This window comes from Azospirillum brasilense, from assembly GCF_008365405.1.
In the GTDB taxonomy this organism is placed as follows: domain Bacteria; phylum Pseudomonadota; class Alphaproteobacteria; order Azospirillales; family Azospirillaceae; genus Azospirillum; species Azospirillum brasilense_D.
In genome coordinates, this window is record NZ_QOKV01000016.1 from 1 (window position 1) to 55,937 (window position 55,937).

A 55,937-nucleotide genomic window follows, 5' to 3' on the forward strand; every position below is an offset into this window, starting at 1 on the left:
TCGCCGGCTTCGATCGTGCCGCCCAGCGTCACCTGGGTGACCTGCGCGGTGCCCGTCTTGGCCGCCGTCGTCGTGTTGGCGGCCATGGTCTGGCTGTTGTCGAAGTAGGTGATCGTGCGCGACTCGTCGCCGTCCGTGATGATGAACGACCGCTCGCGGCCCGACGCGCCGCGGACTTCGATCTGCACGTCGGAGAAGCTGCCGAGCGTGCTCGCCATCGTGCCGGACAGCTTCAGGCCGACCAAGCCGTGGGCCATTTCGGCGCTGTTGATCTCGCCGGCCGCGCCCTCGATGGAGCCGTCGCCCTTGATGCGCACCGTGTAGGTGTCGGCCGACACCACGTTGGTGATACGGGCGTTCTCGATGCCCTGGATGGTGTTGACGGCGCGGCGCGACTCGCTGGTGGAGTCCATGCGCAGGCCGTTGCCGGCCAGCAGGTTCTTGCCGGCATAGCCGCTGTCGCCGGCCAGCTTGTCGATCTGCTCCTTCAGCGCGTTGAACTGCGAGGCGAGCGTCTTGCGGGTGGCGACCGCGCCGGCGTCGGAGCCCAGAGCGGAGTAGGCGGCGGTGGTCAGGCCGCGCGCCTGCTCGATCATGCTTTCGATCGCGGTCACGCCCTTGTCGGCGGCCTTGATGGTGCTGATCGACTGACCCATGGCGTCCTTCAACGACGACAGGTCACCGGCGCGCTGGGTCAGGCTCTTCGCTGCGAAGAACGAAGTCGGGCCGTCGAGCGCCGAGTTGATCTTGTTGCCGGTCGAGAGGATGTTCTGCTTGACACCGATCTTGTCGTTCACGCTCTGCAGTTGCAGCAGATTCGTGCGCATTGACGCGGTGAGAGTGACGTCGTTGATGGCCATGGTTCCAAGTCTCCTTCTGAGGCTCGCCCCGCGGCTGGTGCTTGAAACCGAAGCGAGGCAACGTGCATTTGCGCGGTCCTCCCCTATCAAGACCCGTGCCAGTTTGCGCGTGTTCTAATAAGATATTGATATCAAACAAAATAAATGACGCTTGCGCGATGAGTCGCCGACAACCGCCGGGCTGGTCCTTCCCACGGTGGCGGAAAGTTTTGCCGGGCAGAAAGGGTGTTGCGCTCCGGACTCCGGGACAAAACTTCCCAGTTGGGGCGCGGTTGGAGCGAGTGCGTGCGGTGCCGGTAAGCTCTTGGTGACGGCGGAGGAGGGAGCTATCGTCGGGGTCTCGCACCCATCGGGGCGCCACCCATCGGAGCGTACTCGGCGCCCGCAACGAAGACGGAGGGATGAAGCATGGCCGGACGCATCGAGGCGCGGCTGAAGGAGTTGGGGATCGAGCTGCCGCAGGCGGCGGCCCCGGTGGCGGCCTATGTGCCCTACACCCAGTCGGGCAACACGCTCTACGTGTCGGGGCAGGTCACCGTGTGGAACGGCGAGCGCCGCTTCGTCGGCAAGCTGGGCCAGGACTTCACGGTGGAGCAGGGCCAGCAGGCGGCGCGGCTGTGCGCCCTGAACATCATCGCCCAGGCGAAGGCGGCCTGCGGCGGCGATCTCGACCGGGTGGCGCGCGTGCTGCGGCTGGGCGGCTTCGTCAACGGCACGCCGGATTTCCACGACCAGCCGCTGGTCATCAACGGCGCGTCGGAGCTGATGATGCAGGTGTTCGGCGACGCCGGGAAGCACGCCCGCGCCGCGGTCGGCGCCCCGTCGCTGCCCGGCAACGTGGCGGTCGAGGTGGACGCCATCCTCGAACTGGCCTGATCCGGGCTCCGGATCGGGGGGAGGGGGCGGGCCTCTTGCCGCGGCGCGGCAAAGCGCCCACCTCCCTCGGCGTACCCGCGAAGGAGAGAGCATGCCCGACGGCAAGGACAGCGGCCCCACCCCCGGCGCCGACCCCGCGGCCGGGGGGACGATCACCGTCAAGGTCCTGACCGGCATTGGTCTGGCCGATCCCCAGGAATGGGACGCCTGCGCCGGGCCGGACAACCCGTTTCTCAGCCACGCCTTCCTGCTGGCGCTGGAGGAATCGGGATCGACCGTCGGCCGTACCGGATGGCAGCCCAGTCACCTCGTCGCCCTCGACGGGGCGGGGCGGATCATCGGCGCGGTGCCGCTCTATCTGAAGAACCATTCCTACGGCGAGTATGTCTTCGACCACGCCTGGGCGCACGCCTATGAGCGGGCGGGCGGGCAGTATTATCCGAAGCTGCAATGCGCCGTGCCCTTCACCCCGGTGCCGGGGCCGCGCCTGCTCGTCCGGCCCGGCGCCTCGACCCAGGGGATGGACGCGGTCGCCGGCGCCCTGATCCAGGGGATGGAGGAGGTGGCGCGGCGCTACGGCGTTTCCTCCGTCCACGTCACCTTTCCGGAGGAGGGCGACTGGCGCCGCCTCGGCGAGGCCGGCTGGCTGCTCCGCGAAGGCGTGCAGTATCATTGGGAAAACCGTGGCTACACCAGCTTCGACGACTTCCTGGGCACCTTGAACAGCCGCAAGCGCAAGGCCATCCGCAAGGAACGGCGCGAGGTGGCGGAAAGCAGCGTCCGCCTGCACAGCCTAACCGGCGCCGACCTGAAGCCGGAGCATTGGGACGCCTTCCACCGTTTCTATCTGGAGACCGCCGACCGGAAATGGGGTGGCGGCTATCTGAACCGCGCCTTCTTCCGGTTGCTGGGCGAAACCATGGCCGACCGGGTCATGCTGGTGATGTGCGAGGACGGCGGGGAATGGGTGGCCGGCGCGCTGAACCTGATCGGCGGCGACGCCCTCTATGGCCGCAACTGGGGCTCCGACGGCAGCTACCGCTTCCTGCATTTCGAGGCGTGCTATTACCGTGCGCTGGACTTCGCCATTGAGCGCGGCCTCGGCCGGGTCGAGGCGGGCGCCCAGGGGGAGCACAAGATCCAGCGCGGCTATCTGCCGGTGCCGACCTACAGCGCCCACTGGGTGGCCGACCCCGGCTTCCGCCGCGCCATCGCCGACTACCTGCGCCGCGAGCGGCCCGGCGTGGCGGCGGAGCGCGAGGCGCTGATGGAACTGTCGCCCTACCGCCAAGACGATCGACCAAGACGATCGATAGGACCCGATCAGTAAGGAACGCGGTCGGGACGGGCGGCCCAGTCGTCGAAGACGGCGCGCGCCTCGTCGGCCAGAAGGCGCTGCATGGGAATCGCCCGCTGCTCCAGCGGCAGGGCGATCTCGGTGTAGAGGAAGGCGTCGTCGAAGCCGATGGCCGCCGCGTCGTCGCGCGCGTTGGCGTAGACGATGCGCTCGATCCGCGCCCAGTAGATCGCCGACAGGCACATCGGGCAGGGCTCGCAGCTCGTGTAGACGGTCGCCCCGGCGAGGCTGAAGCTGCCGAGGTCGCGGCAGGCGTTGCGGATCGCGACGACCTCGGCGTGCGCCGTCGGGTCGTTTGTGGAGGTCACGCAGTTCCACCCCTCGCCGATGATCCGGCCGTCCCGCGCGATGACCGCGCCGAAGGGGCCGCCGGCGTTGCCCTGCATGTGGGTGCGGCTGAGCGCGATGGCGCGGCGCAGGCATTCCGTGTCGAAGCTCGTCATGCTTTCCCTTTCCCAAACCCTAACCGCGTTGCCGTTCAATCGTTTAGTGACTGCTTTACAGCCCGGGCCCGGCATGCGTCCGGGACATTGCAGGGGCGGCGGACAATTGGGGATTTCCCCTTTACTGCCCCTGCGCAAGGCGTAGTGTGGGCGCGAACAGCCGACCGACGGACCCGCCCGATGACCGATCGCACCATGGAATTCCTGAAGCAGGTGCGGGACCATCTATTCTATCTCAAACTGAAGCCGGGCGGTGTGCGCCTTCAGGCGAAGGGCGTCGATCTGTCGAGGCTCCGGCTGAAGGGCTTCAACCTGCAAACGGCCATCCTCACCCAGGGCAATTTCTCCGATGCCCAGCTCGAGGAGGTCAGCTTCGCCATGTCGGACCTGTTCGGGGCGAATTTCAGCCGGGCGAAGCTGGTGGGCTCCTCCTTCGCGCGGGCGGACCTGCGCGGGATGAACTTCCTGAAGGCCGACCTGACCCGCACCGACTTCGAAGGGGCCGATCTGCGCCCCGGCCAGATCATGGTCCACCGCGCCGGGCGCGAGGACGAGGAGGAGCGGCGGCCCGCCAACCTGACGGACGCGCGGATGGACGGTGTCAACTTCAAGGGCGCCGACCTCAGCCATGCCGAACTGGCCAACGCCTCGACGGCCGGCGGCGACTTCAGCAACGCCAACCTGTTCGCCGCCAATCTGGCCGGGGCCGACCTGACCGAGGCGAACTTCAGCGGGGCCAAGATGAAGCGCGCCGTGCTGAACGGCGCCAATCTGACCCGCGCCATCCTGCGCAACGCCGACCTGCGCGAGGCGACCCTGCGGAATGTCGACCTGACCGTGGCGGACACGCAAGGCGCCAACCTGAGCGGCGCCGTCTATATGAGGAACGCCGACGCTCTGCCGACGCCGGTGCGCGGCGTGCTGGACGCCCACATTCTGTGGATCAACAGCGGCGGCGGGGCGGGGCTGCGGGCCGACTTCACCGGGATGGACCTGCGCGGGCTGGACCTCACCGCCTGCGACCTGTCGGGCGGGGTGTTCCGCGACGCCAACCTGGACGAGGCCCGGCTGTCCAACGCCTCGCTCTCGCTGGCCGATTTCGGTGGGGCCAGCCTGCGCCGGACGCGGCTGGACCAGGCGGTGCTGACCGGGGCGAACCTGAGCGGAGCCGATCTGACCGGGGCGGACCTTCATGGTGCCGATCTCGGCATGGTGGACCTGCGCAACCCGGACGGCACCCCGACCGGGCGGAGCTGGCCGGCCAACCTGACGAACGCCACGCTGGCCGCCGCCGACCTGCGCGGCGCGCGGCTGACCGGGGCGAAGCTGGCCGGCGCCAGCTTCGAGATGGCCAACCTCGCCTCCGCTGATCTGCGCGGCTGCGACGACGCGGCGGCGAACCTGTCGAAGGCCAGCCTGATGGGCGCCCGCCGCGGCCCGCTGGACGCGCGGCCGCCGCGCGACGGCGGCGGGCCCCTCATTGCCCTATAGGCCTCACGTCCAGGTGGCGAGCACCGCGGCCGCTGTGGACTCGCGCAAGGGAGCCCGCTCGGGCGGAGTCCCGCCATCGACGCGCAGGCCCATCAGGGTCTCCACCAGCGGCTCCGGTCCCGACGTGACGCGGATCTGGCCGCGGGCGGCGATGTGCGGGTGGTCCGGCATTTCCGCCAGCGTCGGCAGCGCCTCGAAGCAGCAGTCCACCGGATCGAGCAGCGCCTTCCAGTCGGCGAGGCTGCGGCTGGCGAACAGGGCGCCCACCTCCTCAATCAGGGCGGTCTGGGGCAGCGGGTCGGCTTCTTGCCGGACAATCCAGTCGGGGCGTCCCACCGCTTCGCAGAAGCCTTGCCAGAACTTGGCCTCCAGCGCCGACAGGGTGGCGAAGCGGCCATCGGCGGTGCGGTAGATGCGGTAGCAGGCGGCCCCGCCCGACAGCAGCGCCTCGCCGCGGGCCGGGACCTCGCCGCGGGCGTCGGCGGTCAGGTTGACGCCCTGCCAGCCCAGCACCGTCTCCATGATCGACAGGTCGAGGAAGCAGCCCTCGCCGCTGCGCTGGCGCCCGAACAGGGCGGCGACCACGGCCAGCGCCGCCTGCTGCGCCGAGGCGAAGTCGGCGACCGGCGGGTGGCTGATCGAGGGACGGTCCGGTGTGCCCGACGAGTCCAGCCCGCCGCCGACCGCCATGTAGTTCAGGTCGTGGCCGGCCCGCCGGGCGTAGGGGCCGCTGCTGCCCCAGCCGGACAGGCTGGCGTGGACCAGCCGCGGGTTCAGCGCGCGCAGCCGGGCGTGGCCCACCCCCAGCTTGTCCAGCACGCCGGGGCGATAGCTTTCCACCAGGGCGTCGGCCCCGGCGATCAGCCTCTCGAAGGCGCCGCGGTCGCCCTCGTCCTTCAGGTTCAGGCGGATGACGGTCTTGCCGGCGTTGAGCAGCTTGTAGGCGGCGGTCGTGCCGTCTGCGTCGGTGGGGCCCATCTTGCGCAGCGGATCGCCGCTTGGGGCCTCCACCTTCACCACCTCGGCACCGAGGTCGGCGAGCATCTGGGCGGCGTAGGGACCCGGCAGATACTGGCCGAGATCAATGACGCGCAGTCCGCTCAGGAAGGGCAGGGGCATGGTGCGTTTCCTCCGTCTTCATTCTGTGGGCGCCGCCGCTGAGGAGTGTCCGTGATGCGGCGTCGGGAATGCAACCGTCCGCCCTTCACATTCGTGCCGTCTCCGCCGTCCGTATCAGACCAACGGCGAGGAGGACAACATGTCCACGGGCAAGGCTCCCAAGTACAAGGTCTACAAGGATCACCGCAACGAATGGCGCTGGACCTTCCACGCCGCCAACGGAGAAGCCATCGCCGTCAGCAGCGAGGGCTACACGGCCGAGCGCGACTGCCTGCACGGCATCGCCCTGATGAAGAGTTCCAACGACGCGGTCGTCCTGGTCGAAGAATAAGCGCCGGACAAAAAGAAAGGGGGCCTTGCGGCCCCCTTTTCGCGTTCCGTGCGACGCGGCGTCATTCCGCCAGTTCGTGCACGACCTCGTCCTCGTCCTCGTCGCCGGAGCGCCGCTTGCGCGACCCCTCGGTGTAGTCGAAGGCGGGCTTGTCGTCCTTCACCGTGACCTTGACCAGACCGCCCTTGGCGAGCTTGCCGAACAGCAGCTCTTCCGCCAGCGGCTTCTTCAGGTGCTCCTGGATCACGCGGCCCAGCGGACGCGCGCCGTAGAGCGGGTCGTAGCCCTTCTTGCCCAGCCACTCGCGGGCCTGATCATCCAGCTCGATCGTGACGCCGCGGTCTTCGAGCTGCGCTTCCATCTGCATGATGAACTTGTCCACCACGCGGTTGATGACCTCCTGGGTCAGCGGCGCGAAGGGGATGATCGCATCCAGACGGTTGCGGAACTCCGGCGTGAACAGCTTCTCCACCGCTTCCATGTCCTCGCCGACCCGACGCTCGCGCTCGAAGCCGATAGCCGGCTTGGCCATGTCCGCGGCACCCGCGTTGGAGGTCATGATGAGGATGACGTTGCGGAAGTCCACCGTCTTGCCGTTGTGGTCGGTCAGCTTGCCATGATCCATGATCTGCAACAGGATGTTGAACAGATCCGGATGCGCCTTCTCGATCTCGTCGAGCAGCAGCACGCAATGCGGATGCTGGTCGATGGCGTCGGTCAGCAGGCCGCCCTGGTCGAACCCGACATAGCCCGGAGGGGCGCCGATCAGGCGGGAGACGGTGTGCCGCTCCATGTACTCCGACATGTCGAAGCGGGTCAGCTCGATGCCCAGCGTGAGGGAGAGCTGGCGGGCCACCTCGGTCTTGCCGACGCCGGTCGGGCCGGTGAACAGGTAGTTGCCGATCGGCTTCTCCGGTTCGCGCAGGCCGGCGCGGGCCAGCTTGATGGCGGAGACCAGCGCGTCGATGGCCTTGTTCTGGCCGAAGACCATGGTCTTCAGGTCGCGCTCCAGGTTGAGGAGCGTTTCCTTGTCGTCGCGGCTGACCGACTTCGGCGGGATGCGGGCGATCTTGGCGACCACCGCCTCCACGTCCTTGACGGAGATCTTCTTCTTCCGCTTGTTCTCCGGCAGCAGCATCTGCGCGGCCCCGACCTCGTCGATGATGTCGATGGCCTTGTCGGGCAGCTTGCGGTCGCCGATGTACTTCGCGGACAGCTCCACCGCCGAACGGATCGCGTCGTTGGTGTAGCTCACCCGGTGATGCTTTTCGTAGTAGGTCTTGATCCCCTGGAGGATCTTGATCGCATCCTCGACCGTCGGCTCGTTGACGTCGATCTTCTGGAAGCGCCGGACGAGCGCCCGGTCCTTCTCGAAATAGTTCCGGTATTCCTTGTAGGTCGTCGAACCGATGCAACGCAGCGAGCCGGAGGCGAGGGCCGGCTTCAGCAGGTTCGAGGCGTCCATCGCACCGCCCGAGGTCGCACCGGCGCCGATGACCGTGTGGATCTCGTCGATGAAGAGGACGGCACCTTCCGTGGCCTCCAGTTCGGAGACGACGGCCTTGAGGCGCTCTTCGAAGTCGCCGCGGTACCGCGTACCGGCGAGCAGGGAGCCCATGTCGAGCGCGAAGATGGTGGCGCCCTTCAGCACCTCCGGAACCTCGCCATGGACGATGCGGCGGGCCAGCCCCTCGGCGATGGCGGTCTTGCCGACACCGGGGTCACCGACATACAGCGGGTTGTTCTTCGACCGCCGGCACAGGATCTGGATGGTCCGTTCGACCTCCTGCTCCCGTCCGATCAGCGGATCGATCTTCCCGCTGGCCGCCTTCTTGTTCAGGTTGACGCAATAAGCCTCTAGGGCTTCGCTGCCTTTCTTCACGACCTTCTCCGCCGCCGCGTCCTCGTCGGCTCCGGTAACGCGCTTCGCTTCCGAGCGGCCCGGGGCCTTCGCGATTCCGTGAGAGATGTAGTTCACCGCGTCGAAACGGGTCATCTCCTGCTCCTGCAGGAAATAGACCGCGTGGCTTTCGCGTTCAGAGAACAGGGCGACGAGCACATTTGCTCCCGTCACCTCTTCACGCCCCGACGACTGGACGTGGATGGCCGCGCGTTGCAGCACCCGTTGGAAGCCAGCCGTCGGCTTGGCATCATCGGGCCTGTTCGTGATCAGGTTCGCAAGCTCGTTGTCGAGGTAATCCGAGAGTTCGGCGCGCAGGCGGTCCAGATCGACCCCACAAGCGCGCAAGACGGCCATTGCATCGGCATCCTCGGTCAATGCGAGCAGCAAGTGTTCGAGCGTCGCGTATTCGTGCCTGCGCTCGTTCGCATGGGCCAGGGCTCGGTGCAGCGTCTGTTCCAAGTTACGCGACAGCATCTGTGGCCTTAATCCTTTTCTAGCGTACATTGCAGCGGGTGCTGGTTCTGGCGCGCAAAGTCCATCACCTGCGTGACTTTCGTCTCCGCCACTTCGTAGGTGAACACACCGCACAAGCCCACGCCCCGCCGGTGCACATGCAGCATGATCCGTGTCGCCTCCTCGCGCGACTTGGCAAAGAAGCGCTCCAAGACATGAACGACGAATTCCATAGGTGTGTAGTCGTCGTTCAACATCAAGACCTTATACATCGAGGGCTTTTTAGTCTTAGGCTTGGTTTTGATGACCACGCCCGTAGTGGTGCCCTCGTCGCCGTGTTTGTCGTTTTCGGCCATGGTCTCAACAGGTCAGCATCGCGATGTACGTCGCATGAATGATATGAGAACTCCGGGCGCGGTGGGAAGGGGCCGTTTTCGGTGAGTCCCCATTTGGGAGAGGCCCATTCGGAACGAAACCTGCCCGGCTACCCCGGAATTGGTGGAAAACATCCGTTTTGCGGCAGAACTGCCACGTCGGCGTGCCAAAAATAGCACGGCCGGCGCCCGGTGCCGGCATCCTGTAGATGCCCATCGCCCGAAAACAAACAAGCCCGGCGGTTTGCACCGCCGGGCTTTCCCGGAACTTCACAATGCCGTGAGGCGGTAGGATCTAAAGCGGTACCGCCTTGCGCCGTCCACGCCCCCGGACGGTTGCGTCCCGGGGGCGATGGAGGTGGGAGCCGCCCCAGCCTCGCGGCCGGGTCTGTGGAGTTGCTGGCTCCGGGTCATTTTGTCTCAGGCTGACGTCTGGGGCCGGCCTGGATCAGGCGGCCTTCGCGGCGACCGGCTTGGACACCGGCTTGGACAGCGTCTCGACCGTGACCTGGAGGCGGTCGTTGATCGGAGCGAAGGCGTCCTTGGCGGTCTTCAGCGACAGTTCCTGCAGCTTGGCGCTCTCCTTGACGAAGGTCTCGAAGCTCGCCTTGGCGAAGCTGCTCTGCAGTTCGACCAGCTCCTGGATGGTCTTGACGGCCAGCAGGGCCTTGCCGGTGGCGGCGCTCTTCTCCAGCGAGGACTGGGTGAAGGAGGCGACCTGCTTGCCGGCTTCCTCGGCGCCCTTGGCGACGATGGTGCCCGACTTCACAACGGCGTCGACGTTGCCCTTGGTCAGGGCGGTCAGCTCGTCGAAGCCCTTCAGGATCTGCGCCGAGGCCTTCTCGAACTGCTCCTGCTGGGACTTGACCAGGCCGTCCACGTTCAGCTTGGCGGCGGACACGGCGTCTTCGAAGGTCTTGGTGGCGGCGGCGAACTTGTCGGTCATGGAACGGCTCCTCGAATTTCATCGGGTTGACCCGCGCCGGACCCACCGATTGGCGACCGCGCGGATGATCCGACCAACGACCCCGTGGCTTCGGGCGTCGGGTCGATGCTGCAATGCAGCATGGCTAAACTTAGTGCAGGGGAAGGCGCCTGTCAACGGGATTTTGTGCGGTGCACAAAAACTTTGGCGCGTCCCGGCCGCCCCCATCACGCGCGAAACCCGGCCGTTGGGGAACGGCCGGGTTTCGTGGATTCAGCGTGCCGCCGCGTCAGGCGGCGATCGGCTTGGACAGGGTGCTGACGGTGACCGACACGCGGTCCTTCAGCGGGGTCAGGGCCGCCGTGGCGACGCGGGTGCCGATGCCCTGGAGGCGAGAGGATTCCGCGACGAAGGCGTCGAAGCTGGCCTTCACATACTCGCTCTGGAGATCGACGACCTCCTTCAGCGACTTGGCGGTCAGCAGCGCCTTGCCGGTGGTGACCGACTTGTCGAAGGAGGCCTGGGCGTAGGCCGACACCTCGCGGGTGAACTCCTCGGCGCCCTGGGTGGCGATGCTGCCGCTCTGGATCAGCGCTTCCACGTTGGCCTTGTTGAGGGCCTGAAGCTCGGCGGAGATCTTCAGGAGCTGGGCGGACAGCTTCTCGACCTGCTCCTTGGTGACGGAGGCGGTCTGCTCGAACGTCTTCGCGGCCTGCTCCTGGCCGGCCTTGACGAAGCCCTCGACCTGCTCCTTGGCCTGGGCGGCGGCGCTCTCGAACGCCTGGGTGGGGGCGGGGGCCGGCTTGGCCTTCGTCACGGTCGTCATGCCTTCGTTCCTTCCTTCGTCGAAGCCCGGCGCGCATCAACCCGGACCGGCGGACCGTCCGCCTGCGGGGCGCAGACCGGCTGCGTTGGGGAAGCCCGGACGGGTCCGGGCCCAAAATTGCTGCAGTGCAGCAATGGCTAAACTATGGGCAGTCGTCCGTGGAGTCAACAAAAAATCTTGTGCGCCGCACAATATATCAGTTGAGCCTGTCCCCTTTGCTTGGCGGTACGGCGTAAGCCCCACCGCTCCGCCAAAGGGGAAAACCGATCCACTTCGGTTCGACTGGGCGGAGCCTTTACGAAAGCTTTACCGCCGATCGTGCCCAATCCTACCCTGCCCGCCGAAGGGACGCGCTTCGGCCAAAGGTCAGACCAACCGCGGCGGAACGTCGCAGCTTTCAGTTCGGGAACGTTCTTTCATGACCTATTGCCTCGGCATCAAGACCCGCGACGGCCTGATCGGCCTGTCGGACGGGCGCATCACCAGCGGCTCGCAGCTGTCGTCCGCGCGCAAGGTGACCATGGTGGGCAGCGGCGGCGACCGCTTCTTCATCCTGAATTCCGGCCTGCGCAGTGTGCGCGACAAGACGCTGGCCTACCTGCGCCGCGACATGTCCCGGCGCCGCGGCGAGACCTACCCGACCATGCTGGACGCGCTGTCGGCCTTCACGGCCTGCCTGCGCCAGGTGGCAACGGAGGACAAGGAGTCGCTGGAGGCGTCCAAGCTGGCCTTCAACCTGCACGCCATCGTCGGCGGCCAGCTCGCCGAAGACCGCGAGCCGTACATGTTCCTGGTCTATCCGGAGGGCAACTGGATCGAGGTGGACGAGCGCACGCCCTACCTGTCGATCGGCGCCACCGCCTACGGCAAGCCGATCCTCGACCGCGCGCTGTCCTACAACACGGACATGCAGACGGCGCTGAAGATCGCCTACCTGTCCTTCGACAGCACGCGCTTCTCGTCGAACGACGTCGGCTTTCCCATCGACATGGTGACCTTCAACGCCGAGGAGCGGCTGTGGCGCCAGTCGAACTTCGACTACGACGACCTGGTCGAGCAGCGCCTGTGGTGGAACCGGAACATCACCGAGCTGGCCCGCCGCATGCCGGACGGTCCGTGGGTGGACACGCTGCTGTCCGCGGGCGCGCGGGCGGATGTCGCTGAAGAGGAAGTGGTCTGAACCTTTGCCCCCACCCGAACCCTCCCCCGCACTCGCAGGGGAGGGGACTGATCTCCCTCTCCCGCCCAGCGGGGGAGGGCCGGGGAGGGGGCAATGTCAGCCCCGCCCGCTACTTCCCGGCGAACAGCCAGGAACCGAAGGGCGCAGTGGGCCCGACCAGCCCGTCGCGGCCCACCTGGACCTCGAAGACCACGCCGGCGCTGTCCACCTGTCCGCCGGTCGGCAGGGTGCGCGGCGCGTCCTGCGGGCGCGGCAGGGCAGGGTAAGGCACGCCGGTTCCCTGGTCTCCGCCGTCAAGCTCCTTCAGCGGCCCGTCGAAACGGATGTCGGAGAAGCGGTCGGAAGGGTAGGGGTAGGCGTTGAAGAACCAGCTTCCCCGCCGGCAGCCGTTGATCAGCCAGTAGACGCCGTTGGACGGCAGGCGGACCCCGCTCGGCGCCGGTTCGAAGGCACCGCTCTCGTAGAGGCGCAGGACGAACAGGGCGAACTGGCGCGGCGACAGTTGGGCCTTGGCGACCGGGCCGCGGGCGACCGCCGCCGGGTCGTCCAGGTCGATGCGGGCGAGGTCCGTGGCCTCCAGCACGCGCGCCTCGACCATCGCGCCGCCGGTGCTGCGGTCGCCGACGATGTCGTAGGTCCGCACGTGCTTCTGATAGTCGGCGTTGAAGACCAGCCGGTAGCGGTCGGTTTCCCCCTTGGTGCAGGCGGCACGCAGATCGTCGCCGTTGAGGTAGCTGACCCAGGTGAGCTTGCGCGCCACCGGATTGTCGGTCGGCCCGACCGAGGCGCAACCGGCGAGGAGGCCCGCCACGGCCAGTCCCGCCGCCAGCCCCGCCGCCCGCGCCATCCGTCCTCTTCGTCCATCCCGGACGGCAGCGCGCGAAATCGTCGGGCGTCGCTTGGGCGGGCGTGTCATGAGGTGCCTCGCGTCCGGTATGGATGGGGTGGGATGGTCCTGCCCTTCCGGGAAGATGGATCGACGGTCGCGCTCCTTCAACGCGGTTCGCCCCGGACGGGTCCCCGCCTTATCCAATTTCGTCACAGCGGCGCCGAAGAAATCGAGGCGATAAATTAACGAATTGTCGCTAGACACTGATTTCCATGGAATTTACCATTGCGCCAAACAGCAAGTATTAGCCTTTGGCGGGGGCATCATGAACGTAACGGGCCAGACCGTTCGAAGCCTGCTTTTCGCGTTCGCTTGGGGCGGGCGCGAAACGGAGGGGGAACAGGCCAAAGAACGTTTGGCGAATGGACGTTCGACTCTGGGAAGTGCCTTCGGCATTACCCCTTTCGTTCGAGGGCTGTGCGGCGCCTTGGCGGTTTTGGCGGTGACGGTGCTGGCGCCGTTGCCGGCGCTGGCCGCGAAGTACGCGGCGATCGTCGTCGACGCGCGCACGGGTGAGGTTCTGCACGAGGAGAACGCCGACACCCTCACCTATCCGGCGTCGCTGACCAAGATGATGACGCTCTACCTGACCTTCGACGCGCTGGATTCCGGGCGGCTGCGGCTGGACCAGGCGCTGCCGGTGTCGGCCTGGGCGGAGGCGCAGTCGCCGACCAAGCTCGGGCTGCGCGCCGGCAAGACGCTGCGGGTGGAGCAGGCGATCCTCGGGCTGGTCACCAAGTCGGCCAACGACGCCTCGGTCGTGCTGGCGGAGGCGCTGGGCGGCAGCGAGGCGAAATTCGCCGAGATGATGACCCGCAAGGCCCGCGAGCTGGGGATGCGCAACACGGTGTTCCGCAATTCCAACGGCTTGCCGAACATGGAGCAGCTGACCACGGCGCGCGACTTCTCCATCCTGTCGCGGGCGATGCTGTCCGACCACTCCCGCTACTACCCCTATTTCAGCCGCCGCGCCTTCGTCTATGGCGGGCGCAGCCTGAACAACCACAACCGGTTGATGTCGCGTTACGAGGGCATGGACGGCATCAAGACCGGCTACACGGTGGCCAGCGGCTTCAACCTTGCGGCGTCGGCGGTGCGCGACGGGCGGCGTCTGGTCGCCGTGGTGCTGGGCGGCAAGTCCGCGGCCTCGCGCGACGCCCGTATGGAAGCGATCCTGGACCGGGCGTTCGACAAGCCGAGTCGCGGTTCGGAGGCGCCGGTCGTTGCCCGCGCCGGGGACGAGGACACGCCGCGCGCCACCGCCAAGGGCAGGCCGCCGGCCCGGCCGGAGACCATCGCGCAGCTCGCCTCCACCGTTTCCACCCCCGCCGCGGTCCGCCCACCGGCCCGCGCCCGTGACGAGGACGCCGATTCGCCGAAGGCGGACGGGTCGAAATGGGGTGTGCAGGTCGGCGCCTTCTCCACGCGGGAGGCCAGCAAGCGGGCGCTGACCCAGGCGACCAAGCAGGCGCCCTTCCTGCTGCGCGCCGCCAAGCCGGCGGTGACCCCGGTGAAGTCAAACGGCTCCACCGTCTACCGCGCCCGCATGGTCGGGCTGGACGAGGGGACCGCCCGCAAGGTCTGCTCGGAACTGACCCGCAGCGGCCACCGCTGCGTCCCGGTGTCGCTGAACGAGAAGCTGTAGGCCGGCTTCTTCCCGCGGGCACTTTTTCCGCCATATGAAAAAGGCGCAGCCGCGGGGCTGCGCCTTTTTTCATGTCCGCGGAGCGGGGGCGGTCAGGCGCCCGGCTCGTTGGCGTTCGGGAAGAACAGCGAGTTGCCGTTGATCTTGTAATCCGCGATGGCCTGCTGGCCTTCGGCGGAGACCAGCCAGCTCACGAAGGCCTGCCCGTCGGCGGCTTTGACGTGGCTGAACTTGGCCGGGTTCACCAGCATGACGCCATACTGGTTGAACAGGCGCTTGTCACCCTCCACCAGGATGTCGAGATCGCCGCGGTTCTTGAAGCTGAGCCAGGTGGCGCGGTCGGTCATGGCGTAGCCGTTCACCGCGGCTGCGGTGTTCAGCGTGGCGCCCATGCCCTGGCCGATGGCGCGGTACCAGCCGTCACCCGCCGTGGGGTCGACGCCGGCGGTCTTCCACAGCGCCTGCTCCGACTTGTGGGTGCCGCTGTCGTCGCCGCGCGACACGAAGGGGGCCTTGGCGGCGGCGATGCTCTTCAGCGCGGCGGAGACATCCTTGCTGCCGCCGACCTTGGCCGGATCGGCCTTCGGCCCGACGATCACGAAGTCGTTGTACATGACCGGCTTGCGCTCGATGCTGAAGCCCTCGGCGACGAACTTGTCCTCCGACGGCTTGTGATGGACGAACAGCACGTCGGCGTCGCCGCGCTTGGCGATGTCGATGGCCTGGCCGGTGCCCTTGGCGACCACGCGAACCTCGATCCCGGTCTTCTCGGTGAATTTCGGCAGGATCGACTTGAACAGGCCCGAATCCTCGGTCGAGGTCGTGGAGGCCACGGTGATGAAGCGGTCGGCGGCGGTGGACGGCTGAACGGAGCCGAGCAGCAGAGCCGCCGCGGCGGCGCATCCCAGCACGAAAGAACGGCGCAGCATCGGACTATCCCTCTCCAGGTTCTCGCCCGCCTTGGTTGCGGGCTCTGGCGGCGACTATGGGAAAGTTCGAATGGCTTTGCAAATTTTCCAGAATCGCGGAGGCGGTGGTGGTTCAGGCCCGCCGCGTCTCCCGCACCATGGCGGCGGCGAGGTTCACCGACAGCGACAGGGTCATCAGGATGACGCCGAGGCCGAGCGCCAACGGCAGGTCGCCCTTGCTGGTCTCCAGCGCGATCGAGGTGGTCATGACGCGGGTCACCTGGTCGATGTTGCCGCCGACGATCATCACCGCCCCAACCTCCGCCGAGGCCCGCCCGAAGCCGGCCAGCACGATGGTCAGCAGGCTCCAGCGCGCCTCCGACAGCAGGGTGAACAGGGTGGTGACCGGCCCCGTCCCCATCACCCGCAGCAGGTCGCCATACTCCATCAGCAGATCCTCGACGATCTGGCGGGTCAGGGCGGCGACGATGGGGACGATCAGCACGGTCTGAGCCACGATCATCGCGGTCGGGGTGAACAGCAGCCCCAGCACCCCCAGCGGGCCGGAGCGCGACAGGATCAGGTAGACGATCAGCCCCACCACCACCGGCGGCAGGCCCATTGCGGTGTTCAGGAACAGGGTCACCGCGCGCCGTCCCGGAAAGCGGAAGGCGGCCACGGCGGCGCCCAGCGGCAGGCCGATCAGGGCCGACAGCAGGACGGCGGTCAGGCTGACGCGCAGCGACAGGCCGACGATCCCCACCAGACCGGGGTCGAGGTCGGCGATCAGATGGAAGGCGGTGACGAAGGCCAGACCGAACTCATGCATAGGGGTACTCGTGCATACCAAGCGCTCGCGCGTCAAATCGGGGCCGCATCGCTTCCGTCTTGCGGGAGCCGATCATCCGCCGCTTGCCCCGGCGCGCAATCTTCCCCACTCTTCCGGTCATGGACCTCTCGGAATTCACCATAAGGCCGGACCCGGCGAATCCCAAGCTGACGGAGCGCGTTTCCGGGCTGGATCAGGACGGGCGCCCGGTGGAGGCGTCGGTCACCGTGGAACGGCCGCTGACGCTGTACCTGAACGGGCAGGAGATCGTCACCATGATGACGATCGCCGACTACCCCGATTATCTGGCGGTGGGCTACCTGCTCAACCAGAACATGCTGAAGCGCGACGACCGGATCACCGGCATCGACTACGACGAGGAGATCGACACCGTCGTCGTCCGCACCGAGCGCGCCACGAATTACGAGCAGAAGCTCAAGAAGAAGACGCTGACCTCCGGTTGCGCCCAGGGCACTGCCTTCGGCGACGTGATGGAGACCTTCGAGTCGGTGAAGCTGAACCCCGACGCGCGGCTGAAGACCTCCTGGATCTACGCCCTGTCGAAGAAGATCAACCTGACCCCCAGCCTGTATCTGGAGGCCGGGGCCATTCACGGCTGCGTGCTCTGCCAGGACGACCGCCCGCTCGTCTATATGGAGGACGTCGGGCGGCACAACGCGGTGGACAAGGTGGCCGGCTACATGCACCTGCACGGCGTGCCGGCGCACGACAAGATCTTTTACACGACCGGGCGCCTGACCTCCGAGATGGTCATCAAGACGGTGCAGATGGGCATCCCGATCCTGATCTCCCGCTCCGGCTTCACCGCCTGGGGGGTGGAGTTGGGGCGGCAGGCCAACCTGACCATGGTCGGGCGGGCCAAGGGCAAGCGCTTCCTCGCCTTGGCCGGCACCGACCGGCTGGACTTCGACGCCGACCCGGCGTCGGTCGGCGACGAGGGCGGGCGTCACCAGCGCAAGGGGAGCCGCGATGAAGAGTGAGGGCATTGCCGGCGTGCTGCTGGCCGGCGGCCTGTCGCGGCGCATGGGCGGCGGCGACAAGAGCCTGCGCACGCTGGGCGGGCGCAGCATCCTGGAGCGCATCGTCGCCGCGGTGCGCCCGCAGGTCGGGCCGCTGGTGCTGAACGCCAACGGCGACCCGGCGCGCTTCGCCGCCTTCGGCCTGCCAGTGGCGGCGGACGTGGTGGAGGGCTTCGCCGGGCCGCTGGCCGGGGTGCTGACCGGGATGGAGTGGGCGCGGGCCAACGCGCCGGACTGCCGCTGGCTGGCCAGCTTCGCCACCGACGCGCCCTTCATTCCCGGCGATCTGGTCGCCCGTTTGATGGCGGCGGTGGAGCGCGAAGGCGCCGACCTCGCCTGCGCCCGCTCCGACGGGCAGGAGCATCCGGTCTTCGGGCTGTGGCGGGTGGACCTCGCCGACGACCTCCGCCGCGCCATGGTGGAGGAGGACATGCGCAAGGTGGACGCCTGGACGGCCCGGTACCGTCTGGCGGTTGCCGACTTCACCACCGATCCGGTAGATCCCTTCTTCAACACCAACCGCCCCGACGATCTGGCGGAGGCGGAACGGCTGATGGCGGCGGGACTGGTCCGATGAGCGAGACCCTCAACAAGATCGAGACGATGGCCCTCGGCATCGTGCTGGAGCGCCGCAAGGGCACCAGCGCCTGGGCGGAATGGGCGTGGCGCCCGGTATCGGTGATCCCCGGCGCTCCGCCGGTCGACGGTCCCTGGCGGTTGCTGCGCGAGGGGGAGGGTTGGGCGCATTTCCACGCCGCGACCCTGCCGCTGGAACTGTTCCGCAGCGACACCGAAGGCTACAAACTGAACCTGTCGCAGGAGCCGCCGCGCCTCTGGGTCGTGCTGCGTCCGGACGAGACGGGTGAGCCGGGGGGCGTCGTGCCCTTCGTCGTCACCGCCTCCGCCCACGAATGCGAGGCCTATCAGGTGAGCGGCGTGGAGATGGTGGAGACGGTGCCGATGCCGCCGGAGGTCACGGCCCTGGTCCGCGACTTCACCGAGCAGCACCATGTGGATGTCCCCTTCGTGAAGCGTGAGCGCAAGCGGCACTTCCCGAAGCAGGGGTGATGAATTCTTGATGGGGCGCCAGTCCCACGCCCCCCTTCCCGGCCTCCCCCCGCTGACAGAGGGGGAGGAGAAAAGCCCTCCCCTGCAGTGCGGGGGAGGGTTGGGTGGGGGCAAGGTGTGGACCGCCCTGAGACGCACAGCATGACCGACGAATCGTTCCTCTCCCGCTGGTCCCGCCTGAAGCGGCAGCCCGTCGCCCCCGCCCCGGAACCGGTGGAGCCACCGCCGGCCGAGGAACCGCCCGCGCAACTTCCGGTGGATGCGGTGGCCGAACCGGCCGAGACCGCGCCGGAAGCTGACGACCCGCTGAAGGACCTTCCCCCTGTGGAGGATCTGACGCTGGAGTCCGACTTCACCCCCTTCCTGCGGGCGGAGGTCCCGGACGACCTGCACCGGCAGGCGCTGCGCAAGCTGTGGACCTCCGACCCGGTCTTCGCCAACGACGACGGGTTGAAGGATTACGCCGACGACTACGCCAGCCTGTTCACCGGGTCCTCGCCGGTGAAGACGCTCTACCGCGTCGGCAAGGGCTTCCTCGACGCCGCGGAGGAGGCGGCGGAGAAGGCGGAGCAAGGAGCTGGCGGGACGGCCGCGGACGGCGGCGCCGATGAAGACGGGAAAGAAACAGTGGCGCTTCCCGAAGGTTCGGAGCCGGAACAGATCCCCTCTGCTTCGCAGGAACCGGACATCGATATGACAAAAATAGCATAGCGCTAGACCAGCCCAAGTCGCGGTAAGCACACTTCTGAGTCAACCTTTGTTGACAAACACCGCGAATCTGCCCTTTAATACCCCGACACTGCACGTTAAGCCTCTGATGTGGCGAGGCTTTTCGCGGGTGCAATATGAGGTTGTCGGTCCAGGGCGTCTCGGGCGCCGGCCCTTGACGCCGTGAGCCTGCAACGGGCGAGCCAATGCGCCGCCGTTGTCGCGACGGGTGGGGCCGGGTGCCGGAGTTTTGCCGATCTGGTCCTTTTGTCGTGTCGGGAGGGATGAACGCCGTGTCCGTGACCGGTGAACACGATCCGTCGGCCCTGCCGCCGGAGGAGATGCAGCGGGCGCAGCTCTACGCGCTGCTGGCGCATCTGCTTGCCCGCCCGCCCGGCGGGGAGTTTCTGGCCGCCCTGTCGGCGCTGGACGGCGACGCGAGCCCGCTGGGGCAGGCGCTGAGCGGTCTGGCCGAGGCCGCACGCCGCACGGACGCCGCCGCGGTGGAGGAGGAGTTCAACACCCTCTTCATCGGCGTCGGCGGCGGCATCCTGTCCCCCTACGGCTCCTACTATCTCACGGGTTTCCTTCACGAAAAGCCGCTGGCGGAGCTGCGCGGCGACATGGCGCTGCTGGGCATCGCCCGCGCCGACGAGGTGAAGGAACCGGAAGACCACATCGCCGCCCTGGCCGAGATGATGGCGGGTCTGATCACCGGGGCCTTCGACGCCCCGGCCGATCTGGAGGCGCAGCGCCGCTTCTTCGACCGCCACATCGGCTCCTGGGCCGGCAGGTTCTTCACCGATCTGGAATCCACGCCGTCCGCCGCCTTCTACCGCGCGGTGGGAACGCTGGGTCACCGGTATCTGGAGGTCGAGGGGAAAGCCTTCGACATGGCGGCGTGACGGGGCGGCATGACCGCACACCGGCACCGTCGCCGAACAGGCAACAAAACAACGAGACCGGCCCACGACAAGGCCGGTCCGGAAACGCTGAAAACAAGGCCCGGAAACCGGGCGGCACATCGGCCTTCAGTCTCGGGGAAGCCGCGAAGAATAGGGTGAAGCTATGACGGACAAGAAGGAAAAGACCACGCTGGCGCGGCGCGACCTGTTCCGCGCGGCTGGATTGGGCGTCGGCGCGCTGGGCGCCGCCGCCGTGGGCGCCGTGGCGGGCGCGGAGCCGGTGCAGGCCGCCGAGCCTGCTCCCGCCCAGGGCTACCGCGAGACCGACCATGTCCGGACGGTCTACGAACTGAGCCGCTTCTAAGAAGGACCGCCGCACATGCTGACAAAGAAGAAGGCGGCTGCTTCCGGCGGCCGTTCACTGGCGAAGATGGTTTCCGGCCTGACCGGTAACACCGTCGACCGTCGTTCGTTCCTCCGCACCTCGGGCATCGCCGCCGGTGGCGCCGCCATCGCCGCCACCATGCCCTTCGGCATGGTGAAGAAGGCCGAGGCGGTGACCGCCACCCCCGCCGCGGGCGCGCCGGTCAAGCTGGTCAAGAACGTCTGCACCCACTGCTCGGTCGGCTGCACGGTCACCGCCGAGGTGCAGAACGGCGTGTGGATCGGCCAGGAGCCGAGCTTCGACAGCCCGATCAACCTGGGCGCCCATTGCGCGAAGGGTGCCGCGGTGCGCGAGCACGCCCACGGCGACCGCCGCCTGCGCTACCCGATGAAGATGGTGGACGGCAAGTGGACCAGGATTTCCTGGGACCAGGCCATCCAGGAGGTCGGCGACAAGCTGCTGGCGATCCGCGAGAAGTCCGGCCCGGATTCGGTCTTCTGGCTCGGCTCGGCCAAGCACAGCAACGAGCAGGCCTACCTGATCCGCAAGTTCGCCGCCTTCTGGGGCACGAACAACGTCGACCATCAGGCCCGCATCTGCCATTCCACCACCGTCGCCGGCGTGGCGAACGTGTGGGGCTATGGCGCCATGACGAACTCGTACAACGACATCCAGAAGTCGCGCGCGATGTTCTTCATCGGCTCCAACGCCGCGGAGGCCCACCCGGTCTCCATGCTCCACATCCTGAAGGGCAAGGAGCAGAACAACGCCCCGCTGATCGTCGCCGATCCGCGCTTCACCCGCACCGCGGCCAAGGCCGACGAGTACATCCGCTTCCGCCCCGGCACCGACGTCGGTCTGATCTGGGGCATCCTCTGGCACATCTTCGAGAATGGCTGGGAGGACAAGGAGTACATCGCCAAGCGCGTCTACGGCATGGACGAGATCCGCGCCGAGGTCGCCAAGTGGACTCCGGAAGAGGTCGAGAAGGTCACCGGCGTTCCGGGCTCGCAGCTCAAGCGCGTCGCCCGCACGCTGGCTTCCAACCGTCCGGGCACGCTCGTCTGGTGCATGGGCGGCACGCAGCACCACATCGGCAACAACAACACCCGCGCCTATTGCGTGCTCCAGCTGGCGCTGGGCAACGTCGGCGTGACGGGCGGCGGCACCAACATCTTCCGCGGCCACGACAACGTGCAGGGCGCCACCGACTTCGGCGTCACCTCGGACTCGCTGCCCGGCTACTACGGCTTGGCGGAGGGCGCGTGGCGCCACTGGGCGCGCGTCTGGGACGTCCCCTATGACGAGGTCCTGGCCCGCTTCAAGGACAAGAAGCTGATGGAGGCCACCGGCATCCCGGTGTCCCGCTGGTTCGACGGCGTCCTGGAAGCCAAGGAGAACATGGATCAGCCCGAGAGCATCAAGGGCATGGTCTTCTGGGGTCACGCGCCGAACAGCCAGGTCCGTCTTCCGGACATGAAGAAGGCGATGGAGAAGCTGGAGCTGCTGGTCGTCGTCGATCCGTTCCCGACGATGACCGCCGTCCTGTCCGACCGCAAGGACAACTTCTACCTGCTGCCCGCCGCCACCCAGTTCGAGACCGTCGGGTCGCGCACCGCGTCCAACCGTTCGGTCCAGTGGTGCGACAAGATCATGGAGCCGCTCTTCGAGGCGAAGACGGACCATGAGATCATGTACCTGTTCGCCAAGAAGTTCGGTTTCGCCGAGCCGATGTTCAAGAACATCAAGCTCCACGGCAACGAGCCGGACATCGAGGACACGACGCGGGAGTGGAACCGCGGCATGTGGTCGGTCGGCTACACCGGCCAGTCGCCGGAGCGGCTGAAGCTGCACATGCAGCATCAGGCGACCTTCGACAAGACCACGCTGCGCGCCAACGGCGGCCCGTGCGACGGCGACTATTACGGCCTGCCGTGGCCCTGCTGGGGCACGCCGGAGATGAAGCATCCGGGCACCGCCAACCTCTACGACACCTCCCTGCCGGTCGCCGAGGGCGGCGGCGCCTTCCGCGCGCGCTTCGGCGTCGAGCGCAACGGCGTGACGCTGCTCGCCGAGGGCTCCTACCCGGTCGGGTCGGAGATCAAGGACGGCTACCCGGAAGTCACCTACGCCATGCTGGACAAGCTGGGCTGGACCGGGGACCTGACCGAGGCCGAGATGGCGGTCATCCGGAAGATCGGCGGCGAGAAGATCGGCGCGGTGTCCTGGACCACCGACCTGTCGGGCGGCATCCAGCGCGTGGCGATCAAGCATGGCCTGAACCCGCCGGGCAACGCCAAGGCCCGCTGCGTCGCCTGGAACTTCCCGGACCCGGTGCCGGTGCACCGCGAGCCGCTCTACACGCCGCGCCGCGATCTGGTCGCCAGCTACCCGACCTACAAGGACACCAAGTCCTGGCGCCTACCGACGCTCTACAAGTCCATCCAGGACCGCGACGTGTCGAAGGAGTACCCGATCATCCTCACCTCCGGCCGTCTGGTCGAGTATGAGGGCGGCGGCGACGAAACCCGGTCGAACCCGTGGCTGGCCGAGTTGCAGCAGGACATGTTCGTCGAGATCAACCCGTTCGATGCCAACAACGCCGGCATCAAGGACGGCCAGATGGTCTGGGTCGAGGGTGCGGAGCAGGGCAAGGTGAAGGTCAAGGCCATGCTGACGGAGCGTGTCGGCCGCGGCGTCGCCTTCATGCCCTTCCACTTCGGGGGCCACTTCCAGGGCCAGGATCTGCGCGCCAAGTACCCGCAGGGCGCCGACCCGATCGTGCTGGGCGAGGCGGCGAACACCGCCACGACCTACGGCTACGACTCGGTCACGCAGATGCAGGAAACCAAGACCACCCTCTGCCGGATCTCGGCGGCCTGAGACGCTAGGAGTTCATCACCATGGCCCGCATGAAATTCCTCTGCGACGCGGACCGCTGCATCGAATGCAACGCCTGCGTCACCGCCTGCAAGAACGAGCACGAGGTGCCCTGGGGCATCAACCGCCGCCGCGTCGTCACCATCAACGACGGCAAGCCGGGTGAGCGGTCGATCTCGGTCGCCTGCATGCATTGCTCCGACGCGCCCTGCAAGGCCGTCTGCCCGGTCGACTGCTTCTACCAGACCGAGCAGGGCGTGGTTCTGCACAACAAGGACCTGTGCATCGGCTGCGGCTACTGCTTCTACGCCTGCCCGTTCGGCGCTCCGCAGTACCCGCAGGCCGGCAACTTCGGCACCCGCGGCAAGATGGACAAGTGCACCTTCTGCGCCGGCGGCCCGGAGGCCGACAACACGGACGCGGAGTACAGGAAGTACGGCCGCAACCGTCTGGCCGAAGGCAAGCTGCCGCTCTGTGCCGAGATGTGCTCGACCAAGGCCCTGCTGGCCGGCGACGGCGACAAGGTGTCGGACATCTACCGCGAGCGCGTGGTCGCCCGCGGCTTCGGGTCCGGCGCCTGGGGCTGGGGCACCGCCTATCAGATGAAGGCGGGGTCGTGACCGTGATCCGCCGCACCGTCTGTGCGATGGCGCTTCTCCTCGTCACCCCGCTTCTGGCGGGGTGCAACGAGGAGGAGCAGGCGCGCCCGATCCATCTGGAGAAGGGCGTCTATCGCGGCGCCGCGGACAGCCAGCTGTCCGCGGATCAGGTCCAGGCGCTCCAGCAGCGCTCGGCCGGCCAGCGTTTCTGATGGGCGCGGTTCTCAAGGGAAGGGCTGACGCAATGACGTCGAATCATTCCAAGGGCGGATCGGCCAAAGGCTGGCTCCGGTCGCCGTTCCAGATCGTGCTGCTGGGCGTCGCCATGCTCGCGCTGACCCTGGTCATGGCCAACGTCTCGGCCGCGTCGGCGGCGGAGGCGTTTCCGCCGGTCGCCAGCCAGCCGGCCGACGGCACCTCCAAGACCGATATGTGGCGCGGCATCCGCTCCGGCGAGCAGGGCACCGTCTCCATCCCCAACAAGAGCGCCGGCGTGCTGGTGCAATCGGAAGGGGAGGCGTGGCGCTCGGTCCGCAACGGTCCGCTGTCCACCTACGGCGGCTGGGTGCTGGGCGGCATGCTCGGTCTGCTCGTCCTGTTCTTCCTGGTGCGCGGGCGCATCCGGATCGACGGCCAGAAGACCGGGCGCACCATTCAGCGCTTCAACGCCTTCGAGCGGGGCGTGCACTGGCTGACCGCCGGCAGCTTCGTCATCCTGGCCTTCACCGGGCTGAACCTGATGTACGGGCGCTACACCATCTTGCCGCTGCTGGGGCCGGAGACGTTCGCCGGCATCACCCAGTACGGCAAGTTCGCCCACAATTATCTGGGCTTCGCCTTCATCCTGGGCATCCTTCTCATCTTCGTGATGTGGGTGAAGCACAACATCCCGGAGCGCAACGACATCACTTGGGCGCTGAAGGCCGGCGGGCTGTTCAGCAAGGGCGTGCATCCGGCGGCGAAGAAGTTCAACGCCGGTCAGAAGGTGATCTTCTGGGCGACGGTGCTGGGCGGCGCGGCGCTGGGCTTCACGGGCGTGCAACTCCTGTGGCCCTTCTCCTTCGCCTCGCTGGCCGACCTGCAACTTTACCAGCTGATCCACGCCGCGGTGGCGGTGGTGCTGACCGCGGTCATCATCGCGCACATCTACATCGGCTCGGTCGGCATGGAAGGGGCCTTCGACGCGATGGGCTCCGGCGACGTCGAACTCCAGTGGGCGCGCGAGCACCATTCGCTGTGGGTTCAGGAGGTGACGGGCGAGACTCCGCGTTCGCACCACAGCCGCCACCGCGCGCCCGCCGAGTGAGGACACCAGCCATGCGCTCTTTCCTGATCGGCCTGCTGCTGGCCGGGGCGGTCGCCGCCCCGGCCGCCGCCCAGACCTCCGCCCAGACGTCTCCGGCGGCCAAGCCGGCGGACGAGGTGAAGCGGATCGTCGAGCAGACTTACAACGTGCAGGTCCTGCGCGTGACCGAGGCGGCGCTGGAGGACGGCACCGCCGTCTACAAGGTCGCCGCCATGATGCCGGGGACCGCCGGCAACGCCGCGTTCATGGTCAACACCCTGACCGTCGATGCGGCGACCGGCCTCGCTTTGCCGCCCTTCCGCCACCACGCGGCGGGCTACAGCCTCCCCCAGGGCGGCAGCTACGAGCCGAACCGGACCTCCAACAACCCCGCGGTCGCCCGCGGACACACCTGGCGCTGAGGACATCCGGCGCTGAGGACAAATCGGCGCCGACACCTGTTACCCCCTGACCGGCGGCTGTAAGGCGGCCGGTCTTTTCTTTTCCGGGAGGTGGTTCGGGCATGGGGTTTGGGCATCTTCCGGGGAACCCTCCGTGCCACGCCCGCCGCCGGCTGCTCGCGCTGGCCGCCGCGGCGCCCGTCCTGACCGTTCCCCGGCTGTCCCGCGCCGCCGACCTGATCGGCCATGGCGCCATGGTCAACGCTGTCGCCGTGTCGCCCGACGGCGCCCGCGTCCTGACCGGGAGCTGGGACTATTCGGCCATCCTCTGGGACCTCGCGTCCGGCTCGCAACGCGCCTCCTTTCACGAGCACGCCGCCGGGGTGACCGCCGTGGCCTTCCTGCCGGACGGCACGCGCGCCCTGACCGGTAGCCGCGACGCCGCCATCATCCTTTGGGATCTGGGGAGCGGCCGCTCGCTGCGCCGTTTCGAAGGCCACAGCGCCACCGTGGCCGGTCTGGCGGTGGCGCCGGACGGCCGGAGCTTCGCCTCCGCGGGCTGGGACTTCGCCATCCGTGTCTGGGATCTGGAAAGCGGCGCCGCGCTGCGGGTGCTGGAGGGGCATGGCGCCAACGTGAACGCCGTGGCTTACACCCTGGACGGCGGGCGGCTGGTGTCCGCCGGTTACGATTTCCAGATCCGCGTCTGGGACGCCGCGACCGGTCAGGAGAAGGCCATCCTGGAAGGGCATGAGGGCAGTGTGAACGGTCTGGCCCTGTCCCCCGACGGGCGGCTGGCCGCCACGGCGTCCAGCGACGAGACGGTGCGGCTGTGGGACCTAGAGGCCGGCACGCTTCTGCGCACGCTCTACGGGCACACCGGCTTCGTCACCTCCGTCGCCGTCTCGCCTGATGGCCGGACGTTGCTGTCCGGTGGGGGAGGCGACCGCCGCGTCCGGCTGTGGGACGCCGCCACCGGGCGGCAACTCGCCTCCTTCCGCGGCCATGAGAAGCCGGTCCTGGCGGTCGCCTTCACCCCGGACGGGCAGAGTGCCCTCTCCGCCGGCTACGACGCTGTGGTCCGCCACTGGGACCTGACAAGCAAAGCCGACGCCGAGCGTCCCTAAACCCCTCTCCCGCCCCGGGAGAGGGTGGCCCGAAGGGCCGGGTGAGGGTAAAACAAAGTTCCAGGCGCTGATCCTTGCCGACACCCTCACCCTCCCGCCGCGCTGCGGCGGGTCCCTCCCTCTCCCGGGACGGGAGAGGGGCACGGGAGGCGCGCACTGTTCCACAAGCGAGACCGCACCCCATGACCAGCCTGTCCCACCCGGTGCCGCGCCGCGCCATCATCGACACCTGCCTCGCCATGAACGGGTCGGGCATCAACCAGGGCTCGTCGGGCAACCTGTCGGTGCGGGTGGAGGGCGGTTTCCTCATCACGCCCAGCAGCCTGCCCTATGACGAGACGGCGCCCGAGGACATCGTGGAGATGGGCTTCGACGGGACCTATGTGGGTCGGCGGCGGCCCTCGTCGGAATGGCGCTTCCACCGCGATATCCTGAAGGCGCGGCCCGACGTGGACGTGGTGCTGCACGCCCATTCGACCTTCGCGACGGCGCTGGCCGTCCATGGCCGGGGCATCCCCAGCTTCCATTACATGGTGGCTCTGGCCGGCGGCGATTCGATCCGCTGCGCGCCCTACGCCACTTTCGGCACGCAGGAACTGTCCGACCACGCCGTCGCGGCGCTGGAGGGGCGGCTGGCCTGCCTGCTGGCCAACCACGGCATGATCGTGCTCGGCAAGACGCTGAAGGGTGCCCTCGCCCTGGCGGTCGAGGTGGAAACGCTGGCCCGCCAGTATCTCCACGCCCACCTGCTGGGCGAGCCGGTCATCCTGCCGCCGGAGGAGATCGCGCGCGTCGCCGAGAAGATGCGCCGCATGACGTACGGCCTGCCGCCCGACGAGGGCGCAGCCCCGGAGGACACCGCCCGCCTGCGCGAGGCCTGACGGTCAACGACTTCGGGCGTCAGGAGGCCAGTTGGGCGACCGGGCGCAGGGGGCCGACGGTGACCAGCGGACGCTTTGTCGCGCCGGCGGTGCCGACCTGGAGCGGGCGCTCTTCCGCCGGGGGCTGGTAGTAGGCGGGCAGGGCCACCGTGACACGCGTGCCCTGGCCGGGCTCGCTGGCCACCTCGATATCGCCGCCGAGCATGGCGGCGTAATGGCCGACCAGGGTCAGGCCGAGCCCGGCACCGCGCCGCCTGGTGCCGCTGCCACCCTGGACGAAGGGCTGGAACAGCCGGGCGGTCTGGCTGGTGGCGAAGCCGCTGCCGCTGTCGGTCACGGTGAAGCGCAGCCAGGGCTCGCCGTCGCGCTCGGCCCGCTCGGCAGCCAGCAGGACGGCGCCGCCCTGGGTGAACTTGCAGGCGTTGTCCAGCAGGTTGAGAAGCGTCTGCCGGACCTTGCCGAAATCCGAATACATCTGGCCGAGCGACGCGGTCTCGGCCTGGAGCGTCACCTCGTTGCCGTTGAGGTCGGCGGCGGGCAGGGTGCGCTCCCGCGTCTCGATCAGCAGCCGGTGCACGTCGAAATCCTGAAGCACGACGTCCATGTTGCCGGCCTCGATCCGGGCATAGTCGAGAATCGCATCGACCAGGGTCAGCATCTGCTCGCCGGTCCACTGGATCTGCTCGATGTCGGTCGCCAGCTCGCCGGCGCCCAGCCGGTGCAACTCGCCCATCAGCGACTGGCTGGAGGCGACGATCTCGTTGAGCGGGGCGTGAAGCTCCTGCCCGATGTTGACCAGGAAATGGGTCTTGGCCTCGTTGGCGGCGTCGACGCGTTCCTTGTCGCGCAAAAGCTGGCCGTGCCGGTCGGCGGCCTCCTGGCGCTGGCGCTCCATCTCCGCGCTGTTGTCGCGCAGGATGCGGACGGCGCGGGCCATGGCGGCCACCTCGTCCGCCCCCTCGTCCGGCGGCAGGGCGATGTCGGTCCGCCCGGCGGCGAGCGAGGTCACGGCGGCGGCCATGCCGGCGACCGGGCGGGCGACCCGGCGGTTGACGAACCAGACCATCGCCAGCCCCGCCAGCGTCACTCCCAGCGCCGCCCACAAGGCGATGCGCACCGTGCGCCAGGACTGGTCGGCCAGACCGCCGCGCAGAGCCGCCGCGACGGCGTCGTTGCGCTGGCGGATCTCCGCCGCCTGGGTGGCGACGGCGGCGGCGTTGGGCGTCAGCCGCTCGGCGCGCAGCCCGTCCTCGTCGGCGAGGGAGGCCTCGATGCCGTCCAGCACCCCGTCGATGCCGGCCAGCGCCGCCTCCACCTCGTCGATGGTCTGGCGGGTGCCGGGGACCCAGAGATAGCGGTTCATCTCCGCCAGCTTGGCGCGGGCGTTGCCCAGCTCGGCGCGCATGCGCAGCGAGTCGCGGTCGTCGCGCCGCGCCACATAACGGCCGAGATGGTCCTGCATCATCAGGATGGCGACGGTCGCGTCGCCGGCCAGCGCCGCCGAATCGACGCCGCCCGCGTCCTTCAGCCGGCCCAAACCGGCGCGGATCTGGGAAATCTGCGGCTCCAGCACCGACTCGGTCAGTCGGGCGCGCTCGCCGCGCAGGGCGACCAGCGCCTCGAAGCCGCTCCAATAGGCGTCCAGCGCCCTACGCGCGCCGTCCACCGAGCGGCGGTCGGCATCGTCCTGCACCATTCCGGCCAGGGCGGTCAGCCGCTCCACCAAGCCGTCGCGGCGCAGCCCGGCGTCGAGCAGGCTCTGCTGGTCGCCCTCGGCCAGATGGTCGCGGACCGAGACCTCCAGGTCGCGCAGCCCGATGTCCAGGTCGGCGGCGGTCTGGGAAGCGTCGGCGTAACCGGAGAAGGTGCCGACCTCGCGGCTGACCCCGTAGAGCGAGGCCACGCCGATCAGCGCCAGCAGAAGGACCAGAGCCAGAATCACGCCGAAGCCCAGCCCAACGCGCGCGGCGAGCGTCAACTCGTCCAGGCGGCGCAGGAGACCGAGCCCCGGAAAGGAGCGCGCGAGGCGGGCCGGGGCACCGAGGGGGGAGGGGGCGTCGCCGGACCGGGGCAGGGTTCCGTTCCGCTTCACGCCACGTCCCGTACGCGCTGTCGTTGGTAAGCCACGAGATCCGGCCGAAGGTTGCGGGCGGGAAAAGCCCGACGTTGTCAGAAACCCTTCCGTGTGCACGGACGGGTGGCGCGGATTGTAGCTTGGCGAGACAACGGCGCAAACAGACAAGTGCGTCGGTTCAGCCCCCTTTAAACATCTCCGGCACCGTGTCAGGCCGCGCCGTGGAAGGCATAGGCTTGCATGCCGATGCTGCCATGCTCGAATCCGCTGTGAAGCCGCTCCGTCCGCACCGCGCTTCCGGCGGCGCCGAAGGCCACGGGCAGGGGCAGAAAATGTTCGTCGGTGGGGTGCGCCGCCTTGGCCTGCGGGCAGAGCGTCTTCCAGCCGGCCAGCGACGCCTCGTCGCCCGCCGTCAGCACCCCGTCGAGCCAGCCGGCGAAGTCTTCCGCCCAGCCGGCCACGTCGTGTTCGCCGAAGCGGAAATCGCCGAGATTGTGGACGGCGCCGCCGCTGCCGAGGACCAGCACGCCCTCGTTCCGCAGGGGCGCCAGGGCGCGGCCCAACGCGATGTGGTCGGAGGCGGTGGCGCCGGGCTGGACGGACAGCTGGGCGACCGGGATGTCGGCCTCCGGATACATCAGCATCAGCGGGACCCAGGCGCCATGGTCGAGTCCCTGACCGGGATCCACCGCGGCGCCGGTCAGCGCCCGCACGCGATCGGCCAGCGCCGGAGCGCCGGGTGCCGCGTAGCGCATCGCGTAGAGGGCGCGGGGGAAGCCGTAGAAGTCGTGGATGGTGTCCGGCTGGGCGGCTCCGCTGATCGCCGGGGCCTGGGTCGTCCAGTGGGCCGACACCGCGATCACCGCGCTCGGGCGGCCCAGCCGCGTGCCCAGACCCTCCAGGAAATGGCGGCCCGGCGAATCCTCGATGATCAGCGTGGGGGCGCCGTGGGAGACGAAGACGCTGGGGAAGGGGACGCTGGGGAAGGGGGAGGGCGGGGCGGCGGCCGGCTGGGTCGTGGTCATGGAATGGGCTCCGGGTTGCCGAACCATTCCACCAAAGAAAAACCCCGGCGCATAGGCCGGGGTTTTTCGAAAGACCGTTGCCGGTGCTGCAACGATGCGCCGGGACCGGCGATCAGTGCAAGTGCTTCGGCAGCTCGGCGATCGACTGGTCGATCAGCTTGTCCGCCTGGGCCGGCTGGATGCTGGTTTCCAGGATGCGGCGGCTGGCGTCCATGGCGATGTCGACGGTCAGGTTGCGGACCTCGGCCAGCGCCCCGGCTTCCGCCTGGGCGATGCGGTCCATGGCCTGGGCCTCGCGGCGCTTCAGCGACGCTTCGAGATCGGCGCCGGCCTGCGAGCGGAGGCGGTCGGCCTCTTCGCGGGCGTGGGCGATGATGGCCTCGGCCTCCTTCAGCGCGTCGCGCTGACGGCGCTGGTAGTTGGCGAGCAGCGCCTGGGCGTCTTCACGCAGGCGCTGGGCCTCGTCCAGCTCCGCCCGGATCTTCTCGGCGCGGGCGTCGAGAAGGCCGGTGATCGCGCCGGACGCCTTCTTCCACACCAGAGCGGCGAAGATGATGAAGGCGATGGCGACCCACATTTCAGGCGTGTTCATGACCGGCGCTCCTCGATCACGGCGGCGACCGCCGCATCGGCCTGGGCCGCGTCGACGTTCAGCCCGGCCAGACGGCCGGCGACGTCGCGGGCGATGTCGGCGGAGATGGAGCGGACGTTGGCGATCGCCTGCTCCTTGGCCGCGGCGATGTTCGCCTCGGCGCTGCGCAGACGCTCGGCGTTCTCGGCGCTCAACTGGGCCTGACGGGCGTGGTTGTTCGCGTCGATCTCGGCGGCCACCTGGGCGATCAGGGCCTGGGCTTCGGAACGGGCCCCGGCGAGGGACTGATCGACCTGGGCCATGGAGGCCTCGGCCTCTTCCTTGAGCGAAGCGGCCTTGCTCAGGTCGCGCGAAATGCGCTCCTGGCGCTCCTCCAGAACCTCGGCCACGCGCGGCAGCGCTTTCTTGGACAGGAGGTAGTAGAGGGTGATGAAGGTCAGCGCCAGCCAGAAGATCTGGGTGGGGAAGGTGGCGGGATTGAGCTGCGGCAGGCCGCCGGCGGCGTGCTCGCCGCCATGGGCGGCTTCCGGCGCGTGCTCCGCCGTCGCCGCCAGGACGTTACCGGCAAGCACGGTCAGAGTGGCGAGCGAGGCGCCCGCAGCACCCGACCAGCGGACCAGCCGTCGCTTGGCCAACAGGTTCGGCATGGATCGGTCCCCCTAGGCAAGAATGCGGCGCCGAAACTTCGAGAGCCCGGCGCCGCGTCAGAGCGAAATTGGAAGTTCGCTCTGGCCTTAGGCGAACAGGATCAGGAAGGCGATCAGCAGGGCGAACAGCGCGACGGCTTCCGTCAGCGCGAAGCCCAGAATGCCGATCGGGAAGACCTTCGGCTGGACGGCCGGGTTGCGGGCGATCGAACCGATCAGGGTCGAGAAGATGTTGCCGATACCCAGGCCGACGCCGGCGAGGGCGATAACGGCCAGACCGGCACCGACGTACTTGGCGGCTTCAGCTTCCATGGTACTCATTCCTCTAGGTAAGGGTGAACTGTGGTGGAGAAGGTAAAGAGATGATCCGGGTCGGCGCTGGGGCTCAGTGCAGTTCCAGCGCGTCGCGGATGTAGAGGCAGGTCAGGATCGAGAAGACGTAGGCTTGCAGGAACGCGACCAGGAACTCGAAGCCGGTCAGCGCGATGTTGATGGCCAGCGGAACGAGGCCGGCGAGGAAGCCGACGGCGCCCAGGCCGCTGATCATCATAACCGTGAAGCCCGCGAACACCTTCAGCATGGTGTGACCGGCCATCATGTTGGCGAACAGTCGGATCGACAGGCTGACGGGGCGCATCAGGTAGGAGATCACCTCGATCGGGATGAGGATCGGGGCGAGCGCCAGCGGCGCGCCGTGCGGCATGAAGAAGCTGAAGAAATGCAGGCCGTGCTTCATCAGGGCCAGGACGGTCACGAACACGAACACCGTCGCCGCCAGCGTGAAGGTCACGATGATGTGGCTGGTGAAGGTGAAGGTGAACGGGATCATGCCGACGAGGTTGCCGAACAGCACGAACATGAAGATCGCGAAGACGAACGGGAAATACGGGCGGGCGTCGTGCCCGGCGTTGTCCCGAACCATGTTCGCGACGAATTCGTAGAAGATCTCGGCCAGGGACTGCAGGCGGCCCGGAACCAGGGCGCGGCCAGACATGCCGAAGACGAGCAGCGCGTAGATCAGCGCGACCGCCACGACCATGAAGAAGGCCGAGTTCGTGAAGGACACGTCATACCCGGCGATCACGATCTGGAGGATCGGGTTGATCTGGAACTGGTGCAGCGGATCCAAGGTCGTCCTCGCTCAGTGTGCGTCGCCGTTGGGGCGCTCGTTGTCATCCTCACGGGCCCGGCGGTAGCCGGGGGCTAATCCGAGCCCGGTGATGGCCCGGTAGACATTCAGAATTCCGGCCGCCGCGCCGAGGAAGAACATGACGATCAATCCCCAGGGCGCCGTTCCGAGCCAGCGGTCGAGCAGAAGCCCGCCACCGACGCCAACGATCATGGCAGCGACCAGCTCGGTTCCGATTCGAAAGGCGATGCCGAGAGGACTCTGCGGCAGCCGGTGATATTTCCCCGGACCGCTCTGCGATTCCTTCCCTTCACGCGCCTTCTTCAGTCGGGCGTCAAGCTCTGCCAGAGACGGCGGGGGCTTTTCGTCGCTCATGTCGCTTCGTTGTCCCCGTTGTCTCGCAGCCACGCGAAAGCGGCGAGACCATACGGACAGGGCACAACCCTGTCAAGTCGCAAAACCCTTAATACAAGTGCTTGAAAACCCAACGAAACCGCGCTGAAACCTTGGTATTACCGGGTCAAAGGGCGCGGCTCCGCTCGTGTTTTCCGTCAGCCGGCAATGCGGCTGCCCAGATCCTGGGCCACGCGGTCAGCGGTGGTGCCCGCCGGATACACTCCGAGAAAGCGCCCGTCGGGTCCCATCAGGTAAAGAAAACTGGAGTGATCCATCAAGTAATCCTCCGGTTTTCCGCCTTCCTGCGGCGCCTTGGCGTAATAGACCCGGTAGGCCTTGGCCGCCGCCTTGACCTGCTCCGGCGTGCCGGTCAGCCCGACCAGATTGGGGTGGAACAGCCCGACATAGTCCTTCAGATGCGCCACCGTGTCGCGCTCGGGATCGACCGAGATGAACATCGGCTGCACCTTGTCCGCCTGCACGCCCAGCAGATCCATGGCGCGGGCCATCGTCCCCAGCTCCGTCGGGCAGACGTCGGGGCAATAGGTGTAGCCGAAATAGATCAGCAGGTACTTGCCGCGATAGTCGGCGTCGGTGACCGTCTTCCCGTCCTGGTCGGTCAGGGTGAAGGGTCCGCCGATGGGCACGCTGCTCTGCACCGTGCTGGAGGCGTTGTCGACCTGCCACCAGGCGATGCCGGCGGCGATCACGAGCCCCACGGCGGAGGCGGCGGCGATGCGGATGAGTCGGGCTTTCATGACCGACTGGAATGGGGCGGCGCGCGGCCCAGGTCAAGAGGGCATTGTGCCCATGGCGGTGGCGTTGCGCGCTCACCAGAGGCGGCGCGCGGCCCAGCGCAGAGCCAGCGCCGCCGGCGATGGCGCCCGGCAGCAGGGCGAGGAGCAGCCAGGTCAGGCGGGGCTTCCAGACGACGACGCTGATGAGAGCCCAGGCCAGCAGCGCGGCGGTCAGCTTTGGAAGGGCGCCGATGAACAGGTCGCTCAGAAACCCGCCATGCCGGACGCTCCTCACGCGGCCTTGCGCGCCGGCTCTCCCGGCTCGTGGGCCAGATGGTTGCCGATGCGCTTGTCGAAGCGTTGGATGTGGCCGGTCAGCCAGTCGCGGAACAGCGCCAGCAGATCGTCGCCGACCCGCGCCTCCCCGGCCGCGAAGCGCTGCTTCAGCTCGGCCACGCGCTTGCGCAGGGCGTCGTGCTGCGCCTTGTGCTGCACGAAGTCGGGATAGCCCGAGCGCTGCATCACCCGCTCCTCCTCCTCGAAATGCAGGACCGTGTAGGCGACGAGCTGGTCGATGGCCGACCCGATGGCCTGCGGCACTTCGCCGCCCCGGATGCGCCGGGCCGCCCGGTTGATCAGCGCGACCAGGATCATGTGGTCGTTGTCGATGTCCTCCTGCCCGACGGCCAGCGTGTCGTTCCAGGGCATGAAGACCTCCTCCCCGGCCGGGGCGAAGAGAGTGGCCAACTCCGCGCTGTTGATCGCCTCCACATTGATCAGGAAGGCGTCCACCAGATTGCGCAGGGACCCGGCCTGCTGCGCGAGGCTCTCCGCGGCATCGAGCAGGCTGTTGGCGGCCTTTTCCGTCTCCAGGGCGGAGGCCGAGACCTCGTCGATGCTCGTGGAGACCTGCCGCGTGCCCTGCGCCGCCTCCCCCGCGCTGCGGGCGATCTCGCCGGTCGCCGCACCCTGCTGTTGGACCGAGGCGGCGATGGACGTGCCGATCTCGTCGCTGCGGGCGATGATCCCGGCGATCTCGCGGATGGCGGTGACGGCGCCCTGCGACGCCTGCTGGACCTCGGTGATCTGGGCGGCGATCTCCTCCGTCGCCTTGGCGGTTTGGCCGGCGAGGTTCTTCACCTCGCCGGCCACCACGGCGAAGCCCTTGCCCATCTCGCCGGCCCGCGCCGCCTCGATGGTGGCGTTGAGCGCCAGCAGGTTGGTCTGGCTGGCGATGCTGGTGATGAGGTCGGCGACCTCGTTGATCTTCTGCGCGGCGTGGCCCAGCCCGTCGATGCGCTCGCTGGCTTGGCGGGAGGCGTTCACCGCCTGCATGGAGATGTGCGAGGAGGTGGCGACCTGGGTGCCGATCTCCGCGATGGCGCTGCTCAGCTCCTCGGCGGCGGAAGCGACCGTCTGCACGTTCACCGACGCCTGCTGCGACGCCCCGGCGACCGAGGCCGCCTCGCGCATGTTGCGGTCGGCGGTGTCGGACAGCGAACGCGCCGTGTTCTCCAGCGCCTGCACCGCCTGCCCGACTGCGCCGACCATGGCGCTGACCGTGGCGTCGAACCGCTCGGTCAGCCGTTCCAGGGCGCGGGCGCGCTGCCCGGTCACGCGGTGCTCCACCTGCTGGCGTTCCCAATGGCGCTGCAGGTCGATCTGGTTGTTGCGGAAGATGTCTAGGGTGCGGGCCATGACGCCGATCTCGTCGCCGCGCCGGGTGCCGGACACCGTCACCGCCGTGTCGCCGCCGGCCAGCGTCTGCATCACCCCGGTCATCGCGTGCAGCGGCCGGACGATGGCCCGGCTGACCAGCAGGGCGATGCCCGTCGCCGCCAGGGCGATCAGCAGCCCCAGCCCGCCGAGGAACAGGGCGGCCTCGCGGAAGGCGGCGGCCACGTCGTCCACATAGATGCCCGACCCGATCAGCCAGCCCCAAGGCTCGAACCCGCGCACGTAGGAGATCTTCGGCACCGGCTCCGCCTGGCCGGGCTTCGGCCACAGATAGTCGACGAAGCCGCCGTCGGCCGCGACGCCGACGCGGGTCATCTCGACGAACAGCAGCTTGCCGTTCGGGTCGGCGGAGCGCGACTGGTCCTGCCCGTCCATCTCCGGACGGATGGGGTGCATGATCATGCGCTGCGCGCGGTCGATGACGAAGAAATACTCCGAACCGGCGTAGCGCAGCCGGCGCAGCGCGTCCTTGGCCGCCGCCTGGGCGGCGTCGCGGGTCAGCGTGCCCTTGCGCTCCATCTCCTCGTAATGGGCGACGAGGCTGTGCGCGACCTCCACCACGCTGCGGGTCTTGTCCTGGCGGTCCTTCATCATCTCGGCGCGCAGGCCGAACAGGCTGACGGCGGCGATCAAGGCGAGCCCGACGGCCGCGACGCCCAGGATGACGGAGATCTTACCCTTGATGCTGATGCGCTCGAACACCTGACGTTCCTCCGGAATCTTCGTCTTCCGGCGCAAGGGCGCCGGTCCCGGACGAAGCGGTGACCGTCCGGAAATTCTGCTAAATTTTTTGTTACTTTTGCTCCGGGGGCCTGATCGTCGTCAAGGCGCATCAACCCAGGGTGAGAAAACGTCGCGGGTCTCTTTCCAAACGTTCGGAAGGAGAGGCGTGCTGCGCCGCGAAAAAGAAAAGGGAGGCCCGCAGGCCTCCCAAAGTTGTGATCGGTGCGCCGATGATGGAGCGTCGGCGCCGTTCGTTTGCCGACGACTTCAGAGCACGGTCAGCATGCTGGCGACCAGGGGGTGGCGAACGATGTCGGTGTCGCTCAACCGGACGACGGCGATGCCCTCCACCGCCTCCAGCCGGCGCGCGATGTCGGCCAGACCCGACAGGTTGTCCAGCAGGTCCGTCTGGTCGGGGTCGCCGGTCAGGACCATGGTGGAATGCCAGCCCAGCCGGGTCAGCAGCATCTTGACCTGGGCGTAGGTGCAGTTCTGCGCCTCGTCGATCACCACGAAGGCGTTGTTCAGGGTGCGCCCGCGCATGAAGCCGACGGGCGCGATCTCGATGGTGCCGTCGGCCATCAGGGCGCGCAGGCGCTTGGCGCCCAGCCGCTCGCTCAGCGCGTCGTAGAGCGGGCGCAGGAAGGGGGCCATCTTCTCGTGCATGTCGCCCGGCAGATAGCCGATGCTCTCGCCCGCCTCGATGGCCGGGCGGGACAGCACGATGCGGTCGACCTTGCCCTCCTCCAGCGCCTCCACCGCGGAGGAGATCGCCAGATAGGTTTTGCCGGTGCCGGCGGGGCCGAGCGCCACAACGAGGTTATGGTCCTTGATCGCCTCCATCAGCCTCTTCTGGTTTGGGCTCTGGGGCTTGACCTTGCGGAGATAGCTCTGGTCGCGGCGGTCGGCGCCGCCCACGGGGTCCCAGCCGGCGGCGGGGAACAGCGGGTGGACCGTCGACTCGGACGCTGAAACGGCACTGCCTTTGGTCTGGCGTCTGGCCATATCGCTCTCCTAACGTCACGTTGGTGGGCGGCGGCTCCGGGCACAAAAAAACCTCCCGCGAGCGGGAGGTCGTCGATGTTGCTGTGCAACAGGATGGCCGGAGTCTGGCTTGCCGGTGCGAGGCGTGCGTCCCGTCGGCTGCGCCCGTCATGGGGTGCCGGCGACAATCGGACGCTCGGGAACGAAGCAGGATGCAAGCGGAACCTCTTCGTCAGAATAGGAACCTCACATCACAAACATAGGGCGCGCGGCGGCGAACGTCAGGCGAAATTGCGGGCATCGCAAAAGATTCACACAAGATGTTGTGGGTGAGCCGCAGGTGGAGGCGCGGCGGCGACGGACTACCGCCAGAGGCGGAGGGAACCCGCCGCCGGCGCGACGAGGGGATGTGTTGAGGTTGCCTGGACCATCTTTGCGGGCGCTGTGGCGAGGGAAAGATGCCGCAGCGCGAAAAGGGCATAGTCCCGCAAAACCCTTTGCCCAGCGAATCCAGTTCCATTACCATACTTTGTGGTGAGACCTTCCGCTGACGCAACACATGGACCTCCAGCCCGGACGGGGACGCCCTGTTCCGGCCCGTGGCGCGTGTGTCCGGTGGTTGTCACTCCATCGGCGCCGGGAAAGGCTTGAACGGATGGGGTCCGCGCCGCTAGAACCCGGGTGGTTGACCCTTCCGCCCTGGTGCCTGGCCGATGGCCCCAGACATGCGGACGACACGGATTCGGCAGGAACACAAGCAGGATGGCAGCGGTGAGCAGCGCCAGGCAGGGTGCCGATCGGGACGGTCCGTTCCAGTTGCGGGGCAATTCCTTCACCATGATGGTGCTGAAGGTGAATGATCCGGCGTCGCCGGACTTCTTCACACAGCTCGCCGTCAAGGTGCGGCAGGCGCCCAACTTTTTCCGGAACGCCCCCGTCGTCCTCGACTTCGAGGAATTGACGGAGGACACCCCGCGTTTCGACATCGCCGCTCTGGTGACCAACCTGCGCGCGCTGTACCTGCTGCCGGTCGGCTTCCGGGGCGGTCCGCGCCCCGTCCATGAGGGGGCGCTCGCCGCCGGACTGACCCCGATGCCTGCCGGGCGTGCCGCCAAGCTGGAGTCCGCGGCACCCCCCGCCGCCGACCCGCAGGCCGGCGCCGCTCCGATCCCGGCCCCGCCGCCCGAACCGATCTACCGCCCGGCGCTGCTGGTGACCGAGCCGGTGCGTTCCGGCCAGCAGATCTACGCCGAGAAGACGGATCTGGTCATCACCGCCCCGGTGTCCCCCGGCGCGGAGGTGGTGGCCGACGGCAACATCCACGTCTACGGCGCGCTGCGCGGCCGGGCGCTGGCCGGCGTGTCCGGCGACACCAACGCGCGCATCTTCTGCCACAGCCTGGAGGCCGAGGTCGTCTCGGTGGCCGGGCTGTACCGCGTCAGCGAGGATTTCGGGAACGACGTGCTGAAGAAGCCGGTGCAGATCTTCCTGCGCGACGGCTATCTTCACATGGAGCCCCAATAATGACGCTTTTGAGCGCTTTCTGTCGAACGGCCCTCTGTGCGAGGACGGTGTCACGCAAAGCGTGCCCGGCACAGGCCCCGATCTGCGTAACCCGGTAACCGGACCTTGGCGGCAACATTTAGGAACGTGGGAGAAGCTCCGTTGGGCAAGATCATCGTCATGACTTCCGGCAAGGGCGGCGTCGGCAAGACGACCTCCTCCGCCGCTTTCGCGACCGGACTCGCCTTGCGCGGCTTCAAGACGGTCGTCATCGATTTCGACGTCGGGCTGCGCAACCTCGACCTCATCATGGGCTGCGAGCGGCGCGTGGTGTTCGACTTCATCAACGTCATCAACGGTGAAGCGAAGCTGAGCCAGGCGCTGATCAAGGACAAGCGCATCGACAACCTGTCGATCCTGCCGACTTCGCAGACCCGCGACAAGGACGCCCTGACCCGCGAAGGCGTGGAGAAGGTTCTGAACGAACTCTCCAAGGACTTCGACTACATCGTCTGCGACAGCCCGGCGGGCATCGAGCGGGGGGCGCTGATGGCGCTGTACTTCGCCGACCACGCGGTGATCGTGACCAACCCGGAAGTCTCCTCGGTGCGCGACAGCGACCGCATCCTCGGCGTGCTGGCCTCCCGCTCGCGCCGGGCGGAGCAGGGGCTGGAGCCGGTGACCCAGCAGCTTCTCCTCACCCGCTACGACCCGGAACGGGTGGAGCGCGGCGAGATGCTGAAGGTCGACGACGTTCTGGAGATCCTGGCGATCCAGCTGCTCGGCGTGATCCCGGAGAGCCAGGCCGTGCTGCGCGCCTCCAACGTCGGCATGCCGGTCATCCTCGACGAGGCGTCCAACGCCGGCCAGGCCTATCTGGACGCGGTCTCCCGCTTCCTGGGCGAGGATGTCGAGCACCGCTTCGTCACGCCGCAGAAGAAGGGCCTGTTCAGCCGCCTCCTCCGGAGGTCCGCATGAGCATCTTCAGCTTTTTCCGCTCCGCCCCGCGCGCGTCGGCGGTCCAGGCCAAGGAGCGTCTCCAGATCGTCATGGCGCATGAGCGCGCCGGGCGGACCGGGCCGGACTATCTGCCGATGCTCCAGCAGGAGCTTCTGGCGGTCATCGCCAAGTACATCGACATCGACCAGAACAAGGTCGAGGTGAAGCTGGACCGCGGCGGCGACTGCTCGACCCTGGAGCTGAACATCGAGCTGCCGGCCCGCGAGGCCGCCGCCAAGGCGCTGAAGGAAAGCGCCAAGCTGGCGGTGGCCGGGAATCGTCCGACGACGGCCAAGGACGGCGACGAGTCCGATGCGGTCAAGCTGGCCGCCGGCGGCTCCCTGACCAACGGCGGCGTCAAGAAGCGCCGCTGACCGTCCCGTGCGCCCGGTGAACCGATCCCGCCGCAGCCGGCCCGCTGCGGCGGGATTTTTCATGCCCTTCGGGCGGCCTGCCGCGCGGTCATAGGCCGCAGCTCACGGCCGGGCTGGACTTCCGTGCGGGTTTACCTCCGCCGTTCGAAGAGGTATCAACGGATTGGAGCCCGTCAGGGACCGGCCTTCGCGGGCCACCCCCCTCACCGGGCAGCGTCGCGGCAGTGAGGGAGTGGCGGCCGATGTTCTTCGAATGCTCGCGGCTGATCGACGGCAACCAGCCGCGCCTGTCCAACGGCATCACCGTGACCGACGTCGACGGTGACGGGGCATTCGAACTGGTGGTCACGGGCTACGCCACCAACAACCTCGTCCTCAAATGGGACGGCTCCCGGCTGGTGGACATCGCCGGGCCGCTGCTGGCCGACGCCTCGGGCTGCGCGGTCGCCATCGCCGCCGCCGATGTGGACGGCGACGGGCGCGAGGAGTTGTACGTCCTGAACTCCGACCGGGCGAGCGGGCCGAAGGAGATGGGCGACCGGCTGTTCGCCTGCTTCGGCAAGCACTGGCTCGACCTGCTGGCCCAGCCGGAGAACGCCGGCATGGCGAACCGCGTCGCCGGGCGGTCGGTGGTCGCCATGGATCGCCACGGCCATGGCCGCTACGGCTTCGTCGTGGCGGCGGACGGCGGCCCCTTCCGCCTGTTCGAGCTGAGCCGGCGCGGGCGGCTGGAGGACGCGGCGGAGGACGCGGGCATCGACCTGATCGGGGCCGGGCGCGGGCTGCTCGCCCTGCCGTTCCTGTCCGACCGCGTCGACCTGTTCGCCTGCAACGAGGGCGGGCCGAACTTCCTGTTCCGCAACCTGGGAGACGGCACCTACGAGGAGATCGCCGAGGAACGGGGAGTCGCCGATTCGCGCTTCGCCGGGCGGGCGGTGGCCGCGGTGGACGGGCCGGGCTATGGCGGGTTCGGGCTGCTGGTCGGCGCCTGGGAGGGGCCGCAGCGCCTGTTTGTCCAGCGCTCCGGCGGCGGCTTCGTGGACGAGGCCGATCCCGAGATGTCCTTTCCGGGCCGGGTGTCCAGCGTGATCGCCGCCGATTTCGACAACGATGGTTACGAGGAGCTGTTCTTCAACCTGCACGGCGAGCCCAACCGCCTGTTCGGCTGGCGCGATGAGCGCTGGCAGGCCATCGACCTCGGCGACGCGCTGGAGCCCAAGGGGCTGGGGACCGGAGCCGTGGTGGCCGACATCGACGGCGACGGGCGGCTGGAACTCCTTATCGCGCACGGCAATGGAGTGGGTGGCGGGCATGGCGGCGGATCGCCGCAGCCCCTGTCGCTGTACCGCACGGCGGCGAACCACAACGGGTGGCTGCGCGTGCTGCCGCTGACCCCCTACGGCGCGCCGGCCCGCGGCGCCGTGGTCACCTGCACGGCCAACGGGCGGCGGCAGGTGCGGTCCGTCTGCGCCGGGTCGGGCTATCTCTGCCAGATGGAGCCGGTGGCCCATTTCGGGCTGGGCAGCGCCCGCGCGGTGGAGCGGCTGGAGGTGCGCTGGCCGGACGGCATGACGGCCATCGTCGAGAACCCGCCCATCGGCCGGCTGCTGACCGTTCCCTATCCGCCGGAGTGAGGCGAGGCACAATCTTGCGTCCGGTCAACGGTTGAGCGATGTCGGGCGGACGGTTGAGCTGAATCATATTTCCGTCCGGCAACAAATTTAATCTTTTGTATAACCTGCATGGTCTTTATTTTGCGGCGTCCGCCAGTGCCCGATGGGAACGCGCGGACGGGGAGATGTACGCCCTGTAACCGACCGCGAACCAATAAGGGGGCGCCGGGCTCTCGGCCCGCGACCGCAGGCACATGGCACACAGCGCTGTTCTCAGTCCCGGCCCCCGCGACCGGACGCTGACCGGGGTCGAGCGGTTCTTCGACGCCGACGAGGTCATCGTTTCCAAGACCGACCTGAAGGGCCGGATCACCTACGCCAACCGCGTGTTCCAGCGCGTCGCCGGCTACAGCGAGGCGGAGCTGATGGGCGCGCCGCATTCCATCGTCCGCCATCCGGACATGCCGCGCTGCGTGTTCAAGCTGCTGTGGGACACGCTGGGGGCGGGGCAGGAGATCTTCGCCTACGTCGTGAACCGGGCGCGCAACGGCGACCATTACTGGGTCTTCGCCCACGTCACCCCCAGCTACGACGTCAACGGTCGGCTCGTCGGCTACCACTCCTCGCGCCGGGTGCCGGACCGCGGCGCGATCGACAAGGTGGTGCCGCTCTACCGCACGCTTCTGGACATCGAAAACCGCCACGAAGACCGCAAGCAGGGCATGAACGAGGCCTTCGCCACCGTTTTCGGGCTGCTGACGGAGAAGGGGATCGGGTATGACGAATTCGTCTTCTCTCTCTAAGGCGTTCGCGCTGGGGGCGGTCGCCGGGCTGCTCGTCGCAGCGCTGTTGGTGACCGATTCGCTGGATGTCGGCGGCGCGCCGCTGCGCATCGCGATCGGGGCCGCCGCGCTGGCCGCGCTGGTCGGCGTCATGCTGTGCATGGTGCGCGCCCGCGCCGCGGTGGGGCAGGCGGTGGCCGTCTGTCAGGCGGTGTCGCGCGGGGACTTCGAGGCACGGGTCGTCAACGTGCGGGAGAAGGGCGACCTCGGCGAGCTGATGCACGCCCTGAACGACTCGATCGACCGCACCGACGCCTTCATCCGCGAGGCCACGGCCTCGATGAGCTACGTGTCGGCCAACAAGTATTTCCGGCGGATCGTGCTGAAGGGCATGCAGGGCAATTTCCTGCACGCGTCGCGCACCATCAACACCGCCACCGACGCCATCGCCGGCAAGGTGAAGGGCTTCGCCGGGGTGACCGACCGCTTCGAGACGCAGATCCGCGCGGTGTGTGAGCAGGTCTCCGGCACCGCCCATCAGCTGGAGATGTCAGCCCGCACCATGGAAACCGACGCCCAGACCGCCACCGGCAAGGCGTCCTCGGTCGCCGCCGCGGCGTCGCAGACCGGCTCCTCGGTCGGCAGCGTCGCCGTGGCGACGGAGGAGCTGTCGGCGTCCATCCGGGAGATCGCCCGGCAGGTGGAGGAGGTCGCCAAGGTCGCCGCCAACGCCGCGGGCGAGGCCGAGCGCTCCAACGCGCTGATCGCCGATCTGTCGGGGGCCGCCAAGACGGTGGGCGAGGTGGTCACCCTGATCAACGACATCGCCAGCCAGACCAATCTGCTGGCGTTGAACGCCACCATCGAGGCGGCCCGCGCCGGCGAGGCCGGCAAGGGCTTCGCCGTGGTGGCGCAGGAGGTCAAGCGGCTGGCCGACCAGACGGCCAAGGCCACCGGCGACATCGCCGGGCAGATCGCCGGCATCCAGTCCTCCACCGACGTGGCGGTCGCCTCCATCGTCGGCATCGGCAACACCATCCAGGACATCAACCAGATCGCCGGCGGCATCGCCGCGGGCATCGGGCAGCAGGGTTCGGCGATCCGCTCGATCGTCAGCAACATGGATCAGGCCGCCGCCGGCACCCGCGCCGTCACGGTGGACATCCAGGACGTCACCACCGCCGCCGAACGCACCAGCGGCACCGCCCACGAGGTGTTCGCCGCGTCGGAGCGGATGAGTGTCCAGGCCGACCGCCTGACCCGCGAGGTGCAGCTTTTCCTCGACGAGATGCACAAGGTCGCCTGACGCGATCGTGTGCGATCCGCCGCTTGTTTGTCCCGGATTTTGCGCTTGCTTATACGGTGGGCATTGATCAGCCGCTGGGCGTTTGCTTGTATGCTGAGCAGCGCCGGAGCGGTGGGCGGGGGTTGTGCGACCTTTTGCCTCATTTTTTAGGAGAAACCGGTGCTTTTGTTGCGGCGCACGCGATGCGCGGGGTGCGGCGCAGCGAGGATGGTGCCGCGTGTGATTGTTCGGACTCCAATATGACGCCGAATTCATCACAATTTCGAAACTGACATCTCAGAAACGTTGAGGCCGAACCCGGGGTGCCGCCCGCAAACGCAGGCATTCCGCGGCTTTGCGCGTCCCGATGGGTCCGAAAGGGCATTTGGCACAGCGTTTGATGGTTGGACGTCTAAAAAAGATATCCCACCCAAACTCACAGAGGTGTTCGGGATGAGTGTGGCCGGAAACGAACTGTTCGAGCTTTCCCGAGGCGTCCTGGACGTCGCCTCGCGGAAGGTGTCTTTGATCGAAGACATCACCCGCCGCACCAAGATGCTGGCGATGAACGCCCTGATCGAGGCGTCGCGGGCCGGCGACGCCGGGCGCGGGTTCGCGGTTGTCGCGAACGAGGTTTCCGAGATTTCCAAGCAGGTGAACACCATCACCAAGGAACTGCGGTCGGAGATCGTCTCGCGCGTCGATCACCTGACCACCACCGGCAGCGCCATGGTGCAGGAGATGCACGGGCGGCGTCTGGCCGATCTGTCGCTGAACATGATCGAGATCATCGACCGGAACCTGTACGAGCGGTCCTGCGACGTGCGCTGGTGGGCGACCGACAGCGCGGTGGTGGACTGCGCCGCCGACCCGACCGAGGTGAACCGCCAGCACGCCTCCCACCGGCTGGGCGTCATCCTGGAGTCCTACACCGTCTATCTCGACCTGTGGATCGCCGACCTGAAGGGGGAGGTGATCGCCACCGGCCGTCCCGGCCGCTACCCCGGCGCCCAGGGCGCCCGCGTGGGGGACGAGGGGTGGTTCCGCCAGGCGCTGGCCACGCGCAACGGCGGCGAGTTCACGGTGGGCGACGTGGCGCGCAACGGCCGCCTGGAGGACCGGGTGGTCGCCACCTACGCCACCGCGATCCGGCGCGGCGGCGAGGCCGACGGCGATCCGATCGGCGTACTGGGCATCTTCTTCGACTGGGAGCCGCAGGCCTCCGCCGTCGTCCAGGGCGTCCGGCTGGAGGATGAGGAGCGCTCCCGCTCGCGCTGCCTTCTGCTCGACGCGCGGCACCGGGTGATCGCCTCGTCCGACGGGCGCGGCATCCTCAGCGAGACCGTCCAACTCCGCCGCAGCGGGGAGAGCATGGGCCATTACGCCGACGCCGCCGGGCGCACCTACGGCTACGCCCTGACGCCGGGTTATGAAACCTACAAGGGGTTGGGCTGGTATGGGGTGATCGTGCAGGACCCGGACCCGCGCCAGCAACAGACGCCCACAACCGCCGGTATGAATGGGCGCGTGGGAATGAACGGGGCCGGGCTCCACGGGTAAGGCTGGCATTCCGACCCTGCTCTGGTCATCGCGGCGGGTTTGCTTACACTTCGGGTCCGCCGCGTTGCTGGAGAGTTTCATGTCGTCCACCGCCCGCCGTCTTTACGTCCGCCGCGATACCTTCCCCATCGCGGGGACCTTCCGCATATCGCGCGGCGCCAAGACCGAGGCCGAGGTCGTGGTCGCCGAGGTGGTCGAATCCTGCAAGCGGGGCCGCGGGGAGTGCGTGCCCTACGCCCGCTACGGGGAATCGCTGGACGAAACGGTCAAGACGCTGGAATCCCTGGCCGGGGCGGTGGCGGACGGGCTGGACCGCGAGCGGCTGCGCACCCTCCTGCCGCCGGGGGCCGCGCGCAACGCGCTGGACTGCGCGCTGTGGGACCTGGAGGCCAAACAGGCGGGCAAACCGGCCTGGCGGCTCGCCGGCTTGCCCGACGCGCCGAAGAAGCTGACCACCTGCTACACGCTGAGCGTGGACGAGCCCGCGGCGATGGCCGCCTCCGCCAAGGCGCGGGCGGCGGACCATCCGCTGCTGAAGATGAAGCTGACCGGGGAGGGCGACCTCGATCGCGTGCGTGCGGTGCGCGAGGCCGCCCCGGCCACCCGTCTGATCGTCGACGCCAACGAGGCCTGGACGCTGGAGATGCTCCACCGCTTCGCCCCGGTGCTGGCCGAACTGGGGGTGGAGCTGATCGAGCAGCCGCTGCCCGCCGGCGAGGACGAGGCGCTGCGCGGCATCGACTGCCCGGTGGCGCTGGGCGCCGACGAGTCCTGTCATGGGCTGGACTCGCTCGACCGACTGAAGGGCATCTACCGGGTGGTGAACATCAAGCTGGATAAGACCGGCGGCCTGACCGAGGCGCTGCTGCTGAAGCAGGCGGCGCAGGAGGCCGGTTTCGACATCATGGTCGGCTGCATGGTCGCCACCTCGCTCGCCATGGCGCCGGCGGTCCTGCTGGCCCAGGGCGCGCGCTACGTCGATCTCGACGGGCCGCTGCTGCTGGCCGAGGACCGCACGCCGGCCCTGCATTACGACGGCGGCACGTTGTGCCCGCCCGCCCCCGAACTGTGGGGATGAGCGTCCCGGCCGGCAACCTGCTGGGGGGTCTGCCGTCTGGTTCCTTACCGGACGAGCTTTTCACAACATTGACGGAAACGGCATCGTCCGGGACGGTTCGCATCGAGCGCATCCTGTCCACCGGTCAGGCATCGCCGGACGGCTTCTGGTACGATCAGGGCTGGGACGAGTTCGTGCTCGTCGTCCAGGGCGCCGCCCGCTTGCAGATCGAGGGTGAGGCGGAACGCGCGCTCGGCCCCGGCGACTGGATGATGATTCCCGCCCGGCGGCGCCACCGCGTGGCCTGGACCGATCCCGACGCCCCGACCGTCTGGCTGGCCGTCCACATCGGCGAACCGGAAGGGATGACTGAAGGAATGGACGAATGACCATCGACGTCGCGCGCGCCCGCGCGGAGACTCCGGGGACCCGGCACGTCGCCCATTTCAACAACGCCGGGGCTGCCCTGGCGCCTCAGCCGGTGCTGGACGCCGTGACCGCGCATCTGACGCTGGAGGCCACCATCGGCGGCTACGAGGCGGCTGAGCACGCCAACGGCCAGCTGGAGGGCGTCTACGACTCCGTGGCCCGCCTGCTCGCCTGCTCGCGGGAGGAGGTGGCGCTGACGGAGAGCGCGACGGCGGCCTGGGGCATGGCCTTCAACGCGCTGGCCGCCCTCCCGGGGGAGGGCTTCCGGCCCGGCGACCGCATCCTGACGGCGCGCGCCGAATACGCCGCCAACCTGATCCCCTTCCTGCAAGCCTCCCGGCGCACCGGCGTGGTGGTCGAGGTGGTCCCGAGCGACGACACCGGCCAGACCTCCGTCGAAGCGCTGGAGGCGATGATCGGGGAACCGGGAAAGGGGCCGGTCCGGCTGATCGCCATCACCCACATCCCGACCAACGGCGGGCTGGTCAACCCGGCGGCCGCCATCGGGCGGGTGGCCCGGCGGCACGGCATCCCCTATCTGCTCGACGCCTGCCAGACGGTGGGCCAGATGCCGGTGGACGTCGAGGACCTGGGCTGCGACTTCCTGTCGGCGACCGGGCGCAAGTTCCTGCGCGCGCCGCGCGGCACCGGCTTCCTCTATGTCCGCAAGGGCTGGCTCGACCGCATCGAGCCGCACACGCTGGACCACAGCGGCGCCGCCCTGACCGGGCCGGACCGCTACGCGATGCGCCCCGACGCCCGCCGCTTCGAGTTGTGGGAGAGCAACACCGCCGCCCGGCTCGGGCTGGGGGTGGCGGTGGACTACGCGCTGTCCTGGGGGATGGAAGCGATTCGCGACCGCGCCTTCGCTCTGGCCGACACGCTGCGGCACGGTCTGGCCGGGCTTCCCGGAGTGACGGTGCGCGATCTCGGGGCGGAACGCTGCGCCATCGTCACCTTCACGGTGGACGGCCATGAGCCGCGGGCCATCAAATCCGCTCTGCGCAGCCAGGGGATCAATCTGTCGGTGTCCTCCGCGCCCTCGACCCCCTTCGACATGGAGGCCCGCGGCCTGACCGAGGTCGTCCGCGCCTCCCCCCACTATTACAACGACGAGGCGGAGGTGGAGCGGCTGCTGGCGGCGGTGAAGACGCTGTAGGCGTTACAGCACCGACTCGACGACCTCCGCCACCCCGTCCGCGTAGCGGTCCCAGGTCAGCCCGGCCAGGAAGGCGGCGCCCGCCCGCCCGATGGCCACGGCGCGGGCGCGGTCGGCCCACAGCCCTTCCAGCGCCGCGACGATCTCCTCCACGTCGCTCTCGCCCCAGCCCTCGGTTCCGAAGGAGGTCTGGACGGTGCCCTGCCGGGTCAGCGGGATGCAGCGGTCCGCCGCGATCAGGTCGAGATGCCCGGTGTTGGCCGACAGGATGGCGGGCACGCCGCAGGCCATGCACTCCATGGCGACGAGGTTGGTCCCGCCCTCGCCGCGGTTGGGGAACAGGCCGACGTCGACCTCGCGCAGGATGCGGGCCATGTCGGCGTTGGGCACCGGGCCGAGGTCCATCACCTGTTCGGCGCGCAGCCCATTGGCGATGGCCCAGCCGGCCCCGTCGAACTGCCCGTTCTCGTGGAAGCGGACGGGCGCAACGGCGGGGTTGGCCTCCAGCGAGCGGGCGCTCTCCGGCCAGGGGTTGTGCCACGCCGTGAGCAGCAGCGCCTCCGGATGGCGCTCGGCGAAGGCGCGGAAGCCGAGCAGGGCGAGGTCCTGCCCCTTGCGGAACTCCGGCTTGCCGCCGGAGAAGACGACGAAGCGGTCCTTGAACCAGCCGACCTTGGGCGCCGGATGGAAATGGGTGGGATCGACGCCCTGCAGCACCGTGCGCACCCGCCCGATGCCGGCGCCGGTCAGCACCCGCTCGACGAAGCTGGACCCGGCGACGATGGCCGCGCATTGCTCCGCCCGCGCCCGGCCCTCCGCGTCGATGGCGCTGTCCTCCAGATAGCAGACGCCGACGGTGGCACGGCCCGTCAGGGTCACGCCTTCCGCCGACCGGCTGCCGACGAGGTTGTTGCCGAGCCCGCGCAGCACCGGCACCGACACCCCGACCTCCTGCCCGGCGTGGGGCGCGATCTGCCGGCACAGCGCCTCGGATTCGCGGACGAAGCCGGCCATGCGGCGCCATTCCAGCGGCGACAGCGCGATGTCCTCCAGACGCAGCGGCAGCGAGCAGACCGGAACCAGCCGCCCGCTGCGCGTCCAGCTCAGCGCCAGTTGCAGCCCGTTGACGCCCCAGCCGCTGTAGCTGGACAGTCCCCATTGGATGACGGCGGGATGGGCGGCGGGCATGGTTCGTCCTTCGGGCTGGCTGGCTTCCAGCCTACCGTCTCCCTGGAGAAAAGAGCGGAAAAATCAACTGCGGCGCGCGGTGGGGGAGACGTCACCCATGGACTCCGACACCGGGGCGTAGGGTTCGTCCATCAGCCCCTCGACTTTGGCGGCCATGATGAAGTCGTTCTCGTGCAGGCCCTTGATCTTGTGCGTCCAGAAGGTGACGGTGCAATGGCCCCAGCCGTAGAGGATCTCGGCGTGGTGGCCCTCCGCCTCGCACAGGTCGCCGACGCGCATCGCGAAATGCTGCGCCTCGCGGAAGTTGGAAAAGCGGTAGTCGCGCTCCAGCCGGTCGGGGTCCGGCCTGATCGACCAGCCGGGCACCTGCACCAGATAGTTTTCCGCCATCGCGCGGTCCATCGGGGGAATGCCGCCGCGGCAGGGTTCGCAGCTCTTTCCTGCCAGTTCCTGGTGTGTCGCCATTTCATGCCCTCCGGTGTTGTTGGTCTCGACTCCTCGTTTCGAACAATGCTGGGGCCGAAGCCTCCCGGCGGCAAGCCTCACGACCAGCCATGGACGCGCGCATGACGGACCTGCCCTTCGCCGACTACCAGCAGCCCACGAAGACCGCCGCCGGGCCGCGCCTCGCCATCGTGGGGGAGGCGCCGGGGGCGGAGGAGGCCCGGCGGGGCGTGCCCTTCGTCGGGCGCAGCGGCCAACTCCTCGACGAGACGCTGAAGGCGGCCGGGGTGGAGCGGGCGGAATGCCTCGTCGCCAACGCCTTCCGTTACCAGCCGCCGGGCAACAAGGTCGGCCATTTTTTCGCCTCGCGCACCCGCGCCAAGAAGGAGGGGCGGGCGCTGGACGAGCGCTGGGGGCCGTTCGGCACCTCCGACTGGGTGCTGGCGGAGTTTTCCGGCGAGATCGAGCATCTGCAACGGACGCTGGAGGACTTTTCCCCCCGCGTCATCGTCGCGCTGGGCCGCACGCCGCTGTGGGCGCTGACCGGGCTGAACGGGATCATGCAGCTGCGCGGCACGGTCCAGCCCTGCCGCCTCGTGCCGGGGGCGGAGGTGGTCGCGACCTTCCACCCCAGCTACATCCTGCGCGGCCAGCTCGCCGAACAGCCCACATTCCTGGCCGACCTGAAGCTGGCCGCGTCGCGGCTGACCGCCTGAGCGCCGTTACGCCCGCTCCGCGGCTTCCGCCAGACCGAGGAAGGCGGGAAGCTCGTGGATGATGACGTAGGTCGGGATGGGCGCCAGAAAGTCGCGCATCCGGCCCTTCTCCATGAAGCGCTTGCGAAAGCGGGAGTGCGTGAACAGGGTGCCCAGCTTCGGCACGATGCCGCCCGCGATGTAGATGCCGCCGCGCGCGCCCAGCGTCAGCGCGAGGTTGCCCGCCACGGTGCCGAGCATCGCGCAGAACATCTCCACCGCCTCCACGCAATGCAGGTTGGTGTTGGCGGTTGCCGCGTCCGACACCTGGGCCGGGGTGAAGGGCTCCGGTTCCTGATGGTCGAGGACGCACAGCGCCTGATAGAGGTTGACCAGACCCGGCCCGGACAGCACCCGCTCCGCCGAGACATGGTCGAAGCTCTTGCGGAGCTGGGCGAGGACGGCGCTCTCGCGGTCGCTGACCGGCGCCATGGTGACGTGGCCGCCCTCCGCGGCCAGCGCGGTCCAGCCCTCGGCGCCGGGCACCAGCCCCGACACGCCCAGCCCGCTGCCCGGCCCGATCACGCCGACGACGCGGCCCGGTACCGGCGCTCCCTCGCCCACCTGGCGCACATCGGCGGCGGTGAGGCGGGGCACCGACAGGGCGACGGCGGTGAAGTCGTTGATGACGGCCAGCCGCTCCAGCCCCAGCTTGCCGCGCACCTCGGCCGTGGAGAAGGACCAGCCGCGGTTGGTCATCAGCACCGCGTCGCCGGTCACCGGGCCGGCGATGGCGAAGGCGCCGCGGCTGGGCCGTGCGTCCGGCGGCATGCCGCCGAGATACGCCAGCGCCGCCGCCTCCAACGAGGGGAAGTCGGCGCAGCGCAGCACGCGCGAACCGTGGATGCCCGTGCCGTCGATCAGGCCGAAGCGGGCGTTGGTGGCGCCGATGTCGGCGACCAGGGTGACGGGGCCGGAAACGGCATTGCTGTCTGTGGTCATAGAATCAGTTTCACCCGTACGGCGCGCGCGTCAAGGCATCGACGTAGCTTTCCCGCCACCACCCGATGTCGTGGCTGCGCAGGATGCGCATCATCGCGGCGTGGCGCTCCTTGCGCTCGGGCAGAGACATGGTCAGGGCGCGCTGCAGGGCGTCGGCCACCGCCTCGATGTCGAAGGGGTTGACGATCAGCGCCGAATCGAGTTCCCGCGCCGCGCCGGCGAAGGTGGACAGCACCAGCACGCCGGGATCGTCGGCGTCCTGGCAGGCCACATACTCCTTGGCGACGAGGTTCATGCCGTCGCGCAGCGGGGTGACCAGCCCGACATGGGCGGTGCGGTAGAAGCCGGCCAGCACGCGCCGCCCGAAGCTCTTGTTCAGGTAACGGATCGGCACCCAGTCGAACTCGGCGAAGCGCCCGTTGATGCGGCCCGACAGCTCCGACAGCTCGCGCTTGATGGCGATGTATTCCGGCACGTCCTCCCGGCTCGGTGGCGCCACCTGGAGGAAGGAGACGCGGTTGCAATGCTCCGGATAGGCCGCCAGGAGCTGCTCGAAGGCCTGGAAGCGCTGCGGCAGGCCCTTCGAGTAGTCCAGCCGGTCCACCCCGATGATCAGCCGCCGCCCGACGAGGCTTTCCTTCAGCCGCTGGGTGTGGCGGGAGCGGGCGGCGATCTCGGCGATGCCCACCAGATTTTCGGTGTCGATGCTGATGGGGAAGGCGCGGGCCAGCAGCGTGCGTCCGAAGGCATGGATCAGCATGCCGCCCTCGGGGCCGCGGTCCTCCACCTCGCCGTCCAGCTCCTGGCGGATGTAGTCGGCGAAGCTGCGCAGGTCCACCTGGGTGTGGAAGCCGACGAGGTCGTAGGCGCACAGCTCCCGGATCAGCTCCCGATGGTTCGGCAGCGCCACCAGGATCTCCGGGGCTGGAAAGGGGGTGTGCAGGAAGAAGCCCATGCGCTGGGTGCAGCCGCGCTGGCGCAACTCCTCGCCGAAGGGGATCAGGTGGTAGTCGTGGACCCACACCATGTCGTCGGGGCGCAGCAGCGGGACCAGCTTCTCCGCGAAATAGCCGTTGACCCTCTTGTAGCCCTCGCGCGTGCGGCGGCTGACCTCGATCAGGCCGACGCGGTAGTGGAACAGCGGCCACAGGGTCTGGTTGGCGAAGCCGTTGTAATATTCCTCGAAGTCGCGGCGGCTGAGGTCGAGCGTCGCGTAGGTCAGGCGCCCGACGTCGGTGCGCCGGGGTTCGCTCTGCGATTCCTCCTCGACCACCGTGCCGCTCCAGCCGAACCAGATGCCTCCGGTCTTCTTCAGCGCGGCGAGCACCGCCACGGCGAGGCCCCCGGCGGCCTGTTTGCCTTCATCGATGGGGGCGACGCGGTTGGATACGACGACCAGTCTGCTCACGTGGGTGGTTCTCCGGTACCGGACGGCCGCGTTGAAAGACGACCGAATGGCGCGTGGCGGGGCGCACCCCGGGACGCGCAGGGACGAAACGACCGTGTCGGGGGTTGGTTCCCTATCGGTCGAATGGGTTATGCCGAAGGACCGGGGTGGGTTGGCGGACGCGCCGCCAGCCCCAGATTGTGCGGAAGCAGAGCCGGGATTCTGTGTGCAATGCAGCATAAACGGCTGTTTGCGCCGCGCCGAAGTTTTGTCTTATCTTTGGTTAAACCATTGAATGACATGAAAAAACATTTTCCCTCTTGATCCCTGAGCGGGGCTTCATCATATTGTGCAGTGCGGCATCGATCGTGTCTGCGATGCGGGCGGTGCCGTAACGCACTTCTTGGGCGTTTCCTCCCTAGACTCGGGCCGGGGCTCTTGCCCCGGCCTTTTTTTGTGCGCGGCCCGGTGCGCGAAGGGCTGTTCAGCGCGGGGCAAGGGGGTTGGGCGGCAGGTGGGCGATGTTGTCCACCATCTCGTGCATGTGCCGGGTCAGGACGGTCAGGAAGGGCAGGCGCGACAGCGTGGCCTCGTCCATGTAGAGGTCGCGGCTGATTTCGATCTGGAGCACGTGGATGCCCTGGCGCGGGCGCCCGTAATGGCGGGTGGTGTAGCCGCCGGCATAGGGCGCGTTGCGGCTGACCGTGTAGCCCAGGCCGCGCAGGAACCGCTCCGCCGTCTCGGTGACCGCGGGGGCGCAGGAATTGCCGAAACAGTCCCCCAGCACGATGTCGCTGCGCCGGTTGTCGCGGTCGCCCAGACCGGGGGATGGCATGGAATGGCAGTCGATCAGCACCGCGTGGCCGAACCGGGCGCGGGTGTCCTCGATCAGACGGCGCAGCGCGGTGTGATAGGGGGTGTAGCACTGCTCCACCCGCCGCACCGCTTCGGCGAAGCGCAGCTTGCCGCGGTAGATGTCCTCTCCGTTGGCGACCACGCGCGCGATGGTGCCCAGTCCGGCGGCCACGCGCGGCGAGCGGGTGTTGACGTAGGGGGGCAGAGGGTCGGCGAACATCTCCGGGTCCAGCTCGTAGGCTTCGCGGTTGACGTCCAGGAAGGCGCGGGGGAACAGCGCGCGGATCAGCGGTATGCCCAGCGCCGGGGCGCCCGCGAAGATCTCGTCGACGAAGCAGTCTTCCGATTTGCGCAACGCGCGCGGGTCGAGCCGTGCCGCCGCCAGGAATTCGGCCGGATAGCGGTTGCCGCTGTGCGGCGAGGCCAGCACCAGTGGCTTGGTCTGTTCGTCCGGGGCCAGAAGTTCGAAGGCCGGCTCCGGTGTGGCGGCGTCGACGGAAGCATCCATGGCATGTGATGTAGTGGACACGGGCGGCTCTGTCACGCACCGTCCCGCTCACGCCCCAACAGAGGGAGGGGCGGAGCGTCCCGTTGGCGGAAAAATTCGACGGGTCCGTCGCCGGGCGGCAAAAAAGTGAAAACGAGGCTTGCCAGACCCCTGGGATGATGGTACACCCCACGCCCACGCCGGACGGGACGCAAGACGGATGCCGAACCCCGAACCGACCGGCGGCACGGATGGGCGCGTAGCTCAGCGGGAGAGCACTACGTTGACATCGTAGGGGTCACAGGTTCAATCCCTGTCGCGCCCACCATCCTCGAAGGCCGGAACCCAGACGGGTTTCCGGCCTTCGCCATATCTGGACCATGCGACTCTGCCGGACGACCGGCCCTCGCCCCGGTGGGCAAGGGCCTCGCAGCCTTGCGCGTCATGCCGCGCTGCGGTCGTCCGGCGCCATGCCGCGGGTCAGGGTCGCCAGATCGCGGTCCAACGCCTGCTGGTCGGCATCGGGCAGGTTGAACTTCACGTGCAGTTGCCCCGGCTCGCAGGACCTCACCGTGAAGGGCACGGGGCGGGACAGGCCGGGGGCGCGCAGGGTGCCGGGGATGCCCGCCGTCATCATCGGCGCGTCCACGATCATCGCGCCGCCGGACGACAGGTTGGCGATCCGCGCCTTGCTGCCCGTACCGGCGCCGACGCCGTCGATGGTGCAGGGCAGGTCGATCGGGAAGCGTGCCTTGCGGCGGCGGTCGACGTCGCTGGTCGCGGTGCGGACCACGCGCACCAGGACGCTCTGCAGGTCGTCGATGCTCCGCGCCACGCCCCCGGCACCGGCGCGCATGCCGTCGGCCCGTTCGCCGGTCTGGTTGGCCTCCTCGGACACCAGGGCGATGCGGCTGGACACCTCCTGGGCGGCGTGGCTGGTCTCGTTGACGGTACGGGCGATCTCCCGGGTGGCGGCGTCCTGCTCCTCCACCGCTGCGGCGATCGACGAGGAAATGTCGGAAACCTGATCGATGGTCGCGGCGACCTCGCCCACCCGGTCCACGGCCTGCTTGGTGACCGATTGCACGTCGGTGATCAGCGTGGCGATCTCCTCGGTCGAGCGGGCGGTCTGGTTGGCGAGGTTCTTGACCTCCTGCGCCACCACCGCGAAGCCCCTGCCGGCCTCGCCGGCGCGGGCGGCCTCGATGGTCGCGTTCAGCGCCAGCAGGTTGGTCTGGCTGGCGATGTCGCCGATCAGGCGGGCGACGGCGCCGATGCGCTCGACCGCCTCCGACAGATGCCCGATGATCGCGCTGGCGGAGCCGGCCTTCTCCACGGCCTGTCCGGTCACCGACACCGACGCCGTCACCTGCCGGCCGATCTCCT

At 68.5% G+C, this 55,937-nt stretch carries 56 protein-coding genes and 1 tRNA gene (1 of these 57 running past the window's edge); 31 read left to right on the top strand and 26 right to left on the bottom strand.

What is annotated here, in order from left to right; genetic code table 11:
• A partial coding sequence (locus DS837_RS21595) for a flagellin (protein ID WP_425599268.1) occupies positions 1-860 on the bottom strand: 860 nt, incomplete at its 3' end.
• Between the two features lie 408 nt (positions 861-1,268).
• Between DS837_RS21595 and DS837_RS21600 the strand changes: the two genes are divergently transcribed.
• Together DS837_RS21600 and DS837_RS21605 are read left to right on the top strand one after the other, a co-directional pair.
• A complete protein-coding gene (locus tag DS837_RS21600) occupies positions 1,269-1,736 on the top strand; it encodes a RidA family protein (RefSeq protein WP_149166645.1) in 468 nt (155 codons plus the stop codon).
• A 91-nt stretch (positions 1,737-1,827) separates the two neighbouring features.
• A complete protein-coding gene (locus DS837_RS21605; protein WP_149166646.1) occupies positions 1,828-3,066 on the top strand; it encodes a GNAT family N-acetyltransferase in 1,239 nt (412 codons plus the stop codon).
• Here the strand turns inward: DS837_RS21605 and DS837_RS21610 are convergent.
• Positions 3,060-3,536: a nucleoside deaminase gene (locus DS837_RS21610; RefSeq protein ID WP_149166647.1), complete on the bottom strand. Its 477-nt coding sequence runs from the start codon at positions 3,534-3,536 to the stop codon at positions 3,060-3,062. The genes DS837_RS21605 and DS837_RS21610 overlap by 7 nt on opposite strands.
• A gap of 180 nt (positions 3,537-3,716) precedes the next feature.
• Between DS837_RS21610 and DS837_RS21615 the strand changes: the two genes are divergently transcribed.
• The gene (locus tag DS837_RS21615) at positions 3,717-5,027 is read left to right on the top strand and encodes a pentapeptide repeat-containing protein (protein ID WP_149166648.1); all 1,311 of its coding nucleotides are present in this window, start codon (positions 3,717-3,719) and stop codon (positions 5,025-5,027) included.
• 3 nt (positions 5,028-5,030) lie between these two features.
• On the opposite strand, the gene DS837_RS21620 is transcribed toward DS837_RS21615, so the two are convergent.
• The gene (locus tag DS837_RS21620; RefSeq protein WP_149166649.1) at positions 5,031-6,146 is read right to left on the bottom strand and encodes a CaiB/BaiF CoA transferase family protein; all 1,116 of its coding nucleotides are present in this window, start codon (positions 6,144-6,146) and stop codon (positions 5,031-5,033) included.
• A 139-nt stretch (positions 6,147-6,285) separates the two neighbouring features.
• Here DS837_RS21620 and DS837_RS21625 point away from each other — a divergent pair, with 139 nt between their 5' ends.
• Positions 6,286-6,477 carry a YegP family protein gene (locus DS837_RS21625; protein WP_137115804.1) on the top strand — a complete coding sequence of 64 codons (192 nt, stop codon included), beginning with the start codon at positions 6,286-6,288 and terminating at the stop codon, positions 6,475-6,477.
• 61 nt (positions 6,478-6,538) lie between these two features.
• On the opposite strand, the gene clpA is transcribed toward DS837_RS21625, so the two are convergent.
• From clpA to DS837_RS21645, 4 genes are all read right to left on the bottom strand, one after another.
• A complete protein-coding gene (clpA, locus tag DS837_RS21630; RefSeq protein WP_145626772.1) occupies positions 6,539-8,854 on the bottom strand; it encodes an ATP-dependent Clp protease ATP-binding subunit ClpA in 2,316 nt (771 codons plus the stop codon).
• Between the two features lie 8 nt (positions 8,855-8,862).
• On the bottom strand, positions 8,863-9,189 hold the full coding sequence (gene clpS / locus DS837_RS21635) for an ATP-dependent Clp protease adapter ClpS (RefSeq protein ID WP_035672033.1): 327 nt from the start codon (positions 9,187-9,189) through the stop codon (positions 8,863-8,865).
• Positions 9,190-9,655: 466 nt separating this feature from the next.
• Positions 9,656-10,153: a phasin family protein gene (locus tag DS837_RS21640; protein WP_149166650.1), complete on the bottom strand. Its 498-nt coding sequence runs from the start codon at positions 10,151-10,153 to the stop codon at positions 9,656-9,658.
• Between the two features lie 268 nt (positions 10,154-10,421).
• Complete coding sequence (locus tag DS837_RS21645) at positions 10,422-10,958, bottom strand: phasin family protein (RefSeq protein ID WP_149166651.1); 537 nt, start codon at positions 10,956-10,958, stop codon at positions 10,422-10,424.
• Between the two features lie 418 nt (positions 10,959-11,376).
• Here DS837_RS21645 and DS837_RS21650 point away from each other — a divergent pair, with 418 nt between their 5' ends.
• Entirely contained in the window at positions 11,377-12,138 is a 762-nt protein-coding gene (locus tag DS837_RS21650) for a proteasome-type protease (RefSeq protein WP_149166652.1), read from the top strand.
• Positions 12,139-12,247: 109 nt separating this feature from the next.
• Here the strand turns inward: DS837_RS21650 and DS837_RS21655 are convergent, their stop codons facing one another.
• The gene (locus DS837_RS21655; RefSeq protein WP_247890067.1) at positions 12,248-12,985 is read right to left on the bottom strand and encodes a hypothetical protein; all 738 of its coding nucleotides are present in this window, start codon (positions 12,983-12,985) and stop codon (positions 12,248-12,250) included.
• A gap of 469 nt (positions 12,986-13,454) precedes the next feature.
• Between DS837_RS21655 and DS837_RS21660 the strand changes: the two genes are divergently transcribed.
• The gene (locus tag DS837_RS21660; RefSeq protein ID WP_247890068.1) at positions 13,455-14,672 is read left to right on the top strand and encodes a D-alanyl-D-alanine carboxypeptidase family protein; all 1,218 of its coding nucleotides are present in this window, start codon (positions 13,455-13,457) and stop codon (positions 14,670-14,672) included.
• A 92-nt stretch (positions 14,673-14,764) separates the two neighbouring features.
• On the opposite strand, the gene DS837_RS21665 is transcribed toward DS837_RS21660, so the two are convergent.
• On the bottom strand, positions 14,765-15,601 hold the full coding sequence (locus tag DS837_RS21665) for an ABC transporter substrate-binding protein (protein WP_149166655.1): 837 nt from the start codon (positions 15,599-15,601) through the stop codon (positions 14,765-14,767).
• Between the two features lie 112 nt (positions 15,602-15,713).
• A complete protein-coding gene (locus DS837_RS21670; protein ID WP_149166656.1) occupies positions 15,714-16,409 on the bottom strand; it encodes an ABC transporter permease in 696 nt (231 codons plus the stop codon).
• A gap of 119 nt (positions 16,410-16,528) precedes the next feature.
• Here DS837_RS21670 and fdhD point away from each other — a divergent pair, with 119 nt between their 5' ends.
• From fdhD to DS837_RS21735, 13 genes are all read left to right on the top strand, one after another.
• Positions 16,529-17,410, top strand: coding sequence for a formate dehydrogenase accessory sulfurtransferase FdhD (gene fdhD / locus DS837_RS21675; protein WP_149166657.1), 882 nt, complete (start codon positions 16,529-16,531; stop codon positions 17,408-17,410).
• Complete coding sequence (mobA, locus tag DS837_RS21680) at positions 17,400-18,026, top strand: molybdenum cofactor guanylyltransferase MobA (protein ID WP_149166658.1); 627 nt, start codon at positions 17,400-17,402, stop codon at positions 18,024-18,026. Before fdhD ends, mobA begins: the two co-directional genes overlap by 11 nt.
• Complete coding sequence (locus DS837_RS21685) at positions 18,023-18,517, top strand: DUF3305 domain-containing protein (protein ID WP_114859184.1); 495 nt, start codon at positions 18,023-18,025, stop codon at positions 18,515-18,517. Before mobA ends, DS837_RS21685 begins: the two co-directional genes overlap by 4 nt.
• Before the next feature lie 141 nt (positions 18,518-18,658).
• Positions 18,659-19,228: a DUF3306 domain-containing protein gene (locus tag DS837_RS21690; protein WP_149166659.1), complete on the top strand. Its 570-nt coding sequence runs from the start codon at positions 18,659-18,661 to the stop codon at positions 19,226-19,228.
• 290 nt (positions 19,229-19,518) lie between these two features.
• Positions 19,519-20,130: a TorD/DmsD family molecular chaperone gene (locus DS837_RS21695; RefSeq protein WP_149166660.1), complete on the top strand. Its 612-nt coding sequence runs from the start codon at positions 19,519-19,521 to the stop codon at positions 20,128-20,130.
• Between the two features lie 163 nt (positions 20,131-20,293).
• Complete coding sequence (locus DS837_RS21700) at positions 20,294-20,494, top strand: hypothetical protein (protein ID WP_038529100.1); 201 nt, start codon at positions 20,294-20,296, stop codon at positions 20,492-20,494.
• Between the two features lie 15 nt (positions 20,495-20,509).
• A complete protein-coding gene (locus DS837_RS21705; protein WP_149166661.1) occupies positions 20,510-23,398 on the top strand; it encodes a formate dehydrogenase subunit alpha in 2,889 nt (962 codons plus the stop codon).
• Positions 23,399-23,418: 20 nt separating this feature from the next.
• Positions 23,419-24,015, top strand: a complete 597-nt coding sequence (gene fdh3B / locus DS837_RS21710; RefSeq protein ID WP_038529096.1) for a formate dehydrogenase FDH3 subunit beta — start codon at positions 23,419-23,421, stop codon at positions 24,013-24,015.
• On the top strand, positions 24,012-24,206 hold the full coding sequence (locus DS837_RS21715) for a hypothetical protein (protein WP_149166662.1): 195 nt from the start codon (positions 24,012-24,014) through the stop codon (positions 24,204-24,206). Before fdh3B ends, DS837_RS21715 begins: the two co-directional genes overlap by 4 nt.
• 32 nt (positions 24,207-24,238) lie before the next feature.
• Positions 24,239-25,300: a formate dehydrogenase subunit gamma gene (locus DS837_RS21720; RefSeq protein ID WP_149166663.1), complete on the top strand. Its 1,062-nt coding sequence runs from the start codon at positions 24,239-24,241 to the stop codon at positions 25,298-25,300.
• A gap of 11 nt (positions 25,301-25,311) precedes the next feature.
• Positions 25,312-25,701, top strand: a complete 390-nt coding sequence (locus DS837_RS21725) for a hypothetical protein (protein ID WP_149166664.1) — start codon at positions 25,312-25,314, stop codon at positions 25,699-25,701.
• 101 nt (positions 25,702-25,802) lie between these two features.
• Positions 25,803-26,807 carry a WD40 repeat domain-containing protein gene (locus DS837_RS21730; RefSeq protein ID WP_149166665.1) on the top strand — a complete coding sequence of 335 codons (1,005 nt, stop codon included), beginning with the start codon at positions 25,803-25,805 and terminating at the stop codon, positions 26,805-26,807.
• A 182-nt stretch (positions 26,808-26,989) separates the two neighbouring features.
• Positions 26,990-27,688: a class II aldolase/adducin family protein gene (locus DS837_RS21735; RefSeq protein WP_149166666.1), complete on the top strand. Its 699-nt coding sequence runs from the start codon at positions 26,990-26,992 to the stop codon at positions 27,686-27,688.
• Between the two features lie 19 nt (positions 27,689-27,707).
• On the opposite strand, the gene DS837_RS21740 is transcribed toward DS837_RS21735, so the two are convergent.
• The 10 genes from DS837_RS21740 to DS837_RS21785 all read right to left on the bottom strand — a co-directional run bounded on the left by DS837_RS21740 (position 27,708) and on the right by DS837_RS21785 (position 37,753).
• A complete protein-coding gene (locus DS837_RS21740) occupies positions 27,708-29,780 on the bottom strand; it encodes a sensor histidine kinase (RefSeq protein ID WP_149166667.1) in 2,073 nt (690 codons plus the stop codon).
• A gap of 191 nt (positions 29,781-29,971) precedes the next feature.
• Positions 29,972-30,787, bottom strand: a complete 816-nt coding sequence (locus tag DS837_RS21745) for a DODA-type extradiol aromatic ring-opening family dioxygenase (RefSeq protein ID WP_149166668.1) — start codon at positions 30,785-30,787, stop codon at positions 29,972-29,974.
• Between the two features lie 112 nt (positions 30,788-30,899).
• Positions 30,900-31,379: a F0F1 ATP synthase subunit B family protein gene (locus tag DS837_RS21750; protein WP_170295945.1), complete on the bottom strand. Its 480-nt coding sequence runs from the start codon at positions 31,377-31,379 to the stop codon at positions 30,900-30,902.
• Positions 31,376-32,026 carry a F0F1 ATP synthase subunit B family protein gene (locus tag DS837_RS21755; protein WP_149166669.1) on the bottom strand — a complete coding sequence of 217 codons (651 nt, stop codon included), beginning with the start codon at positions 32,024-32,026 and terminating at the stop codon, positions 31,376-31,378. The genes DS837_RS21750 and DS837_RS21755 overlap by 4 nt, the downstream gene beginning before the upstream one ends.
• 87 nt (positions 32,027-32,113) lie before the next feature.
• A complete protein-coding gene (locus DS837_RS21760) occupies positions 32,114-32,338 on the bottom strand; it encodes an ATP synthase subunit C family protein (RefSeq protein WP_014239727.1) in 225 nt (74 codons plus the stop codon).
• A 73-nt stretch (positions 32,339-32,411) separates the two neighbouring features.
• Positions 32,412-33,155: a F0F1 ATP synthase subunit A gene (locus DS837_RS21765; protein ID WP_035672105.1), complete on the bottom strand. Its 744-nt coding sequence runs from the start codon at positions 33,153-33,155 to the stop codon at positions 32,412-32,414.
• 12 nt (positions 33,156-33,167) lie between these two features.
• A complete protein-coding gene (locus DS837_RS21770; protein ID WP_014239729.1) occupies positions 33,168-33,530 on the bottom strand; it encodes an AtpZ/AtpI family protein in 363 nt (120 codons plus the stop codon).
• A 176-nt stretch (positions 33,531-33,706) separates the two neighbouring features.
• Entirely contained in the window at positions 33,707-34,309 is a 603-nt protein-coding gene (locus DS837_RS21775; protein ID WP_149166670.1) for an SCO family protein, read from the bottom strand.
• A gap of 270 nt (positions 34,310-34,579) precedes the next feature.
• Positions 34,580-36,763 (bottom strand): bacteriohemerythrin, encoded by a 2,184-nt coding sequence (locus DS837_RS21780; protein ID WP_247890069.1) that lies wholly within the window; start codon positions 36,761-36,763, stop codon positions 34,580-34,582.
• Between the two features lie 252 nt (positions 36,764-37,015).
• Positions 37,016-37,753, bottom strand: coding sequence for a PhoH family protein (locus tag DS837_RS21785; RefSeq protein ID WP_149166671.1), 738 nt, complete (start codon positions 37,751-37,753; stop codon positions 37,016-37,018).
• Between the two features lie 741 nt (positions 37,754-38,494).
• Here DS837_RS21785 and minC point away from each other — a divergent pair.
• The 10 genes from minC (at position 38,495) to DS837_RS21835 (ending at position 48,493) form a co-directional block, all read left to right on the top strand.
• Positions 38,495-39,256 carry a septum site-determining protein MinC gene (gene minC, locus DS837_RS21790; RefSeq protein ID WP_211111781.1) on the top strand — a complete coding sequence of 254 codons (762 nt, stop codon included), beginning with the start codon at positions 38,495-38,497 and terminating at the stop codon, positions 39,254-39,256.
• A 141-nt stretch (positions 39,257-39,397) separates the two neighbouring features.
• The gene (minD, locus tag DS837_RS21795) at positions 39,398-40,213 is read left to right on the top strand and encodes a septum site-determining protein MinD (protein ID WP_035672130.1); all 816 of its coding nucleotides are present in this window, start codon (positions 39,398-39,400) and stop codon (positions 40,211-40,213) included.
• Complete coding sequence (gene minE, locus DS837_RS33350; RefSeq protein ID WP_149166673.1) at positions 40,210-40,608, top strand: cell division topological specificity factor MinE; 399 nt, start codon at positions 40,210-40,212, stop codon at positions 40,606-40,608. The genes minD and minE overlap by 4 nt, the downstream gene beginning before the upstream one ends.
• A gap of 242 nt (positions 40,609-40,850) precedes the next feature.
• Positions 40,851-42,242: a CRTAC1 family protein gene (locus tag DS837_RS21805; RefSeq protein WP_149166674.1), complete on the top strand. Its 1,392-nt coding sequence runs from the start codon at positions 40,851-40,853 to the stop codon at positions 42,240-42,242.
• A gap of 233 nt (positions 42,243-42,475) precedes the next feature.
• Positions 42,476-43,024: a PAS domain-containing protein gene (locus tag DS837_RS21810; protein WP_149166675.1), complete on the top strand. Its 549-nt coding sequence runs from the start codon at positions 42,476-42,478 to the stop codon at positions 43,022-43,024.
• Complete coding sequence (locus tag DS837_RS33405) at positions 42,999-44,309, top strand: methyl-accepting chemotaxis protein (protein WP_149166676.1); 1,311 nt, start codon at positions 42,999-43,001, stop codon at positions 44,307-44,309. Before DS837_RS21810 ends, DS837_RS33405 begins: the two co-directional genes overlap by 26 nt.
• Before the next feature lie 432 nt (positions 44,310-44,741).
• Positions 44,742-45,848 carry a methyl-accepting chemotaxis protein gene (locus tag DS837_RS21820; protein ID WP_149166677.1) on the top strand — a complete coding sequence of 369 codons (1,107 nt, stop codon included), beginning with the start codon at positions 44,742-44,744 and terminating at the stop codon, positions 45,846-45,848.
• A gap of 79 nt (positions 45,849-45,927) precedes the next feature.
• The gene (gene dgcA / locus DS837_RS21825) at positions 45,928-46,926 is read left to right on the top strand and encodes an N-acetyl-D-Glu racemase DgcA (RefSeq protein ID WP_149166678.1); all 999 of its coding nucleotides are present in this window, start codon (positions 45,928-45,930) and stop codon (positions 46,924-46,926) included.
• Positions 46,923-47,294 carry a cupin domain-containing protein gene (locus DS837_RS21830; protein WP_149166679.1) on the top strand — a complete coding sequence of 124 codons (372 nt, stop codon included), beginning with the start codon at positions 46,923-46,925 and terminating at the stop codon, positions 47,292-47,294. Before dgcA ends, DS837_RS21830 begins: the two co-directional genes overlap by 4 nt.
• A complete protein-coding gene (locus tag DS837_RS21835; RefSeq protein ID WP_149166680.1) occupies positions 47,291-48,493 on the top strand; it encodes an aminotransferase class V-fold PLP-dependent enzyme in 1,203 nt (400 codons plus the stop codon). Before DS837_RS21830 ends, DS837_RS21835 begins: the two co-directional genes overlap by 4 nt.
• Before the next feature lie 3 nt (positions 48,494-48,496).
• Here DS837_RS21835 and DS837_RS21840 read toward each other — a convergent pair whose 3' ends face one another.
• Positions 48,497-49,681, bottom strand: coding sequence for a glycosyltransferase family 4 protein (locus tag DS837_RS21840; protein WP_149166681.1), 1,185 nt, complete (start codon positions 49,679-49,681; stop codon positions 48,497-48,499).
• A gap of 63 nt (positions 49,682-49,744) precedes the next feature.
• The gene (locus tag DS837_RS21845; protein WP_149166682.1) at positions 49,745-50,146 is read right to left on the bottom strand and encodes a 4a-hydroxytetrahydrobiopterin dehydratase; all 402 of its coding nucleotides are present in this window, start codon (positions 50,144-50,146) and stop codon (positions 49,745-49,747) included.
• A 101-nt stretch (positions 50,147-50,247) separates the two neighbouring features.
• Between DS837_RS21845 and DS837_RS21850 the strand changes: the two genes are divergently transcribed.
• The gene (locus DS837_RS21850; protein WP_247890070.1) at positions 50,248-50,841 is read left to right on the top strand and encodes a uracil-DNA glycosylase; all 594 of its coding nucleotides are present in this window, start codon (positions 50,248-50,250) and stop codon (positions 50,839-50,841) included.
• Between the two features lie 6 nt (positions 50,842-50,847).
• Here DS837_RS21850 and glk read toward each other — a convergent pair whose 3' ends face one another.
• The 3 genes from glk to DS837_RS21865 form a co-directional block, all read right to left on the bottom strand.
• Positions 50,848-51,822, bottom strand: a complete 975-nt coding sequence (gene glk, locus DS837_RS21855; RefSeq protein ID WP_149166684.1) for a glucokinase — start codon at positions 51,820-51,822, stop codon at positions 50,848-50,850.
• Between the two features lie 10 nt (positions 51,823-51,832).
• Entirely contained in the window at positions 51,833-53,230 is a 1,398-nt protein-coding gene (otsA, locus tag DS837_RS21860; protein ID WP_149166685.1) for an alpha,alpha-trehalose-phosphate synthase (UDP-forming), read from the bottom strand.
• A gap of 463 nt (positions 53,231-53,693) precedes the next feature.
• The gene (locus DS837_RS21865) at positions 53,694-54,572 is read right to left on the bottom strand and encodes an N-formylglutamate amidohydrolase (RefSeq protein ID WP_149166686.1); all 879 of its coding nucleotides are present in this window, start codon (positions 54,570-54,572) and stop codon (positions 53,694-53,696) included.
• A 232-nt stretch (positions 54,573-54,804) separates the two neighbouring features.
• On the opposite strand from DS837_RS21865, the gene DS837_RS21870 reads away from it, so the two are divergent.
• Positions 54,805-54,879 (top strand) — tRNA-Val (locus DS837_RS21870).
• A 114-nt stretch (positions 54,880-54,993) separates the two neighbouring features.
• Here DS837_RS21870 and DS837_RS21875 read toward each other — a convergent pair.
• Positions 54,994-55,937: the 3' end of a methyl-accepting chemotaxis protein gene (locus DS837_RS21875; protein ID WP_247890071.1), read on the bottom strand. The gene runs 1,051 nt beyond the window's last position; the window shows 944 of its 1,995 coding nt (coding positions 1,052-1,995); its start codon lies beyond the right edge, outside the window; its stop codon occupies positions 54,994-54,996.

Bases quoted from the DNA above. Each gene is read 5' to 3' on its own strand.
- DS837_RS21600 (WP_149166645.1), top strand. From the start codon at position 1,269: ATGGCCGGACGCATCGAGGCGCGGCTGAAGGAGTTGGGGATCGAGCTG.
- DS837_RS21605 (WP_149166646.1), top strand. From the start codon at position 1,828: ATGCCCGACGGCAAGGACAGCGGCCCCACCCCCGGCGCCGACCCCGCG.
- DS837_RS21610 (WP_149166647.1), bottom strand. From the start codon at position 3,536: ATGACGAGCTTCGACACGGAATGCCTGCGCCGCGCCATCGCGCTCAGC.
- DS837_RS21615 (WP_149166648.1), top strand. From the start codon at position 3,717: ATGACCGATCGCACCATGGAATTCCTGAAGCAGGTGCGGGACCATCTA.
- DS837_RS21620 (WP_149166649.1), bottom strand. From the start codon at position 6,146: ATGCCCCTGCCCTTCCTGAGCGGACTGCGCGTCATTGATCTCGGCCAG.
- DS837_RS21625 (WP_137115804.1), top strand. From the start codon at position 6,286: ATGTCCACGGGCAAGGCTCCCAAGTACAAGGTCTACAAGGATCACCGC.
- clpA (WP_145626772.1), bottom strand. From the start codon at position 8,854: ATGCTGTCGCGTAACTTGGAACAGACGCTGCACCGAGCCCTGGCCCAT.
- clpS (WP_035672033.1), bottom strand. From the start codon at position 9,189: ATGGCCGAAAACGACAAACACGGCGACGAGGGCACCACTACGGGCGTG.
- DS837_RS21640 (WP_149166650.1), bottom strand. From the start codon at position 10,153: ATGACCGACAAGTTCGCCGCCGCCACCAAGACCTTCGAAGACGCCGTG.
- DS837_RS21645 (WP_149166651.1), bottom strand. From the start codon at position 10,958: ATGACGACCGTGACGAAGGCCAAGCCGGCCCCCGCCCCCACCCAGGCG.
- DS837_RS21650 (WP_149166652.1), top strand. From the start codon at position 11,377: ATGACCTATTGCCTCGGCATCAAGACCCGCGACGGCCTGATCGGCCTG.
- DS837_RS21655 (WP_247890067.1), bottom strand. From the start codon at position 12,985: ATGGCGCGGGCGGCGGGGCTGGCGGCGGGACTGGCCGTGGCGGGCCTC.
- DS837_RS21665 (WP_149166655.1), bottom strand. From the start codon at position 15,601: ATGCTGCGCCGTTCTTTCGTGCTGGGATGCGCCGCCGCGGCGGCTCTG.
- DS837_RS21670 (WP_149166656.1), bottom strand. From the start codon at position 16,409: ATGCATGAGTTCGGTCTGGCCTTCGTCACCGCCTTCCATCTGATCGCC.
- fdhD (WP_149166657.1), top strand. From the start codon at position 16,529: ATGGACCTCTCGGAATTCACCATAAGGCCGGACCCGGCGAATCCCAAG.
- mobA (WP_149166658.1), top strand. From the start codon at position 17,400: ATGAAGAGTGAGGGCATTGCCGGCGTGCTGCTGGCCGGCGGCCTGTCG.
- DS837_RS21685 (WP_114859184.1), top strand. From the start codon at position 18,023: ATGAGCGAGACCCTCAACAAGATCGAGACGATGGCCCTCGGCATCGTG.
- DS837_RS21690 (WP_149166659.1), top strand. From the start codon at position 18,659: ATGACCGACGAATCGTTCCTCTCCCGCTGGTCCCGCCTGAAGCGGCAG.
- DS837_RS21700 (WP_038529100.1), top strand. From the start codon at position 20,294: ATGACGGACAAGAAGGAAAAGACCACGCTGGCGCGGCGCGACCTGTTC.
- DS837_RS21705 (WP_149166661.1), top strand. From the start codon at position 20,510: ATGCTGACAAAGAAGAAGGCGGCTGCTTCCGGCGGCCGTTCACTGGCG.
- fdh3B (WP_038529096.1), top strand. From the start codon at position 23,419: ATGGCCCGCATGAAATTCCTCTGCGACGCGGACCGCTGCATCGAATGC.
- DS837_RS21720 (WP_149166663.1), top strand. From the start codon at position 24,239: ATGACGTCGAATCATTCCAAGGGCGGATCGGCCAAAGGCTGGCTCCGG.
- DS837_RS21725 (WP_149166664.1), top strand. From the start codon at position 25,312: ATGCGCTCTTTCCTGATCGGCCTGCTGCTGGCCGGGGCGGTCGCCGCC.
- DS837_RS21730 (WP_149166665.1), top strand. From the start codon at position 25,803: ATGGGGTTTGGGCATCTTCCGGGGAACCCTCCGTGCCACGCCCGCCGC.
- DS837_RS21735 (WP_149166666.1), top strand. From the start codon at position 26,990: ATGACCAGCCTGTCCCACCCGGTGCCGCGCCGCGCCATCATCGACACC.
- DS837_RS21745 (WP_149166668.1), bottom strand. From the start codon at position 30,787: ATGACCACGACCCAGCCGGCCGCCGCCCCGCCCTCCCCCTTCCCCAGC.
- DS837_RS21750 (WP_170295945.1), bottom strand. From the start codon at position 31,379: ATGAACACGCCTGAAATGTGGGTCGCCATCGCCTTCATCATCTTCGCC.
- DS837_RS21755 (WP_149166669.1), bottom strand. From the start codon at position 32,026: ATGCCGAACCTGTTGGCCAAGCGACGGCTGGTCCGCTGGTCGGGTGCT.
- DS837_RS21760 (WP_014239727.1), bottom strand. From the start codon at position 32,338: ATGGAAGCTGAAGCCGCCAAGTACGTCGGTGCCGGTCTGGCCGTTATC.
- DS837_RS21770 (WP_014239729.1), bottom strand. From the start codon at position 33,530: ATGAGCGACGAAAAGCCCCCGCCGTCTCTGGCAGAGCTTGACGCCCGA.
- DS837_RS21775 (WP_149166670.1), bottom strand. From the start codon at position 34,309: ATGAAAGCCCGACTCATCCGCATCGCCGCCGCCTCCGCCGTGGGGCTC.
- DS837_RS21785 (WP_149166671.1), bottom strand. From the start codon at position 37,753: ATGGCCAGACGCCAGACCAAAGGCAGTGCCGTTTCAGCGTCCGAGTCG.
- minC (WP_211111781.1), top strand. From the start codon at position 38,495: ATGGCAGCGGTGAGCAGCGCCAGGCAGGGTGCCGATCGGGACGGTCCG.
- minE (WP_149166673.1), top strand. From the start codon at position 40,210: ATGAGCATCTTCAGCTTTTTCCGCTCCGCCCCGCGCGCGTCGGCGGTC.
- DS837_RS21805 (WP_149166674.1), top strand. From the start codon at position 40,851: ATGTTCTTCGAATGCTCGCGGCTGATCGACGGCAACCAGCCGCGCCTG.
- DS837_RS21810 (WP_149166675.1), top strand. From the start codon at position 42,476: ATGGCACACAGCGCTGTTCTCAGTCCCGGCCCCCGCGACCGGACGCTG.
- DS837_RS33405 (WP_149166676.1), top strand. From the start codon at position 42,999: ATGACGAATTCGTCTTCTCTCTCTAAGGCGTTCGCGCTGGGGGCGGTC.
- DS837_RS21820 (WP_149166677.1), top strand. From the start codon at position 44,742: ATGAGTGTGGCCGGAAACGAACTGTTCGAGCTTTCCCGAGGCGTCCTG.
- dgcA (WP_149166678.1), top strand. From the start codon at position 45,928: ATGTCGTCCACCGCCCGCCGTCTTTACGTCCGCCGCGATACCTTCCCC.
- DS837_RS21830 (WP_149166679.1), top strand. From the start codon at position 46,923: ATGAGCGTCCCGGCCGGCAACCTGCTGGGGGGTCTGCCGTCTGGTTCC.
- DS837_RS21835 (WP_149166680.1), top strand. From the start codon at position 47,291: ATGACCATCGACGTCGCGCGCGCCCGCGCGGAGACTCCGGGGACCCGG.
- DS837_RS21840 (WP_149166681.1), bottom strand. From the start codon at position 49,681: ATGCCCGCCGCCCATCCCGCCGTCATCCAATGGGGACTGTCCAGCTAC.
- DS837_RS21845 (WP_149166682.1), bottom strand. From the start codon at position 50,146: ATGGCGACACACCAGGAACTGGCAGGAAAGAGCTGCGAACCCTGCCGC.
- DS837_RS21850 (WP_247890070.1), top strand. From the start codon at position 50,248: ATGACGGACCTGCCCTTCGCCGACTACCAGCAGCCCACGAAGACCGCC.
- glk (WP_149166684.1), bottom strand. From the start codon at position 51,822: ATGACCACAGACAGCAATGCCGTTTCCGGCCCCGTCACCCTGGTCGCC.
- DS837_RS21865 (WP_149166686.1), bottom strand. From the start codon at position 54,572: ATGGATGCTTCCGTCGACGCCGCCACACCGGAGCCGGCCTTCGAACTT.